The sequence below is a fragment of the Micromonospora sp. NPDC023869 genome, assembly GCF_055559695.1.
Genome location: NZ_JBVHKD010000001.1, coordinates 439,152 through 494,723, shown reverse-complemented (window position 1 = coordinate 494,723; position 55,572 = coordinate 439,152). Strand labels below are relative to the sequence as shown.

Sequence of the window (55,572 nt, the reverse complement as noted above, 5' to 3'; positions counted from 1 at the left end):
GCGTCCGCGTCGTCGTCGAAGGCGGAACCCTGACCGCCGCCGAGCAGGGCAGCTGCGCCGCCACCGACGGCCCGGCGCGGCGTGTCCTGGCCACCGGCGAGCGCGGCCGGCGAGCGGGGTTCGAGACCACGGCCCGAGGTGGAGCCGAGTGGGCGGTCGAGCGAGGCGAGCAGCGCGTCCCGGCCGGCCCGGATCGGGTCCCGACCGGAGCGGCTCTGATCGGTCGGCGCGGGCAACCCGTGCCCACCCCGGCTCGGCTCACCGCGCGACGGGCCGGGCAGGGCGTGACCGCCCCGCTCCGGTGCCGGCTCCTGGCCGAGGAGCGGCGCGGGCCGCTCGGCGCAGAGGTATTGCGCCATGTCGTCGTGTGGGGCCACCGACTGCCGGGTCTTGTCCAGATCCCAGACCGCCTGGGCAGTGGCCTTGCCGGACGGCCAGGTGGCGACGATCCGCCAGGTGCCGTCGTCGCGGCGCCACGCGTCCCAGGAGATCTTCTCGGTGTCGATCCCGTGCTGGGCGAGCCGGCCGTTGACCACCTCGGCGAGGGGTGTGGGCTTCTCGGCGCCCTTGAGCCGGGTACGGCGGGCGTGCTGGGCGAGCATCGCCCGCTCCTGGAGCACCGGCCCGGCGTAGCGGAGCACCCGGTCGACCGGCACACCGGCGATCCGGGCGACGTCCTCGGCAGACTCGCCGGAGCGGATCCGGGCCTGGATGTCCCGAGGGGACAGCGACGGCACCGGGTCGGCGGTGGACGGTGCCACCGCGAGCGTGGGCGCACCGGGCTCGGCGTGCATCGCTCCGGCGATACGCTCGTCGATGGGCAGGGCGAGCAGGCGCCCGACCTCGTCGGCGAGCACCAGGGCCTGGCCGTCCTCGGAGAGGGCGACGAAGCGTACTGGGCGCATCGCGTTGCCTCCGTCCCGCTTCGCTGGCCGTTACGCCACGAGCCGGCCACCCGGGGCGTTGCGCTCCACGGTACGCCCATCCGGAGCCTGGTGGGAGACGCCACGCCCGGGCAAGTCGAGCTGAGCAGCCTAATTCCCCGCTGTTGAGCGCTGTGCGGCGGGTCAGTGCCGCGAGCGCGACAGTGGCGTTTGTCGCAGTACGACACGGGCCCGGCGACCACAGTGGGTCGACCGGGCCCGCAGGGTCACCGCGAGTTTACTCAGAGTCGCTCGACCACGTAGTCGATCGAGGCGGTCAGCGCCTCCACGTCGGCCGGCTCGACGGCCGGGAAGAGTGCCACCCGGAGCTGGTTGCGGCCCAGCTTCCGGTACGGCTCGGTGTCCACGATGCCGTTGGCGCGCAGCGCCTTTGCGATCGCGGTGGCGTCCACCCCGTCGGCGAAGTCGATGGTGGCGACCACGTTGGAACGCAGCGCCGGGTCGGTGACAAACGGGGTGGCGACGGTCGAGCGCTCGGCCCAGCCGTACACCGTCGCGGCGCTCTCGGCCGTGCGCTTGGCCGCCCAGGCCAGCCCACCCTGGGAGTTCATCCAGTCGGTCTGCTCGGCGGCGAGGAAGATCGTCGCCAGCGCCGGGGTGTTGTAGGTCTGCTCCAGCCGCGAGTTGTCGATCGCGGTGACCAGGTCGAGGAAGGCCGGGATGTACCGGCCGGAAGCCTTGATCTCGGCCGCCCGCTCCAGCGCGGCCGGCGACATCAGGGCCAGCCAGAGCCCGCCGTCGGAGCCGAAGCACTTCTGCGGGGCGAAGTAGTAGACGTCGGTCTCGCCGACGTTGACCTCCAGGCCACCGGCGCCGGAGGTGGCGTCGACCAGCAGCAGCGAGCCCGGGTCGGCACCGGCGACCCGGCTGATCGGCACCGCCACGCCGGTCGAGGTCTCGTTGTGCGGGGTGGCGTAGACGTCCACGCCGGCCTCGGCGGTCAGGGTCGGCGCGCTGCCCGCATCCGACTTGCGGATCGTCGGCTCGCCCAGGAACGGCGCGTCCTTGACGGACTTGGCGAACTTGGCGCCGAACTCGCCGAAGCTGGCGAACTGGGCCCGGTCGCGGACCAGGCCGAACGTGGCGACCTCCCAGAACGCGGTGGTGCCGCCGTTGCCGATCACCACCTCGTACCCCTCGGGCAGCGAGAAGAACTCGGCGATGCCGGAGCGCAGCCGGGCCACCTGGTCGCGGACGGTCTTCTGCCGGTGCGAGGTGCCCAGGTAGCTGGTCGCCACCTCGGCGAGCGCGGAGATCGCAGCCGGACGGACCTTGGACGGCCCGCAGCCGAAGCGGCCGTCGGCGGGCTTGATCTCGTCGGGAATCCGGATGGTCGGTGCGTCAGCCACGGTCGTAAAGATCCTTCCGCATGGGTCGGGGCCCGGGTGAGCAGGTGGGGCGGACCGACGGCGGGCGCGTGCGGGTGCACGGTCGAAGCCGGGGTCCAGCCCATCGGGCGGCGCTGCCGGAATTCATCCTTGCACCCGTCGACGCCCCGCCGGGTGCTGGTCCCAGCCCCAACCGTGAGGCGTCCGCCACAGCCCGTGGCGTCGCCCACATCCCCGCCGCTGCCCGCCCGCCGCTGCCCGCCCGCCGTGCAGCGCTCGCTGCGCTGGGCGCCGGGCCTGGATGTTAGGAAGGGACCCCTGTACTACCGGAGACGGTAGAAAGGGTCCCTTCCTTACACCTCAGACGCCGGGCGACGCCGACGCCTCAGACGTCGTGCGGGACGGCGTCCCAGCCCTCCACCTCGTTGGGCTTGCGCGGGCCGTGGCCCACGTACCGGGCGGAGGGGCGGACCAGCCGCTGGAGCCGCTTCTGCTCCAGGATGTGCGCGCTCCACCCGCCCATCCGGGCGCAGGTGAACATCGAGGTGAACATGTGCGCCGGCACCTCGGCGAAGTCGAGCACCACGGCGGACCAGAACTCGACGTTGGTGGCGAGCACCCGGTCCGGGCGGCGGGCCTGCAACTCGGCCAGCGCGGCCCGCTCCAGCGCCTCGGCGACCTCGAAGCGCGGCGCGCCCAACTCCTTGGCGGTGCGACGCAGCACCCGGGCGCGTGGGTCCTCGGCCCGATAGACGCGGTGGCCGAAGCCCATCAGCCGCTCACCCCGGTCGAGCACGCCCTTGACGTAGCTCTCCGCGTCGCCGCTGCGCTCGACCGCCTCCAGCATGCTGAGCACCCGCGACGGGGCACCGCCGTGCAGCGGGCCGGAGAGTGCGCCGATGCCCGAGGAGATGCAGGCGGCGGCGTCGGCGCCGGTGGAGGCGACGATCCGGGCGGTGAAGGTGGAGGCGTTCAGGCCGTGCTCGGCGGCCGAGATGAAGTACGCGTCGACGGCCTTGACGTGTCGGGGGTCGGGCTCGCCGCGCCACCGCTTCATGAAGCGCTCGACGATCGTCTCCGCCTTGTCGATCTCCTTCTGTGGCACCGCCGGCAGCCCGAGGCCGCGGGCGGACTGGGCGACGAAGGAGAGCGCGGTCACCGACACCCGGGCGAGGTCCTCGCGTGCCTGCTCGTCCGAGATGTCCAGCATCTGCTGCAGGCCCCAGTACGGGGCGAGCATCGCCACCGCAGACTGCACGTCGACCCGGATGTCGCCGGAGTGCACCGGCACCGGGAACGGCTCGGCCGGCGGCAGGCCCGGGCCGAACCGGCCGTCGACCAGCAGCGCCCAGACGTTGCCGAAGGAGACCTGGCCGATCAGATCCTCGATGTCGACGCCGCGGTAGCGCAGCGCGCCACCCTCGCGGTCCGGTTCGGCGATCTTGGTCTCGAACGCTACGACGCCCTCAAGTCCGGGTTTGAAGTCGGCCATCTCACTACTCCTGGTGTGTGGTCGGTGCGCCCGCCCGGCTCGGTGCCCCGGCCCCGGCCGGGTGAGCGCCTTCAGGCGACCCTGCTCCGGATGTGTGTTCGTGACATCTTGCCTGCTGGTGATCGGGTATGCGACCCGCTGCGGATGTGCTGCTGACGACATCCCCGGCCGCAGGCGCCGTGGGGCACTCGGTAAGACTGGCCCCGACGGGCTGGTCGCGGGGGCGAGCGGCCCGATCCAGAGGGAGGAAACGTGACGGGCAACACACCGCCACCCGCGGGGATGCGTCACGAGTACGCCGCAGACGCCGGCCTGATCGAGGCCGACCTGGCGGCGCAGTGGCACACGCAGTTCGACAGGTGGTTCGCCGACGCGGTCGCCGCCGGGCTGCCCGAGCCCAACGCCATGGTGGTCGGCACCGCCGACGCCGAGGGCCGACCGAGCGCGCGGACCGTGCTGCTCAAGGGCTACGACCCGACGGGCTTCGTCTTCTTCACCAACTACCTCTCGCGCAAGGGTGTCGAGGCGGAGGTGAACCCGTACGCCAGCCTGGTGTTCCCGTGGTTCCCGATGCAGCGGCAGGTGATCGTCGCCGGCCGGGTGGAACGGATCGACCGGGCGGAGACCGAGGCGTACTTCGCCAGCCGGCCGCGCGGCTCCCGACTGGGCGCCTGGGCCAGTGCCCAGTCGTCGGTCCTGCCGGACCGGGCGGCGCTGGACGAGGCGTACCGGGTGGTGGCGGACCGGTTCGCCGACGTGGATCCGATCCCCGCCCCGCCGTACTGGGGCGGGCTGCGGGTCCGGCCCGATTCGGTGGAGTTCTGGCAGGGTCGGGCCAGCCGGTTGCACGACCGGCTGCGGTTCCGCCGCGACGCCGACGACTGGGTCGTGGAGCGGCTGGCGCCGTGACCTCGACAGACACGGACCGGCCCCGCGAACGGCGGCGCTGGGCCATCGACCTGCGCCCGCTGCGGGTGGTCGCGTACCGGCGGCTCTGGCTCGGCAACGGCATCGCCATGTTCGGCTTCCAGTTCACCGCGGTCGCCGTGCCGGTGGAGATGTACGCCCTCACCCAGGACTCGCTCTGGGTCGGGCTGCTGGGCATCGCCGCCTTCGTACCGCTGCTGGTGTTCGGGCTCTGGGGCGGGGCGGTGGCCGACGCCATCGACCGTCGGCTGGTGCTGACCGCCGGTTCGGTGCTGCTCTGGGTCTCGGTGGCCGGGCTGCTGGCGCAGGCGTTGCTGGGGGTGGGCAGCCCGGTGCTGCTGCTCGGGCTGGTGGCGCTCAGTTCGGTCGCGTACGCGATCAGCGGGCCGGCGCGCAGCGCGCTGGTGGCCCGGCTGGTCCCGGCCGAGCTGGTGCCCGCCGCGACCACGCTGAACTTCACCACCGCGATGGCCACCTCGGTCCTCGGGCCGCTGGCTGCCGGTCTGATCCTGGCCACCTGGCACCTCGACGTGGCGCTGCCGATCGCGTACGCGGTGGACGCGGTGTTGCTCGTCGCCCTGGTCTGGGCGGCGCTGCGGCTGCCCGCGATGCCGCCCGAGCCGGACCCGGACGGTACGCCCCGACAGGTCGGGCTGCGCAGCGTCGTCGACGGGTTCCGCTACCTGCTCGCCAGCCGGGTGCTGATGCTCTCCTTCGGCATCGACCTGATCGCGATGGTGTTCGCCTTCCCCCGGGCGCTGTTCCCCGAGGTCGCCGCCGAGCGCTTCGGCGGGGGCGCGGCGGTGGGGTGGCTGTACAGCTCGATCGCGATCGGCTCGCTGCTCGCCGGGCTGGTCTCCGGCTGGATCGGCCGGGTACGCCGGCAGGGGCTGGTGCTGGTGCTCGCCGTGGTGGGCTGGGGCCTGGCGGTGGCGCTGGCCGGGTTGGCCCGGCAACTCTGGCTGGTCATCGCCCTGCTGGTGCTGGCCGGAGCGGCCGACCTGATCAGCTCGGTGGTGCGGCAGTCGATCCTGCTGATCTATGCGCCGGACCGGATGCGCGGTCGGCTCCAGGGCGTCAACACCGTGGTGGTGGCCGGTGGGCCGCGCCTGGGCGACCTGCGGGCGGGTGCCATGGCGACCGGCTTCGGCAGCGGCGTGGCCTGGGTCGGTGGCGGTCTCGTGGCGGCGGGCCTGGCGGTCGTCCTCGCGGTGGCGTTCCCGGCGTTGAGGCGTTACCGGCCGCCGGTGACGTCGAACACCGAGGGCGCTTCCGAGGACCACCCGGCACGGCGAGCGCAGAGCGGTTCCGGGGGCTAGGGTCTGGCGACATGAGCAGCAGCGAGCCGCGTCCCCTGTCCGGGGCACAGTGGACCATTTCCGCCGCAGGTCACGAGGCGGTCATCGTCGAGGTGGGCGGCGGGGTCCGCACCTACCGGCAGGACGGGGTGGAGCACCTCGACGGGTACGCCGCCGACGAGTTGTGCCCCGGCTCGGCCGGACAGGTGTTGGCTCCCTGGCCGAACCGGATCCGTGACGGCGTGTACCCCTTCGACGGGCAGTCGTACCAGCTCCACCTGACCGAGCCGGAGCGGCACAACGCCATCCACGGCCTGGTCAACTGGGCCCGCTGGGAGCTGATCGAGCAGCAGCCGGACGAGGTCGTCGTCGGGCTCGACATGCCGGCGCAGCCGGGCTACCCCTGGCCGCTGCGGCTGCGTACCCGGTGGAGCGTGGGGGCGGACGGGCTGCGGGCCGCGCACGAGGTGACCAACATCGGCGTGGAGTCGGTGCCGTTCGGCTTCTCCGTGCACCCGTACCTGCGACTACCCGGGGTGGCGGTGGACGACGTGGTGATGCGGGTACCGGGGGAGACCCGGCTGCTGCTGGACGGGCGGCTGCTGCCGGTGGGCGTGGCCAAGGTCGCCGGCACCGAGTACGACTACACCGAGCCGCGCCGGATCGGCGACGCGGTGCTGGACCTGGCCTTCGGACAGGTGATCCGGGACGCCGACGGCGGCTCCGCGGTGACGCTGAGCGCACCGGACCGGTCGCACGGCCTCCAGATCTGGGCCGACGCCCAGTTCGGTTGGTGGCAGGTGTACACCGGTGACACGCTGACCGGGGAGCGTTTCCGCCGGTCGGTGGCGGTGGAGCCGATGACCTGCCCGCCGGACGCCTTCCGTTCCGGTCGGGATCTGATCACGCTGGCGCCGGGCGACACCTGGCGCGGCGACTGGGGTATCCGGCCGGGCAACTGAGCCGGCGAGGAGGAACGACGTGGAGTTCGCAGAGGTCGTCCGGGGACGCCGCATGGTGCGCAACTACGACCCGGATCGTCCGGTTCCGCCGGAGGTCGTGGAGCGGCTGCTGGACCACGCGGTCCGCGCGCCGTCGGCCGGCTTCTCCCAGGGCTGGGGCTTCCTGGTGCTGGAGGAGCCGGCGGACCGGGAGCGGTTCTGGGCGGCCAGCACCCCGGAGGACGCCGGTACGGGACGCTGGCTGACCGGGATGCGGCGGGCTCCGCTGATCGTCGTGCCGCACGCGAACCGCTCCGTCTACCTCGAACGGTACGCCGAGCCGGACAAGGGCTGGGCGGACCGGTCGACGGACCGCTGGCCGGTGCCGTACTGGTACGTCGACACCGGGTTCGCCGCGTTGTTGATGATGCTGACCGCCGTGGACGAGGGGCTCGGTTCGTGCTTCTTCGGCATTCCGCCGCAGCGGTTGTCGTCCTACCGGGAGGCGTTCGGCGTGCCTGAGGCGTACCACCCGATCGGCGCGCTCACGATCGGTTACCGTGCCCCCGACCACCGGTCACCGTCACTGCGTCGGGGGCGCCGTCCGGTCGGCGAGGTCGTCCGCCGAGGCCGGTGGAGCTGACCGAAACCGGAGGTTCGTCCGGTGCAGAACCGGACGACCGGTAGCGAAACTGGCAACAAGGAGCAGAACGTGGGGTGCGTGCTGCGGCTACGCTGGCACGGTCACGGGCGCCGCGTTACGCGGCGCCCCGCCGCGACCCGGCCCGGCTCGGCGTCGTGGTTCGGCCCGACCAGGGGGAGGAGCGTGCCGTCGTGATCTTCAGAGCGGTCCGGGACGGGTGTCCATACCCGCAACACAATCTGACCCTCAAGCAGTGGGCGGAGATCCCGCCCCGGCCGCTGCGGCTGGATCAGCTCATCACCACCAAGCGGGAGCTGGCGCTGGACAAGCTGCTCGCCGAGGACTCCACCTTCTACGGTGACCTGTTCCCGCACGTGGTGCAGTGGAACGGCGGCCTCTACCTGGAGGACGGCCTGCACCGCGCGTTGCGCGCCGCCCTGCAACAGCGAAACCAGATCCACGCCCGGGTGTTCGTGCTCGCCGAAGCGATCGAGTGACCCGACACCTCGTGCTGAACCGTCGTTAGGGTGGTGGGCGTGGACCTGCTCGACCTGGACTCGTCGCTGACCGAGGAGGAGCGGCAGATCCGCGCCGTCGTGCGCCGCGTGGTGGACGAGCGGGTACGTCCACACGTCGCCGGCTGGTACGAGGCCGGTGAGGTGCCGGCCCGCGAACTGGCCCGCGAGTTCGGCGCGCTCGGTCTGCTCGGCATGCACCTGACCGGGTACGGCTGTGCCGGCTCGACGGCCGTCGCGTACGGGCTGGCCTGCCTGGAGTTGGAGGCCGGCGACTCCGGCGTCCGCTCCCTGGTCTCGGTGCAGGGTTCGCTGGCCATGTACGCCATCTGGCGCTACGGCAGCGAGGAGCAGAAGCAGCGCTGGCTGCCGGCGATGGCGACCGGCGAGGCGATCGGCTGTTTCGGGCTGACCGAGCCGGACCACGGCTCCGACCCGGGATCGATGACCACCCGGGCCCGCCGCGACGGTGACGACTGGATCCTGCACGGTACCAAGATGTGGATCACCAACGCCCCGATCGCCGACGTCGCGGTGATCTGGGCGCGCACCGACGAGGGGGTGCGCGGTTTCGCCGTACCCATGGACACGCCGGGGGTGACGGCGCGCGAGATCGGCCGGAAGATGTCCCTGCGCGCCTCGGTGACCGGGGAGATCGCGCTCGACGACGTCCGGCTGCCGGCGGACGCCCGGCTGCCCGAGGCGATCGGGTTGAAGGCCCCGCTGGGCTGCCTGACCGAGGCCCGGCACGGCATCGTCTGGGGCGCGCTCGGCGCGGCCCGGGACTGCCTGGAGACCGCCCTGACGTACGCGACCACCCGCACCCAGTTCGGTCGCCCGCTGGCCGGCTTCCAGCTCACCCAGGCCAAGCTCGCCGACATGGCGGTCGAGTGGCACAAGGGCTACCTGCTGGCGCTGCACCTCGGGCGGCTCGCCGACGCCGGCCGGTTGCGCCCCGAGCAGGTCAGCGTGGGCAAACTCAACAACGTCCGCGAGGCGCTGGCCATCGCCCGTGAGTGTCGGACCATCCTCGGTGCCAACGGCGTCTCCGGCGACTACCCGGTGATGCGGCACGCCAACAACCTGGAGAGCGTCCTGACGTACGAGGGCACCTCCGAGATCCATCAGCTGGTGATCGGGCAGCGGCTCACCGGCGTCTCCGCGTTCACCTGATCTTTCACGCCTCTGACCTGCGGAAACACACGTTCGGGCGACTCGACGAGCGGCTGTCGTACCGGGGGCTTACCGTCATCAACAGACAACGCGTCTGACAAGGACGGTGAGGGCGATGGCACGCGACAGCGACATCAACGAGCCCACCAGCACGTTTGCCGACCACCAGCCCGGTGACGACAGCACGGACCGGCCGGATGCCCCGCCCGTGCCACCGGGCGGCGGTGGCGGTGCCGCGAGGGCCCTGCTCTGGGTGCTCGGCGCCGCGGCGATGGCGGTGGTGGTGCTGCTCGGCGTCCAGACCACCGGCATCCTGCCGGAGTTCCGCAACCCGTTCAGCAAGGAGCAGACCGACCGCACCCAGCCCGCGCTGCTGGAGTCGATGCAGGACCTCAGCCGCTACGTGGCCGCCGAGGGCAACTTCCAGGTCGTGGTCGACCTGGAGAACGACCGGCGCAACGTGCCGGACTGGCTGCTCAACCAGCGCACCCTGTTCGTCGGGTCGGGCAGCGTCGAGGCGTACGTGGACTTCGGCGCCCTCAGCGAAGGCGCGATCGTGCAGTCCGCCGACGGCAAGTCCGTCGAGGTCAAACTGCCCGCACCGCAGCTCGCCGAGACCAATCTCGACCTCGACAAGAGCTACGTCTTCGCGGAGGAGCGCGGGCTGCTCAACCGCGTCGGCGACCTGATCGGCGGCGACCCGAACCGGCAGCAGCAGGTCTACCAGCTCGCCGAGGACCGGATCACCGCCGCCGCCCGGGACAGCGGCCTGAACGCCCGTGCCGAGGAGAACACCCGCAAGATGCTGACCGGATTGCTCGGTTCGCTCGGCTTCGAGCAGGTCACCATCACCTACACCGCTCCCTGACCCGCCGCACTGCCCCTGCACTCCCGCCCCCGCACTGCCCCGCCCCGCCGGCTGTCGCTCGACCTGCCGGCGGGGCGGTCGGTCGTCGGGGGTCGAGGCAGCAACTTCATGTTTGTTGCTGTCTCCAGAGGGGCCTGAGGCAGCAGTATCACTGAAGTTGCGTGGCCTGGGCCTGAGTTCGGTGGTGCGGAAAGCCGAGGACCGCCGACGTGAGCCGGCGGCCCGGGTGGCCTTGGTGGGGTGTCGTTGGCCGGGTTGGCAGCCTGCGCGACGGCACCTCCGGTGACCGGGGTGGCCTCGCGTGCGGAGGACGGACCGGTCAGTGGCCTGCGACGAGGTAGCGGTCCTCGTTGGGCATGATGATCCAGAGTGCCAGGTAGATGACGACCTGAGTGCCGGGCAGCAGCAGCGACAGCAGGAACAACAGCCGGATGAGCCCGGCGGAGGTGCCGAAGCGCTGGGCCAGACCGGCGCAGACTCCGGCGAACATGCGCCCCTGCCGGGGCCGGACCAGTTTGCGACTCATGGTGGTACTTCCCCTCTGCGGCGATCCGCCGCTCCATGCCTCAACGCTAGGAGCGGGTGGCCCCCGCGCCCTCGCCCGCGAGAACGAACCTCAGCGCGCGCACCCGTAGGTACTTACCCGCGTCCCCACCGAGCCACCCATCCCCGAGCAACCCCGACCCGCGCGTCGATCGAGGAGCCGGGGTGGGAGCCGCCGCCGTGGCGAGGACCCGGCGATCATGGAGTCGTGGCAGGCGCAAGAGGTGCATATTAGGCCGAAACCTCGACCACAAGTCCAAGATCGCGCGGGCAGGGCAGGGGCGGGGGCGGGTGGGGTGTGGGTGGGGTGTGGGTGGGGCGGGGGCGGGGTAGGGTCGGCGGGTTGGGCGCTCTCACCAGGGCGTATGACGGGCCGCGTCCGGATGGGGGGCGGCCACCTCTTTCGGCGGGCTGCTGACCGGTGATCCCGGGGCAGGGCGAGGAAGTGCAGTCATGATCAGTGTGTTCGACCTTTTCAGCGTGGGCATCGGGCCGTCCAGCTCGCACACGGTGGGACCGATGCGGGCGGCGCGTACGTTCGTCGCGGGGCTCAAGGCCGACGGGCTGCTCGCGGACGTGGTCCGGGTACGGGCGGAACTGTTCGGGTCGCTCGGTGCGACCGGGCACGGGCACGGCAGTGATCGGGCGGTGCTGCTCGGGCTGGGCGGTGCGGCACCGGAGACGGTGGACACCGACAGCGTCGACGCGCGGGTGGCCCGGATCCGGGAGCAGGGCCGGCTGGCGCTGCTCGACACGCACGAGATCGAGTTCGAGCCGGACCGGGATCTGACGTTGCACCGGCGGCGGTCGTTGCCGTACCACCCGAACGGGATGATCTTCGCGGCTTTCGACGCGAGCGGTGCCGAGGTCAGGGCGCGGACCTACTACTCGGTCGGCGGCGGGTTCGTGGTCGACGAGGCGGCGGCCGGTGCGGACCGGATCAAGCCGGACGCCACGACGGTGCGGTATCCCTTCCTGACCGGCGCGCAACTGCTCGACGTGACCACCTCGACCGGCCTGTCGATCAGCGAGGTGATGCTCGCCAACGAGGTGTCCTGGCGGGCCGAGTCGGACGTACGGGCCGGTCTGCTGGACATCTGGCGAGTGATGCGCGAGTGCGTGGAGCGCGGCTGTTCCCGGGACGGCACGTTGCCGGGCGGGTTGAAGGTGCGCCGCCGCGCGGCCGAGCTGCGCCGCAGCCTGGAGACCGACACGGTGGTGCCGGACGGGGATCCGCTGCACGTGATGGACTGGGTGACGCTGTTCGCCCTGGCGGTCAACGAGGAGAACGCGGCCGGCGGCCGGGTGGTGACCGCGCCGACCAACGGTGCGGCGGGAATCATCCCGGCGGTGTTGCACTACTACACGCGCTTCGTGCCGGGGGCCTCCGACGAGGGGGTGCTGCGGTTCCTGCTGGCGGCCGGTGCGATCGGGGTGCTGTTCAAGGAGAACGCGTCGATCTCCGGGGCCGAGGTGGGTTGCCAGGGCGAGGTCGGTTCGGCGTGCTCGATGGCCGCCGCCGGGTTGGCCGAGGCGCTGGGCGGTACGCCCGCCCAGGTGGAGAACGCCGCGGAGATCGGCATGGAGCACAACCTCGGGTTGACCTGCGACCCGGTCGGGGGCCTGGTGCAGATCCCGTGCATCGAACGCAACGCGGTGGCTAGCATCAAGGCGATCACCGCCGCCCGGCTCGCGTTGCGCGGTGACGGGGTACACGCCGTGTCGCTCGACAAGGTCATCAAGACCATGCGTGAGACCGGCGCCGACATGAAGGTCAAGTACAAGGAGACGGCGCGCGGCGGCCTCGCGGTCAACGTGATCGAGTGCTGAGCGGATGACATTCACCGGCTGCTAACCTGTCGTCCGTTCAGCAGGCGGGAGACGGCGGTGACCTCTGGCGTGGGGGCGTTGTGGTCGCACCGCAATTCGCTGCGCATCCTGGTCCGACGTGATCTCGCGGTCAAGTACCAGCAGTCCGTGCTGGGGTATCTCTGGTCGCTGATCGAGCCGCTGGGCATGGGGGCGATCTATTGGTTCGTCTTCGGCGTCCTGTACTCCCGGGACACCAACCGGCATCTCGGCGAGGCCGCCGGGTCGTACCCGCTGTTCCTGATCACCGGGATCTTCGCCTGGATGTGGACCAGCTCGGCGTTGAGCGAGGCGACCAACGCGCTGACCGGTCAGTCCCGGTTGATCACCACGATGAACGTGCCCCGGCAGGTCTTCCCGATCGGTCGGGTCACCGGGCGTTTCGCCGAGTACGCCGCCGGCCTGCCGATCCTGGGCGCCATCGCGATCTGGTACGCCTCCGACGGCAGGATCGACCCGGGTTGGTCGCTGCTCGCCCTGCCGCTGGCGGTGCTGGTGCAGGCCACCCTGCTGGTCGGGCTGGCGCTGCTGCTGTCGGCGGCGAACGTGCTGATGCGTGACGTGGAGCGGTTCATGCGTCTGGTCATCCGGGTGCTGTTCTATGCCACGCCGATCATCTATCCACTGAGCCTGGTCCGCGACTCCGGCCTGCCCGGGTGGCTCAAGTTGGGCTACGAGCTCAACCCGCTGGTCGGGATCTTCCAGCTCCACCACGCGGTCTGGTATCCGGACGAGTTCCCGGACGCCCGGATGCTCGCCACCACCGTCGGCATCAGCCTGGTGGTCCTGGTGGTCGGCTGGTGGACGTTCCGTCGGCTCGAACCCGCCGTGCTCAAGGAACTCTGATGGCCGACGCGATCATCGAGGCGGAGGGCCTCGGCATCCGGTTCGTCCGCAACCGCCGCCGGCAGTTGCGGCTGCGCGAGCTGTTCATCCACCAGGGTACGCGCGGTGCCTCCGACGGCCGCTTCTGGCCGCTTCGGGACGTCTCCTTCTCGCTCGCGCCCGGCGAGACGCTCGGAGTGATCGGCCGCAACGGCACCGGCAAGAGCACCCTGCTGCGCCTGATCGCCGGGGTGCTGATCCCCGACGAGGGGCGGATCCGGGTCCGGGGCGACGTCGCGCCGCTGCTGGAACTCTCCGCCGGCTTCTCCAACGACCTGACCGGGCGGGAGAACCTGTACCTGGTGGGTGGACTGCACGGGCTGTCGTCGAAATACCTGAAGCGGCACTTCGACGAGATCGTCTCCTTCGCGGGCGAGCAGGTGCAGGGGGCCATCGACACCTCGGTACGCCACTACTCGTCCGGGATGAAGGTCCGGCTCGGGTTTGCGATCATCTCTCACCTGCCGCATCCCATCCTGTTGATGGACGAGGTGACGGCGGTGGGCGACGCCGAGTTCCGCGACAAGTGCTACACGACCATCGATCGTCTGCTCGGGGAGGGGCGCACTCTGGTGCTGGTCTCACACAACGAAAAGGACCTGACCCGGTTCTGTCGTCGAGGACTCTTCCTCGACGGCGGCCGGTTGAGCGTCGACGGCACCATCGCCGAGGCGCTGGCCGCGTACCACGACGCGGTTCCCCGGTGACCCTCGCGATCGTGCTCGCCGCCGGTTCGTCGGCCGCGAGCCTGCCGACGGGTGCGGTGCCGGGCGGCGCCCTGACGGAGGGGCTGGCCGAGCAGTGGCGCCGGGCCGGGGTGGCCGACGTGCGGTTCGCCGCGTCCCTGGACGAGGTGGCGGACCTGGCCGCCACGGCGAGTGGCCCGGTGGTGCTCAGCGGCGCGGACCTGGTGGCGCACACCGCCGTACTGCGGCATCTGGTGACCAGCCCGGTCGGACCGACCGTGGCGCTGGTGCTCACCGACCCGCCGGGCGGTGGCCGGACGGTGGTCCGCGAGGAGCGCGGCCAGGTGGTCGACGCCGGTCCGGTCGACCGGCTCGACGGCGGAGCCACCGGCGTCTTCGGGGGCGCGGTGCGGGTCGGTCGTGACGACGTACCGGCACTCGTCGCCGCCGCCCGCGCGGCCGGCACCGACCGGCAGGCCCCGGGCCCGGCGGTGGACCGGGTCTTCGCGGGCCTCGCCGGGCAGGGGACGCTGGTCTTCGCCCACCGGGTACGCCTGCTGGTCGCGCACCGGGTCGACGACGCGCCCGGGCTGGCCGCCGCCGAGGCAGCGGTGGCCGCCGTCGACGAGGACCGAGCCGAGTTGCGGCTCTCGGTGAAGGAGAAGGACGACTTCTTCACCACGTACTTCGTCAGCACCTGGTCGCCGCAGGTGACCAAGCTCTGCGCCCGGTTGGGGCTGAGCCCGACGGCGGTCACCATGATCTCGGTGGCCTTCGCGGTCGCCGCCGCAGCATTGTTCGCCGCCGGTGGCCGACCGGCGCTGGTCGGCGGTGCGGTCCTGCTCTATCTCGGCTTCGTGCTCGACTGTGTGGACGGTCAGCTCGCCCGCTACACGCGCAACTTCAGCGCCTGGGGCGGCTGGCTGGACACCATGGCCGACCGGGCCAAGGAGTACCTGGTCTACGCGGGTCTCGGGTGGGGTGCCACGGCGGCCGGGTTCCGGTACGGCTGGGCGTTGGCCATCGCCGCGATGACCCTCCAGACGGTGCGGCACATGACCGACGCCTGGTACGGCGTGCTGCACGACGAGGCGGCCCGTCGACCGAAGTCGGAGGGCACCGGGGGCGGTGGCATCGGTGACCGGCTGAACGCCGCGTCCAACCGGGTGCAGGCCGACTCGGGGTCGCTGTCGTACTGGCTCAAGCGCACGGTGGTCTTCCCGATCGGGGAACGGTGGGCGCTGATCGCGCTGGCCGCCGCGCTGTTCGACCAGCGGATCGCCCTGTTCGCGGTGCTGACCTGGGGGGTGCTGGCGTTCGCGTACACCGGTGCGCTGCGTACCCTGCGGGCGCGCTGGATGTGGGTGCCGGTGCTGGACACGGTCGACGCGACCCTGCACCGTGACGACGGCCCGCTGGCCACCCGGCTGCCGGTGCTGCGTCGGCCGGGGCCGCTGGTGCTCGCGGTGGTCGCGGCGCTGGCTGCGGCGGGGTTGGTGCTGGTGACGCTGCTGGGGGACGACGGCGATCCGGCGTCCTGGCTGCGCTGGGCGGCGGTGCCGGTGGTGCTGATGGTGCTGCTGGCCGCTGCGGCGGGGACCGGGGCGGCGCACAACGGGCCGCTGGACTGGCTGGTGCCGGCCGCGCTGCGGGCCGCCGAGTTCCTGTTCGCGGTCGCGGTCGGGGTGATCGGCGGCGCACCCGCGTGGCTGATCTTCGGGTACCTCTTCGTGCTCACCCTGCATCACTACGACCTGGTCGCCCGGCTGGAGAAGCGGCAACCCGCGCCGCCGCTGCACTCGGCCACGCTGGGCTGGGAGGGGCGGTCGGTGCTGCTGGCGCTGACGGCGATCGCCGGAATCGTGAGTATTGGTCTGGCTACACTCGGTATCTACCTTCTGGTGCTCTTCGTGGCAAGTGTGGTGCTGGCCTGGTTCGTCCGACCGAGCCGTCCCACCCGGGCCCCGGCGGGTACGCGACAAGGCGCGACGCTCTGACGGGAGGCCGGGACGATGACGCTGATCAGCTTCGTCGTCCCGGCCTTCCGCGTGCAGGGCTACCTGCGGGAGTGCCTGGACTCGATCCTCGGTCAGCCGATCACCGACATCGAGGTGATCGGAGTCGACGACTGCTCTCCCGACGCGGTCGGCGACATCCTCGACGAGTACGCCGCCCGCGACGACCGGGTCCGGGCGGTCCGGTTGGACCACAACGTCGGGCTCGGTCCGGCGCGCAACGTCGGGCTGGACCTGGCCGTCGGCGAGTACGTCTGGTTCGTCGACGGTGACGACTGGCTCGCGCCGGGCTGCCTGGTCGAGGTGGCCGCCCGGCTCCGCGAGACCCGCCCCGACGTGCTGCTGGTCGACCACGTCCGCACGTACTGGGACGACCGGGCCAGCGCCAGCGCGATGGCGGAGGTCTTCCCGGAGCCGCCGGGGCCGGAGACGTTCCGGCTGGCCGAGCGACCGGAGACGCTGGAACTGCTGCACACGGCCTGGAACCGGCTGCTGCGTCGGCGGTTCCTCGTCGACGCCAAGCTGCGCTTCGCGCCCGGCTGGTACGAGGACGTGTCGTTCAGCTACCCGGCGCTGCTGGCCGCCGACCGGATCGGCGTGCTCGACGTGGTCTGCGTCAACTACCGGCAGCGGCGGGCCGGGGCGATCACGAAGACCCAGGGCGAGCGGCACTTCGAGGTGTTCCACCAGTGGCACCGGGTGTTCCGGGACCTGGACCGGTTCGGCGCCGAGGAACTGCGGCCGGCGATGTTCGGGCGGATGATGTGGCACTACCTGACCGTGCTCGGCACCGACGAGCGGATTCCGGCAGAGCTGCGGCCGACCTTCTTCGCCCGGATCACCATCGAACACGCCCGTTTCCGCCCGCCCGGTGGTCATCGGGTTCCGGACGGGATCGACGGGCTCAAGCACCGGCTGGTCGCGGCCGGTCGGTGGCGGACCTTCAGCGCGCTTCGCGCCACCGGCCGTGTCGGCGAGACGGCCCGTCGGGTCGCCCGTCGGGCGCGTCACCGGGTGGGCCCGCCGGCCCGTCGGGGCATACGCCTGGCCTGGAACGTCGCGCTGGGCGAGTACCAGCGGGTCGAGCGCCGTCGGCCGGTCGACGAGAACCTGGCCGTGTACGCGGCGTACTGGTATCGCGGGTACGCCTGCAACCCGGCCGCCGTGTACGAGGCGGCGCGGCGGCTGGCGCCGCATGTGCGGGGCGTGTGGATCGTCCGGCCGGACCGGGTGCACACCCTGCCCGACGGGGTCGAGTACGTGGTGGCCGGTACGCCCGCGTACCACCGGGTGCTGGCCCGGGCCCGGTGGCTGATCAACAACGTCAACTTCCCGGACTCGGTCCGCAAGCGGCCGGGCACGGTGCACGTGCAGACCCACCACGGCACCCCGGTCAAGGTGATGGGGCTGGACCAGCAGCGGTATCCGCTGGGCGCGACCGGCATGGACTTCGCCGGGCTGCTGCGTCGGGTGGACCGGTGGGACTTCTCGGTCAGCGCGAACAGCTTCTCCACCCAGATGTGGGAACGGGCCTATCCGGCCGCGTACACCTCTCTGGAGGTGGGTTATCCGCGCAACGACCGGTTGGTGACCGCGACCGCCGAGGAGGTCCTGCGGCTGCGCGCGGAGTTGGGCGCCGGCCTCGGTGAGCGGGTGGTGCTGTACGCCCCGACGCACCGCGAGCACCTGCCCGGCTACCGGCCACCGTTCGACCCGGAGCGGTTCCTCGACGCGCTCGGCCCGACCGGCCTGCTGCTGATGCGCAGTCACTACTTCCACGACCGGGACCGCCGGACGCCCGGCCCGAGCAGCCGGGCCCGGATCGTCGACGTCAGCGACCATCCCCGGGTCGAGGACCTCTATCTCGCGGCGGACGTGCTGGTCACCGACTACTCGTCGGCGATGTTCGACTACGCCGTCCTGGACCGGCCGATCGTCGTCTACGCGCCGGACTGGGACGCGTACCGGTTGACCCGGGGGGTCTACTTCGACGTCACCACCGAGGCGCCCGGTGCGGTGGCGCGTACCTTCCCGGACCTGCTCGACGTGTTCCGCTCCGGCGCGCTGAAGACGCCGGAGGCCGACCGGGCGCGAGCCGCGTTCCGGGAACGCTTCTGCTCGCTGGAGGACGGGCACGCCGCCGAGCGGGTGGCCCGACGGGTCTTCCTGGGCGAGACGGCCGCCTGAGTTCCCCTTTCCGTGCAATCGCCGTCATTCGATGGACCGTAATAGGTCTGTCACGATTCGAACATGGCACGTTTACCCGATGTGCTCGCCACGTGATCCTGGCGACAGTCATTCCGGGTTCGCCGACGAGCTGGGGGAGGAGACGGTGACAACCGTCGCGCTCAAGGATGTGACAAAGGTCTTCCGGGACGGCACCGTCGCTGTCGACACCATCAATCTCGACGTCAACGACGGCGAGTTCCTGGTGTTGCTGGGGCCGTCCGGCTGTGGCAAGTCCACCGTACTGCGGATGATCGCCGGGCTGGAGGAACCGACCTCGGGCGCGGTGATGCTCGACGGCGAGCTGGCGAACGAGCTGCCGCCCCGGGAACGGCGGATCGCGATGGTCTTCCAGGACTTCGCCCTCTATCCGCACATGAGCGTGAACGACAACATCGCCTTCCCGCTCAAGCTGGCCGGCGTCGAACCGGCCCCACGCGGCGAGCGGGTCACCGACGTGGCCAGCGCCCTCGGCATCGGTGACGTGCTGGCCCGACGCCCCGGCCAGCTCTCCGGCGGGCAGCGGCAGCGGGTCGCGATGGGCCGGGCGATCGTCCGTCGGCCCGGCCTGTTCCTGATGGACGAGCCACTGTCGAACCTGGACAGTGGGCTCCGTGCCGAGCTTCGCGCGGAGATCTCCGGCCTGACCCGCGAGCTGGGCGTCACCACCGTGTACGTGACCCACGACCAGGCCGAGGCGCTGACCATGGCCGACCGGGTCGCCATCATGCGCAAGGGCGTCCTCCAGGATGTCGGCACCCCCACCCAGGTGTACGGCCGCCCGGCCACCCTCTATGTCGCCGCGTTCCTGGGCAGCCCCCGGATGAACCTGCTGGAGGCGTCGGTCTACGTCCACCTCGACCGGTACATCACCCTCACCCTCGGCGAGCAGGCGCTCTATCTGCCGTGGAACGACATCCGTAGTCGGGCCGTAGCGCACTACCACGGTGAGCGGATCGTGGTCGGCATGCGCGCGGAGGCGCTCACCCCGGTCGCGCCGGACACCTCCGGAGACGTGCTCCAGGGCCGGATCCGCTACCTCGAACACCACGGCCACGAGTCCCTGGCCTTCCTCGACATCGGGGCCTCCGCGATCGTGGTCGACGAGGTCGGTGCCCCGGCCGACGGCGACGCCCCCCTCGGTCAGCGCGGACTGCGCCGGTTCGGCCAGATGATGCAGCGGTTCACCGGTCGGGTTGCGGTCGACCAGGGCGAGCAGGGCCCGAACGGCGGCACCAACACCAGCGTCCTGAACGATCCCGGCCGCCATCACCGCCGCCCGGCCGAACTGGCCGTCCGGCTGGCGCCGTATCCGGCGGTCTCCGCCGGGCACCCGCTCAGCGTCAAGGTCCGCATGGACGCCCTGCACTTCTTCGACGCCCGGGGCGACCGCATCGACGTCGGCTGGCGCTGACGGGACCGATGCAAGGAAGGGCACCTTATTAACGTCTGCGGTAGAGCACGGGTCCCCTGCTAACGCGCCTCCCCGAGCGGCTCGCGGATGGTCGGCCGCTAGCACGGCTCGACGAGTGGGCGGCGGTAGGGGGACCAGGCGACGAAGCGGGTGAACAGGTCACGTGGCGTGGGACCGTCGTCGGGGTTGAGGCGGTAGAGGTCCCGGGTGGCCTCGTAGAAGAGACCCGACAGATAGATCGACAGGCCGATCTCGTTGCGGCCGTACTCGGTCTTCAGCAGGATGCGCGCGGTGGCGCACGGCCACGGGTGCCCGCAGGCCCGGCAACACCACATCGGGCGCAGCGGGGTGTGCGGTTTCTCGTGCAACGGGTACGCCCGCGGCCGGTCCGGTGCCGGCCCGTCACCCGGTTGCGGCAACTGGTGAGTGATCATCAAAAACTCCTCTGCGCGGATGCTGTGCTCCGGGCGGAGCGCCTGACCTGGGTCGGGGCCCGTCCAAGCGGGGGACGAGCGGACGGGCCCCGACAGAAATCCCCACGATCTGCCGCAATCGGGGAACTTTCTACGTGACAGTCTGGTGAGGACACCACTACTTTCGGAAGGGATTCACCCCCACCAGCCCGGCCGTACGAGCCGGTCGTCACCGAAGTGCAGAGGTGTGCAGATGGATCGGTTACCCATGTTGGAGCTGTTCGCCGGTGAGTTACGTCGGTTGCGGACCAAGGCCGGACTCTCCCAGGAGGCGCTCGGCCAGCAGATCAGCTACTCGGCTTCGCTCGTCGCGTCGGTCGAGCAGTGTCGCCGGGCTCCCCGGGAGGAGTTCACCGTGCGCTGCGACGACGTGCTGCACGGCGAGGGGCTGCTGGTCCGGGTCCGGGAGGCGATCCTCAAGGAGAGCCTGATGCCGTGGTTCCGCGAGTGGGTCACGATCGAGCAGGAGGCGACCTCGCTGTGTGGCTTCGAGCCGTTGGTGGTGCCGGGCCTGCTCCAGACCGAGGGGTACGCTCGCGCGCTCTACGAGGGCGCGAGTCAGCTCGTCGGCGACCAGGTCGAGCCGCCGCTGGCCGCCCGGCTGGCCCGGCAGAGGGTGCTCGCCCGGCCCAATCCGCCGCTGCTGGTGGCGGTCCTCGACCACACGGTGCTGGAGCGCCCGGTCGGCGGGCCGAAGGTGATGCGGGAGCAGTTGCAACACCTGGTGGAGGTGGGGCGTCGGGTCAAGGTGCACCTGCACATCGTGCCCAAGGGGGTGGGCGCCTATCCGGGGCTCAACGGTGCCTTCGTGATCGCCACCCCGCCGGAGGGCGACGACATCGCCTACCTCGATAACCAGATGCGCGGCACCATCGTGGAGCGCACTGTGGACGTAAACTCCCTTCGGCAGGACTGGGAGGCTGTTCGGGCCGAGGCGTTACCCCAGGGAACCACCCTCAAGATGATCTCGGAGGCGGCGGAAGCATGGACCTGACCGGCGCGATCTGGCGCAAGAGCACCCGCAGCAGTGGCAACCAAGGCAACTGCGTGGAGGTGGCCGACAACCTGGCGCAGGTCGTCGGGGTGCGCGACAGCAAGGACCGGCAGGGGCCGGTGCTGACCTTCACGCCCGAGACCTGGCGAGCCTTCGTGCAGTTCGCCAGGACGCGTTGAGCGGGCGGAGCGTGGGCTGACCGGTCCCGGCTTGTCGGTCAAGTTACTTGCCGGTAGCGTTCGGGCATGACCATCGACTCGCGGCAGGTGGCAGCCGCCATGCTCCAGGCGGTGCCCTTCGCCCGTACGCTCGGCTTCGAATTCGTCGAGGTGGCACCGGAGGCGGAAGGCTCGGTGCGGGCCGTGGTCCGGCTGCCCGACTCGCCGGCCACCCACAACCACGTCGGCGGCCCGCACGCCGGGGCCGTGTTCACGCTCGGCGAGACCGCCTCCGGCGCGGTGGTGATGGCCGCGTTCGGCCACCTGCTCGACCGGGCCACGCCGCTGGCGGTACGCGCCGAGATCGCGTACCGCAAGCTCGCCCTGGGCCCGGTGCTGGCGACGGCGCGGCTCGGACGCCCGCCGGCCGAGGTGATCGCGGAGCTGGAGGCCGGCGAGCGACCGGAGTTCCCGGTACGCGTGGAGATCGCCACCGAGGAGGGCAAGCCGACCTCGGAGATGACCGTCACCTGGACGCTGCGCCCGAACTGACGGAAGGCCCTGCGTCCGGTGCTGGCCGAACGGCCTGCGCCCGAACTGGCGGAGCTGCCTGCGGCCGGACTGGCGCGAAGGGTCAGCGGCGCTGCTGCAACGCCTCGGCGTTGCGTACCTCGTTGTCGCGGTCGCCGCTGCCGGTGGCGATCAGGGTCCGGAGGCTGCTGCCCACGTAGCCGCCCCAGGCGTTCGCGCAGACGTCGTAGCACTCGTGGTGCCGGGTCAGGCCGATGTGGGTGAAGCGCAGCCGGGTGCCGTCGCCCTCCGGGGCGATGTCGAATCGGATCCGGGTGTCCGTCCACTCCTGCGGGTCGGCGGTGAAGTTGAAGTAGCCCTCCACGCAGAGCCACTCGACCGTCTCACCGGGCACGAACTCCACGATCCGGAAGCGGCACCGGTGGATGTCCCGGTAGTGGTAGGAGAACTCGGCTCCGGCGACGTCGGTCGGCCCGTCGATGTCCGTCGACCACCAGCCGCGTACGTCGTTGACGGCGTCGAACACCTGCATCGAGGTCTGGTCGACCACGAACGTCGTGGTGTAACTCTGCTCGGTCATGGGTCCTGTCCTTCGATCGGTGTCATTCGAGGTGCGTGCGGAGGGCGGCGAGCGGGCCGTCCCAGTCGCGGGCCAAGGCGGCCAGGAACTGCTGGGCGACCTGCATCGGTGCGGATCGCAGGGCGTACCGGACCCGACGGCGTTCGCCCGGCTCGGCACTGACCAGACCTGCCTCGGCGAGCAGGGTGAGGTGCTTGGCGATGCCCTGCCGGGTGATCGGCAGCCGGGCGGCGAGGTCGGTGGCGGTGGCCGGGCCACCCTCGGCCAGGGCGGCGAGGATGGCGCGTCGGTTCGGGTCGGCCAGGGCGACGAAGACCGCCTCCGCGACGGCCTCGGACGCGGGGTCAGTCATGGAGATAGGTGATCAGCTCGTCCAGCTCGCTCGCCCAGCCCCTGGTGTTGCCCGCGAACGCCACGTCGTGTTCGTCCGGGCCGAGTTGGGCGAACCCGGTCTCGACCACGGTGAGGCTGGTGCCGTCGCCGTCGGCGGTCAGGGTGAACTCGACGTACGTGCGGCGCGGGTCGTCGGCGGGCAGGCCGTGCACGGGCCAGGTGTAACCGAAGACCGTCTTCGGTTCGAGCCGCTCGATCCGCAACTGCGACCGCTCGCCGGTGTCCCAGGCGACCGTCGCGATGCCGCCGACGCGCAGGTCCACCTCGGCGCGCTGGCCGAACCAGGTGCCGAGCCCTTCCGCGCTGGTGATCGCCGCCCACACGTCGTCCACCGGGCGGGCTATCCGCACGGTGCGTTCGATCCGGTCGGGAAATCCCATCGTCGCGCCCCTTCTGTAGCAACCAGTAGGTTGCTACAGAAGGTATGGCAACTATCCGGTTGCGTCAACCGGGGCGGTCGACCTCGTCCCGGGTCGACGGCCTGGGTGCCGTCGTCACGGCGAGCGCCGCCACCGCGATCGTGACGGGGGCTCCCGCCACCAGGCCCATCCAGAGGGGATGGCCGGTGATCCAACTGAAGAGCCGGGGACCCACAGGATCACCGGACCGGCTGCCCACTTCATCCGGGAAACCACGACGAGCGCCTTCCCATCGACGCTTACGCCTCTCCTGCCGGACGATGGCGACCAGTGCGACGACCAGGATGCCCACGACAGTCCCGCCCGCCACCACGACGAACAGATCCCCGTTCGCTCGCCCCAGAGCCTCAGCCGGCGCGATTCCATCGACAACCCACGCGCCCCGAGGAGGACCGCGACCGGAATGGGCGTGCGTCGACGGCTCACTGCGGCCTCTGGGCGACGCGGCCGGTGACGATCATCAGCGCGCAACTGGCCGCCAGGAACGCCAGTGCGATCCAGGAGATCGGCCGGTCGACGGTGCCGTCATCGACGATCATGGGAAAGCTCCAATTCATCGCCGCTGCCGCGACCAGCAGGACCAGCGCTGCGATGCCGCCGTTGCTCAGGGCGCGGGCGTTCTTCGGCGGTATCGTGCCCCGCCAGCCGCGGTGCCTCACCCGCCAGGCGACCAGCACGATGATCGTCAGTGCGGCACCCATGACGACGCCGATCCAGGGGTTCCCCCGCCAGGTGATCGCCACGAGGGAGCCGGCGAAGCTGCCAAACGATGACACCAGAAGCGCGAATACACGTAATCCGCCGTTCGTGGCGGGTTGTGCATCAGTGCTGGACAACGAGACTCCCCGTGATGACTCGTTTCACGATGCTTGTTGCCAAGAACGTATGAGCGTGCTTTACCTTCGGCAACTCAAAGCGCTGAGTTGCTGGAACGAAGAGGGTCAATCGGGCGTTCCGGACGTCAGTCCATCAGCGGTCGGCAACCGTCGGGACCGCCCGCCCGGTAAGCCGCGCGCTGGGTGTCGTGCTAGGAAAGGGTGATCAAGCGGACGATCATGGGTTTGCTCGTGTCCTTCCAGCGATGGCGGCTCAGGCAATTCCCCTGACCGTCGTAGTGCTCCTCGCGTGCGAGTCGGCCACTGGGATGCCACTCGCGAACCTCGACGCGTCTGTAGAAGTTGATGACGGTCTCCGACGCGAGTCCGCCGTCCAGAAAGAACGAGCGCTCCGGACCATCCGGGGCGCCGAGCTCATGGGCCGACTCCGCAATGACCCTGCCGTTCCTCGTCACTTCGAGGACGAATCCCGTGAATGGACCATGGCGGTCAAGAAATTCCTGGTTGTCGTCCATGTCCAGATCATCGATGTGTGCCCATTGCGCGACCTGTCGGCTGCCGTCCTCGTTCCAGCGCTGTTCGTCGACCAGGTGGCCGGTCTCGTCGTGGCGCGTCTCGTAGGCGAGTCGGCCGTTGGAGTGCCACCGACGAGATGTGAGGACGTTGCCGTGGCGATAGACGGTCTCCGCTTGGATGTGCCCCGCCTCGAACGAGGAGTACTCAGGGCCGTGCTCCACGCCGTCGCGGTAGGTCACCGCCAGCCGGAGCGCACCCTGGGAGGTGAAGAGAAGCGCGGTACCGGTGAAGAGTTCGCCGTGGCGGGTCACACGATGTTCGTCGTCGTACTCAAGCTCGTTGCCCAACAGTTCCTTCATCGGTGTGTTCCCTTCGGGCAGGGTCTCCCCGATGCGCAGCTCGGCCTCGTGACCGTGCCGTGGCCTCCGCCGACGCTCACGGTACGCGGCTCGGCCGAAATGCGTTTGCCCGTACGCCCTGGTGGTTAGATTGGTACGGTGCTCGGCCTGCCTGATCATGTGACCGCTTGTCTCTTCGACCTGGACGGTGTGCTGACGCAGACCGCCCGGCTGCACAACGCCGCCTGGACCGAGACCTTCGACGACTTCCTGCGGCGGCACGCGGCCACCACCGGTGAGCCGTTCCGCCCGTTCGACCCGGGGCCGGACTACCACCGCTACGTCGACGGGCGGCCCCGCCTGGACGGCGTACGCACCTTCCTCGCCTCACGCGACATCACGCTGCCGGAGGGTACGCCGGAGGACCCGCCGGGCGCGCAGACCGTGTACGGCCTGGGGAACCGCAAGAACTCGCTGGTGCTGGAACGGATGCGTACCGCCGGAGTGGACGTCTATCCGGGCTCGGTGACCTACCTCAAGGCGGTACGCGACGCGGGGCTGCGTCGGGCGGTGGTCACCGCCAGCGCCAACGGCCGGGACGTGCTGGCCGTGGCCGGGCTGGAATCGCTGCTGGAGGCCCGGGTGGACGGGCTGACGGCACGGGCCGAGGGGCTGCGCGGCAAGCCCGCGCCGGACACCTTCCTCGCCGGGGCGAAGCTGCTCGGCGTCGATCCCGCGAACGCGGTGGTGTTCGAGGACGCGCTGGCCGGTGTCGCCGCCGGGAAGGCCGGCGGATTCGGGTACGTGGTCGGGGTGGACCGGGCCGGTCAGGCCGACGAACTGCGCGCCCACGGCGCCGACGTGGTGGTCGCCGACCTCGGCGACCTGCTCGCCGGACGGCACGAATGATCCGGGAGCGCGCGTACCCGGTCGAGCCGTGGCACGTGCGGGAGACCCGCCTTGACATGGACGTGCTCGCCCAGTCCGAGTCGGTCTTCGCCCTCTCCAACGGGCACGTCGGGTTGCGCGGCAACCTGGACGAGGGTGAGCCGCACGGGTTGCCCGGCACGTACCTGAACTCGTTCTACGAGTTGCGCCCACTGCCGTACGCGGAGGCGGGTTTCGGTTTTCCGGAGTCCGGTCAGACCATCGTCAACGTCACCAACGGCAAGCTGATCCGGCTGCTTGTCGACGACGAGCCGCTCGACGTGCGGTACGGCGAGGTGCTCGCCCACGAGCGGGTGCTCGACATGCGGGCCGGCACGTTGCACCGCTCCCTGCACTGGCGCTCCCCGGCCGGGCGAGAGGTGCGGGTGAACACCACCCGGCTGGTCTCGTTCCGGCAGCGCTCGGTCGCCGCCATCCGGTACGAGGTGGAGGTGGCCGACGGTAAGCCGCTGCGGCTGATCGTCCAGTCCGAGCTGGTGGCCAACGAGACGCTGCCGCCGCAGAGCCGCGACCCCCGGGTGGCCGCGGTGCTGGAGTCGCCGTTGGAGGCGGAGGAGGAGCTGACCACGGAGGACGGTGGGCTGCTGATCCACCGGACCAAGGTGTCCGGCCTGCGGGTCGCCGCCGCGATGGAACATGAGGTCGAGTCGCCCGCGCGGACCACGGTGGAGTCCGAGGGGTACGAGGACTGGGTGCGGACCACCATCGGTTGCGTGTTGGAGCCGGGGCAGACGCTCTGCGTGGTGAAGTACCTGACCTACGGCTGGTCCAGTCGCCGCTCGCTGCCGGCCCTGCGCGACCAGGTCGGCGCCGCGCTCGCCGCCGCGCGACTCGACGGCTGGGACGGGCTGGTCCGCGAGCAGCGGGAGTACCTGGACGAGTTCTGGGACGCCGCCGACGTGGAGGTCGAGGGCGACCCGGAGGTGCAGCAGGCGGTCCGGTTCGGGCTGTTCCACGTGCTCCAGGCCGGTGCCCGCGCGGAGCGTCGGCCGATCAGCGCCAAGGGGCTCACCGGCCCCGGGTACGACGGCCACGCGTTCTGGGACACCGAGATGTTCGTGCTGCCGGTGCTCACGTACACCCATCCGGCTGCCGTGCGGGACGCGTTGTACTGGCGTTTCTCCACACTCGAGCAGGCACACGAGCGGGCCCGGACGCTCAACCTCAAGGGTGCGGCCTTCCCGTGGCGCACCATCGAGGGGCCGGAGTCGTCCGGTTACTGGCCGGCGGGCACGGCGGCGTTCCACATCGCCGCCGGTGTCGCCGACGCGATGCGCCGGTACGTGCTGATCAGCGGTGACCGCGAACTGGAGCGGGAGATCGGGCTGACCCTGCTGGTGGAGACCGCGCGGCTGTGGCGGTCGCTCGGGCACCACGACCGCAACGGCCAGTTCCACATCGACGGGGTGACCGGCCCGGACGAGTACACCGCCGTGAAGAACGACAACATCTACACGAACCTGATGGCGCAGCGAAACCTCCAGACCGCCGCCGAGGTGGCGATGCGCTATCGCGACGAGGCGTACCACCTCGGGGTCACCGACGAGGAGGCCGCCGCCTGGCGGGACGCCGCCTCGGCCATGCACATCCCGTACGACGACGAGATCGACGTGCACCAGCAGGTGGAGGGCTTCACCCGGCTCCAGGAGTGGGACTTCGTCGACACACCGTCGGACAAGTACCCGTTGCTGCTGCACTACCCGTACTTCGACCTGTACCGCAAGCAGGTGGTCAAGCAGGCCGACCTGGTGCTGGCGATGCACTGGCGCGGGGACGCGTTCACGCCCGAGGAGAAGCTGCGCAACTTCCTCTACTACGAGCGGCGTACCGTCCGGGACTCCTCGCTCTCCGCCTGCACCCAGGCGGTGCTGGCGGCCGAGGTGGGCTACACCGAGTTGGCGCACAGCTATCTGCGCGAGGCCGCGCTGATGGACCTGCACGACCTGAACGAGAACACCCGCGACGGAGTGCACATGGCCTCCCTCGCCGGGGCGTGGATCGCGCTGGTCGCCGGCTTCGGGGGCCTGCGGGACCACGACGGGGTGCCGTCGTTCGCGCCGCACCTGTCGAGCGGGTTGAGCCGGTTGGCCTTCTCGCTCCAGTGGTGCGGGATGCGGCTACGCGTCGACGTGCGTCCGCACGAGACGACGTACTCGCTGCACCACGCCGCGCACGACGCGGTCATGGAGGTCCGCCACTACGGCAAGTCGATCCGCGTCACCTGCGACGAGTCGGTCACCGTACCGATCCCGCCGCCCCCCGACGACCTGCCGACGCCGGAACAGGCCCCAGGCCGGGCGCCGCTGCTCCGGCTCCCGGAGACCACCAGCTGAGGCGTCCCGCGTCGACCGGCGGACCGCCGGTCGACGCGGGAGGCTCAGATCGGCTCGCCCTGAGACGGACGGCCGGTGGCGTCGTGCGGCGTCCGCGCCCGGGGATCGTCGGCGTCACGTGCCTGGGCCGCCTCGTCCGCCCAGTCCCGTCCGCGCCGGGTGTCCTGTTCACGCCGCTCGCGATCGGCGGCCTTCTGCACGGGCTCACGCTGGTGATGCGGCATGACGGTCCTCGCGATCTGCTCGCCGACGCCCCAGGCGCCGGTCCGTCTGCGGTCTCTCGTCGGCTACCCGCCGCCCCCGGCGACAAACGCGCGTGCGATGCAACGGGCGGGGTATGCGTGAGACCGGGAGGCGAGATGGACGTACGCGGTGGCGAGGTGACGATCCCGGCGGGTCAGGTGGACCTGTCGGCCGACCTGTCGGTGCCGACCGACACGTCCGGTGCGGTGTTGTTCGCGCACGGCAGCGGCAGTTCCCGGCACAGCCCCCGCAACGTCTCGGTGGCCCACCGGCTCACCTCCGACGGCCTCGGCACCGTGCTGGTGGACCTGCTCACCCCGGCCGAGGACGAGGTGGACGCGGTCACCGCCGAGCTACGTTTCGACATCGGGCTGCTGGCCGACCGGCTGGTCGCGACCCTGGACTGGTTGGCCGTCGAGCGGCCCTTCGGTGCAGTGCCGATCGGTCTCTTCGGTGCCAGTACGGGTGCCGCCGCCGCCCTGATCGCGGCGGCACGGCGGCCCGACGTGGTGCGCGCCGTGGTGTCCCGGGGCGGCCGGCCCGACCTGGCCGGAGCCGCCCTGGGCGAGGTGCGCGCCACCACCCTGCTGCTCGTCGGTGGCCTCGACGAGCAGGTCATCACGCTCAACGAGCAGGCTCGGGACCGGATGACCGCACCGACCGACCTGCGGGTGGTCCCCGGAGCCACGCACCTCTTCGCCGAACCCGGGACGCTGGAACAGGTGGCCGACGCGGCGGCCGGCTGGTTCGGCGACCACCTGCATCCCCGGGTACGCGCGCGGAGCTGAGGTCAGACCTTGCGGATCGTCCTGCGGGTACGGGCCTTCGCCGTTCGCCCCCGGATGATCCGCGACCACCGCCGCTTCGCTGCGGCGGTCTGGCGCTGTTGCTGCACGCTGTCGATGACCCGCCAGACGACGGCGGCGATCGGAACCGCGACGAAGGCGCCCGCGATGCCGGCGATGAGCGTGCCGGCGGTGACCGCGAGCAGGATCACCACCGGATGCAGCCGGACCTGCCGCTTCATGATCAGTGGTTCGAGCAGGTTGCCCTCGATCTGCTGGACGGCGATCACCGCGCCCAGGGTGAGCAGGGCGGTGGTGGGGCCGTTGGCGGCCAGTGCCACCAGCACCGCTACCGCCCCGGCCACGGTGGCGCCGATGATCGGGACGAAGCCGCCGAAGAACGTGATCAATGCCAGCGGGAAGGCCAACGGCACACCGAGCAGCACCAGCGCCAGACCGATACCGATGGCGTCGATCGCCGCGATCAGCATGGTGCCCCGGCTGTACGAGCCGAGCGTGCGCCAGCCGACCCGACCCGCCTCGGCGGCGATCTCCCGGTTCGGCCCGCCCGCCCGACGCAACGTCCAGTGCCACATCGACCGGCCGTCCTTGAGCAGGAAGAAGAGCAGCACCAGGGCGAGCAGGATGGAGCCGAACACCTCGGCCACCGTCTGCGCACTGGCGACCGGGTCGACCTCCTGCTGGCTGAGCGCCTGGCGGAGCTGGTCGACGAGGCCGTCGAGCTGCTCGTCGGTGACCGGCAGGGTGGAGGTGACGAAGTCGCGGCTGCGTTCCAGTCCCTCCCGCAGCTCGTCGCCCAGCTCGCTGAACTGTCCCGCGGTCATGTTCCAGACCAGTACGCCCACGCCGGACAGGACACCGAGCAGGAGTAGGACGGTGAGCAGGGCGGCCAGTGCGGCGGGCAGTCGTAGCCGGCGCAACGCGAGCTGGACCGGGTCGAGCAGCGCGGCCAGGAAGAAGGTGGCGGCCAGCGCGATGGCCAGCGGGGTGACCAGCATCGTGATCCGGGCCAGGAGATAGAGCCCGGCGGCGATCACCACCAGGCAGGCGCTCCAGACCACCGCCGTACGCACCAGCCAGGGCAGGGCCGCCCAGGTCTGTCTCGGCCCGGCGCCCCGAAGCGTCGACTCCTCGGGCCTGCGCCCGTCACCCCGTGCGACCACGTCGGCCTCCTCTTCCCGGCGAGGTCGTACCCGGCCGGTGTCCGTCCGACACCGGTCCCACGCTAGGTTCCCGCCCGACGGGCCGGAGGAGGTTCGCGCTATCTGCCTGTCGCGGCAGAACCGGTCAGTACGCGGGTGCCGCCCGCCCGCCGACCACTACGGGCATCTCGCGGGTCTGCTCGACGCCACCCAACGCGGTCAACGGCAGCACCGACTCGCGCTCCTCGACCTGCGGCAGCAGTGCCGAGAGCGCCTCGTCGCGCAGGCTCCGTGCCGCCGCGGTGGCCAGCTCGGCGGCCCGCCAGCGCTCCTGCTCCTGCGCGTGGGCCGCCTGCTGGCGCGCGAAGAGGTTGTCGCGTACCGCCCGGCGCAGCGTCAGCTCCTGCTCGACCGGGTGCAGTCGCGGGTCCCAACCCCGGTGGGCGAAGACGTCGCTGAGCTGTTCCACCGACAGCTCCCGCCGCCAGTACGCCTCCATGGCCGACCGGTGCAGCCACCGCTCCCGGTCGGCGTACTCGGCGGGGGTGCGCGAGGTCTGCGGCAGCGGCATCCCGGTGGCCGCGGACAGCCGGCGGACGTCCGCCTCCGCCGTCTCGTACGCCTTCCACGCCCGCTCGGCCTCGTCCTGCGCGGTGAGCCACTCCTCGCGACGGCGGCGGGCCGTGGCGTCGGCCCGGTCGGCGGCCACGGCCACCTCCTCCGCCCAGCGGTCCTGGTCCCGCTGTTCCTCGGTGTGCTCGGTGCGGCTCGGCAGTGCCGCCTCGCGGATCCGGGTGCCCGCGTCGAACCGGAGGAGGTGTCGGGGGCGCAGCAGCAGGGCGGCGATGGCGAGGATCACCACCCCGAGCAGGCTCAGCCAGATCACGGCGGCCATGGGGACGTCGGGCATGACGTAGGAGAAAGCGGTTCGCATCATCAACACCTCTCGCGGTCGGATGAGGGTCGTCGACTGGGGGAAGGTCTGTGGTCGCCGAGGTCAGCGACAGGACGTCGGGCCGGGCCGGACGGGTCCGCGACAGCGGTGTGCCCCCGGGACGCTCGGCGACGGTCGGTCGCCGTGTCCGGGGGGTCGGGCCGGGGCGGCGGACGGTCGCGTGGGCCGGTGGGGCGTCCTGAGGCGGGCCGTCGGTCAGGCGGCCGGTGGACCGCGACGGGTCGGCTCACCGTTGCCGACAGTGGGTCGCGGCGCGGCGAGCTGGTGGACCGTGGTGGTGGCCGCGCCGGACTCGGCGGCCGGCTCGGGGCGAGCGGGCGGCGGGGTCGGGACCGTGGGCTGCGTCGGTGAGGTCGCCAGCGTGCCGGAGGCCCGCACCTGCTCGGCGACCGGTGCGACGGTGCCCGGCCAGGTCGGCAGGTCGGCGGTGACGGACCAGGCGCGATGATCGGCGACGGCGTGGATCGGCTGGTCGCCCGCCGGGCGCAGTGGCAGGTTGGCGGCGGCCGTGCCGAGACCGACCGCCAGCACGAGGGCGGCCAACGCCAGTCGGGTCAGCTCCCGCAGCGTGCGCAGCGTCGCCGGCCACAAGGGACGGGCGAGCGCGACGGACGACACGTGTTCAACCTATCGTCCCCGTGTCGATAACGCATGGGCGCGAGTGGGATGGGATCGGTGAACCACGCCACGTAGTCGACTGTGGACGGTACGGGCTAGTCGGTGAACAGGGCGAGCAGGTCGCCGACCTGGCGGTCGGCTTCGGCCGGGTGGCGGAACCGGCCGGCCGGGTTCAGGGTGTACTCGTTGCGGCGGCCCACCCGGGTGCGGTGCAGATAGCCACCCGCCTCCAGGTCGGCGACGATGGCCTGGGCGGCGCGTTCGGTGACCCCCACCTCGCTGGCGACGTCGCGCAGCCGGGCGGTGGGGTTGCGGGCGATGGCGAGCAGTACGTGTGCGTGGTTTGTCAGGAAAGTCCAGTTTCGGGTGCTTTCTCGCTCGTCTGAGGTCGCCATGCCCGCCATCGTATGGCCTGCCCCTGTCACGCTCCGGAGCTGCGCTCGCGCCCGCCCGTCTCGATTGGCAAGCGTTCTGGAATACATGAAATGCAGATCACGCATAGCTTGACGTGCCTTGCGCTGCGTGTGACGGTTGGTGGCAGCCCGTGGCCAGCGCCGGCCGGGATGACCAGGCATTCCACCGAGAGGCGAGGTGACGCCGGATGAGTCGACCCGGAACGATCGGAGCGCAGCCCGGTCCCGAACGTGAGTACCTGACCGCAGACCTTCCCGGTTCGCGGGAGCGCGCCCTCGCCGAGCTGATCGCCGGCAACCGTCGCTTCGTCACCGACACGCTCCGGCACCCCAACCAGAACGCCAGCCACCGGGCCGCCGTCGCCGCCGAGCAGCATCCCTTCGCGGTGATCGTGGGCTGCTCCGACTCCCGGCTCGCTGCGGAGATCATCTTCGACCGTGGGTTGGGTGATCTCTTCGTGGTCCGGACCGCCGGGCACACCATCGGCCCGGAGGTGCTGGGCAGCGTCGAGTACGCGGTGAGCGTGCTGCGTACGCCGCTGGTGGTGGTGCTCGGGCACGACTCGTGCGGCGCCGTCCAGGCGGCCCGGGCCGCGGCGGCCACCGGCACCGCTCCGTCGGGGCACCTGCGGGCCGTGGTGGACGCGGTGGTGCCCAGCCTGCGCCGGGCCGAGCAGGCGGGGGTCGACGATCTGGACGCGATCGTCGACATCCACATCGCGCAGACCGTCGAGGCGATGCTGGAGTCCTCCGAGGCGCTGGCCGCCGAGGTGGCCGCAGGCGGGTGCGCGGTGGTGGGCATGTCGTACCGGCTGGCCGCCGGTGAGGTGCGGACCGTCGCGGCGGAACCCGCCGAGATGGCGGGTGTGGTCACGCCCGTGGGCTGACCCGCCGGATTGCCCGACACGGACGACGAGGGCCGCTCCGCCGGACGGCGGAGCGGCCCTCGCAGGTCACCCGGACGGCGCTCAGAGCAGCGACACGTGCACGTGGTCCGTGTGGTTGGACGGGCCGCTGTAGGACCGCCACCTGTTCTCGGTCGGGAACCAGATCTGCCGGTTCCAGATCACGTAGTAGATGCCGAGCCGGTCGGCGTTGCGGACCAGGAAGGCCGCCAGGTTGTTGCCGTAGATCCGGGTGTCGTTGTTGTGCCAGGGGCTGAACCCGCTGTTCTGCAACGACCAGTCACACGCCCGGCCCTTGGGGTGCTCGAACTTGTCACCGGGCCGCCAGCAACCGACGAAGCGGTCGAAGCCGGCCCGCTTGACCTCCTTGTACATGTGCAGGGTGCGCGGCGTGATGCAGCCCGACGTGGTCGGGTCCTTCTGGCTGCACGACTCCGGCTTCCAACTGCCGTCGGACGCGCGGTTCGGCGCCACCCGGGCGACCGGCGAGGTGGCGGCCACCAGGCCGCCGGTCAGGCTCTCACCACCGACCAGGCGGAGTGACTTCTCCGCCTCGGTCTTCTTGCGAGCCATGTCGTTGGTTAGCTTCTGCTGCTCACGGACCTCGGCGTCGGACGCGAGCTTGGCCTGGTCGGCGCGCTCCCGGATCGTGTTGACCTCGCCCAACTTCTTGTCGTTGAACAGGTTCAACTCGTCCAGGGCGGACGCACGGTCCATGAACGAGTCCGGCGCGTTGCTCTGCAACAACATCGCTATCGCACCCACCCGGCCGGTGCGGTACGACTGCGTCGCGATCTCGGCGACCTGCGGCCGGAGCGCGTCGAGGTCGGCCTGTGCGCGGCGCAGCTCGACGTCGAGCTTGAGCTGGCGCTTCTTGGACCGCTCCAGCTGGTTCTTGGCCTTGGAGAAGTCGCGGTTCGCCGACTCGATCAGGTCGTTGAGCATCGGTGGGTCGTCGTCGTGCTCAGCTGGCGCGGGTGGGTTCGGCGCGGCCATGGCCGGCAGGGGCCCGGCGAACACGGCGAACGCGGCGAACACGGCCACCACAGGGGTCATCCAGCGGCGTAGGGGTGCCGTCACTTCTTTCCCTTCCATCGACCGCCGACCGGGTTAGCTGACGGGTTCGGAACGGAAGTGGCCCCTACCGCTGACGCGGATTCACCCCACCTACCTGGGTCCCCGGCTCGCCTCGCGGCGATTGGGCGGTGGCACCGCAGGCGCCGCTGCGCGCCTTCGTCGGTGACCGGCTGTGAGGTTACCCGACGGTCCATGTCGGTCTCTACGCCCCGAACCCGGCTAGATGCGTCATTTCGTAATCGCGATGGGTGACCAACGACACGGGCACGAACCGTGTCGGCAGGGGCGGTCACGCTGCGGGGTGTCACCATGTGGTGTCCGTGCTCCTGTCCGGGTCGGGCCACCGCGATCCGGTGGCGGGGGGTGTGTCACGCGCACGCGCGGTGCTGAGCGCGTGCAGGGCCTCGGTCCGGTCCGTGCCGGGCCGGGGAGTCGGGGGAGTGGGGCCGTCGCCGTCCGGCCCGTCGTCGTGGCCGTGGTGGCCGCCGGGCTCCGGGTTGTCCCGCCGTCCGGCGGTGACCACCAGCGCGGCCAGTGCGGTCGTCAGCGGTACGGCGGCGACCAGCCCCAGCGTGGCCACCACGCTGCGGACGATCTCCTGGGTGAGGAACTCGCTGGTCACGATCTGGCCGAGCGCGCGGGTGTCGGCGGTGAGCAGGAGCAGCAGCGGCAGCGACGCGCCCGCGTACGCCAGCACGATGGTGTTCACCACCGAGGCGATGTGGGCCCGGCCGACCCGGGTCGCCGAGCGGTACAGCTCCCGGCGGGTGAAGCTCGGGTTGGCGTGACGCAGTTCGGTCACGGCGGCGGCCTGGGTCACCGTGACGTCGTCGAGCACGCCGAGCGAGCCGATGATGATGCCCGCGAGCAGCAGGCCGTGCAGGTCGACGTCGCCCCGGAACATGGACAGCGTGGTGGCGTCCTCGCTGCCGAAGCCGGTCAGGTGGGTGGCCCGGGTGGCGGCCAGCCCGAGCAGGCCGGTGAGCACCAGGCTGCCGAGCGTGCCGAGGACGGCCACCGAGGTCTGTGCCGAGATGCCGTGCGTCAGGTACAGCACCACGAACATGATCAGTGCCGCGCCGACGATGGCGACCACCAACGGCGGCTGGCCGGCACTGATGCCGGGCAGCACGAAGGTGATCAGGATGGCGAAACTGGCCGCCAGACCGCCGAGCGCGGCCAGGCCGCGAAGCCGCCCGAACGCCACGATGGCGGCGGCGAACAGCACCGCGAGCCAGATCAGCGCCTTGCCCCGCTGGTGCTCGGCGATGTTGTAGTAGCTGAGCGAGGGGTCCTCGGGATCGGTCAGGGAGACCAGGATGATCTCGTCGCCGACGCTGACCCGGGGCGCTCCCGGGCCGTCCGGCAGCGGCGTCTGCACGTCCTGACCTTCGTCCGGGCCGTTGTCGACCCGTACGGTCACCGTGCCGCACTGCTGCCCGGCGGTGGTCGGGGTGCCCTCGGGCACGACCGGGTTCGGTGGGCAGGGCTCGTTCACCACGCGGGTGACCGTGCCGTGGTAACGAGGCGTGTCGTCGGCGGCCTCGGGCCGGGGCGGGTCCGAGGGCCAGAGCACGAGCGCGGCGACCAGGGTGACGAGGAAGAGGGGGACCACCGTCACGATGAGGATCCGCCGCACCCGGGGTGGGGTGGGCGGAGCGGAACGGGTGTGGTCGGCGCCCATTCATTGTCTCCCAACGATTCCAAGGCGAACTACGTACCGGCGGGCGAGAAGGTTCAGCGCCGCCGGTCGGCAGCTGCGGCGGGCATCCGGAATGGCCCGAGCGTGGCAGGATGGCTGCGTACCGTGAGGGCGGGGCCGGCTCTCGGCAACCGCAGCAGGGCTGCGGCCGGGGTGCGCAACCGCGGCAGGGCTGCGGCCGTGTCACACCGCCACACGCGGGCGGCGGCAGTGCGCCGCGACCGTGTCGGGGGTACGGCGACGGGCCGCCGAAGGTCTGCTGCGGCGGTGGTGCGTGCCCGACGGCGGGCGGGGGCCGGGAGGCTTCCGGATCGGCTGGCCATCGTGGCGAATGGTAGCCAGGTCGGCATCGGAACGCAGGTCGCGAGCGTGTGTCGGGGACGGGCGTCGGAGACGACACTCCCGGCCGGGCGTGCGGGTGGGTCGGGTCAGCCGCGGCTCATCAGGCGACGGGCGGGTCAGCCGCGCTTCATCAGGCGGCCGACGGCGGCCATCATCTCGGAGGCCATCTCGTCGGCGCGGCCCTCGGCGGCGCCCTCGTGCATGCAGTGCCGGGCGTGTCCGTCGAGCAGGCCGAGAGCGACCTTGTCCAGCGCGGCCTGGATCGCGGAGATCTGGGTGAGCACGTCGATGCAGTAGCGATCCTCGTCGACCATCTTCTCGACGCCGCGTACCTGCCCCTCGACACGACGTAGCCGGGCGAGCAGTTGGTCCTTGCTGGCGGTGTAGCCGCGGATCGGCGCGGGTGTGCTCATGAACACGAGGATAACGTACCCCTGGGGGGTATGGTACGGTCACGGTTGTGGATACCCCCCGAGGGTATTCGACGAGGTGCCCGGCCGGGTGGGCGGGCCCTGGAGAGGAGAGTTGCCATGGTCACCACGGCGTACCAGGTGCAGGGCATGACCTGCGGCCACTGCGTCAGCGCGGTCAGCGCCGAGGTCGGCGCGATCCCCGGCGTCGAGGACGTCCAGGTCGACCTGGCCAGCGGCCAGGTCACCGTCACCAGCGCGCAGCCGCTGGACCCGGCCGCCGTCCGGGCCGCAGTCGACGAGGCCGGTTACGAGTTGGTCGCCGCCTGAGGCGACCGGAGACCGAGGTGTCCCGATGAACACGGCGACGAAGTTGAGCGGCTTCGCGCTCGGCCTCGCGGCGGTGTTCGCCGCCGCGTACGGAGTCGGCCAGGTGACCGGCCCGACGGCCCCGGTCACCGCGACCGGCCACGACAGCGCGACCGGCCACGGCGACGGCCCGGATCAGGGCGGGCACGACGAGAACGCCGGACATGACGACAAAGCCGGGCACGACGCGGGCGCGACCGGGCATCTGCCCGGCGGGCTCCTCGTCTCCGAGCGCGGCTACACCCTCGTGCCGGTCGAGGCCCCGGCGGGCGAGTTCGCCTTCCGGATCACCGGCCCGGACAGCCGGCCGGTGACCGGCTACGACGTGGTGCACGACAAGCCGATGCACCTGATCGTCGCCCGGCGTGACCTCTCCGGCTTTCGCCACGTGCACCCCGAGCTGACGCCGGACGGCACCTGGCGGGTCGCCACGCCGCTCACCGCGCCCGGAGTGTGGCGGGCGTTCGCCGACTTCACCCCGACCGGTGGCGAGCCGTTGACGCTCGGCGTCGACGTGACCGTCCCCGGCACGCTGACCGAGCGGCCGCTGCCCGCCCCGGCGCCCACCGCCACGGTCGACGACTACACGGTCACCCTGGACGGCACGCCGCAGCCGGGCCGCTCGTCCACGCTGACGCTGACCGTCGAGCGCGACGGCGTACCCGTCACCGACCTGGAGCCGTATCTCGGGGCGTACGGGCACCTGGTCGCGCTGCGGCAGGGTGACCTGGCGTACCTGCACGTCCACCCGGAGGGGGTGCCGGACGACGGGCGCACCGAGCCCGGACCCCGGGTGAGCTTCGCCACCGAGTTCCCGTCCGCCGGTGCCTACCGGCTCTATCTCGACTTCCGCCACGGCGGGGTGGTACGCACCGCCGAGTTCACCGTGCACGTCGGGGACCCGGTGCACGTCCCGGTCGGCCCCACCGCCGCGCCGGACGACGGGCACGGTACGCCCGGACACGGGCACGACTGAGGGACCAGCCATGACCACGAGTCGACCCCTGCCCACGGCAGCGAACCTGATCGAGTTGTCCATCGGCGGCATGACCTGCGCGTCCTGTGCCGCCCGCATCGAGAAGAAGCTGAACCGCCTGGACGGCGTGCAGGCCAGCGTCAACTACGCCACTGAGAAGGCCACCGTCTCCTACGCCGACCCGGTCACCCCGCAGGAGCTGATCGCCACGGTCGAGAAGACCGGCTACACGGCGGCGGTGCCATCACCCCGGCAGGCCACGCCGGAAGCTGCCGAGCCGGTGGACGAGCTGCGTGCGCTGCGTACCCGCCTGTGGGTTTCGGTGGTGCTCAGCGTGCCGGTGATCGCGCTGGCCATGGTGCCGGCTTGGCAGTTCACCTACTGGCAGTGGCTGTCGCTGACGCTGGCCGCCCCGGTGGTGGTCTACGGCGGACTGCCGTTCCACCGGGCCGCCCTGGTCAACCTGCGGCACGGCGCGGCGACCATGGACACCCTGGTCTCGGTGGGCACGCTCGCCGCGTTCGGCTGGTCGATCTGGGCGCTGTTCCTGGGCACCGCCGGCACGCCCGGCATGACCCACCCGTTCAGCTTCGCGATCAGCCGGACCGACGGCACCGGCCACATCTATCTGGAGGCGGCGGCCGGGGTCACCGCGTTCATCCTCGCCGGGCGGTACTTCGAGGCCCGCGCGAAGCGGACCGCGGGTGCGGCGCTGCGGGCGTTGCTGGAGCTGGGCGCCAAGGACGTCGCCGTGCTGCGCGGCGGCGTGGAGACCCGGATCCCGGTCGACGAGCTCGCGGTGGGAGACCGGTTCGTGGTGCGGCCCGGCGAGAAGATCGCCACCGACGGCACGGTGCACGAGGGCTCCTCGGCGGTCGACGTCAGCATGGTCACCGGTGAGTCGGTGCCGGTCGAGGTGGGCGTGGGCGACACCGTGGTCGGTGGCTGCGTCAACGCGGGCGGCCGGCTGGTGGTCACCGCCACCCGGGTCGGTGCCGACACCCAACTGGCCCAGATGGCGCGGCTGGTCGAGCAGGCGCAGACCGGCAAGGCCGCCGCACAGCGGCTCGCCGACCGCATCTCGGGGATCTTCGTCCCCATCGTGATCGCCCTGGCCGCCGGCACGCTGGGCTGGTGGCTGGGCTCCGGCGCCGGGCCGACGGCGGCCTTCACCGCCGCCGTGGCGGTGCTGATCATCGCCTGCCCGTGCGCCCTCGGCCTGGCCACGCCGACCGCACTGCTGGTCGGCACGGGGCGGGGTGCGGAGTTCGGCGTACTGATCAAGGGGCCGGAGGCGCTGGAGTCCACCCGGCGGGTGGAGACCGTGGTGCTGGACAAGACCGGCACCGTCACCACCGGCCGGATGACGCTGCTCGACGTCCAGCCCGGTGCGGGCGAGCAGCGGGCCGAGGTGCTGCGGCTGGCCGCCGCGCTGGAGTCCGGCTCCGAGCACCCGGTCGCCCGGGCGGTCGTGGCCGGTGCCGCCGAGCTGGGCGAGCTGCCGCCGGTCACCGGTTTCGCCAACGTCGAGGGGCTGGGCGTGACCGGTACGGTGGACGGCCGTGAGGTGCTGCTCGGGCGGACCCGGCTGCTGCGCGAGCGGGGGATGGACGTACCCGAGGACCTGATGCGGGCGGCGACCGAGGCGGAGGTGGCCGGACGTACCGCCGTGCTGGTCGGTTGGGCGGGGCGGGCGCGCGGCATGCTCGCGGTGGCCGACCAGGTCAAGCCGACCAGCTGGGAGGCGGTCCGCCGGCTGCGCGCGCTCGGCCTGACCCCGGTGCTGCTCACCGGCGACAACACCACCGTCGCTCGGGCGGTCGCCGCCGAGGTCGGCATCGACGAGGTGATCGCCGAGGTGCTGCCGACCGAGAAGGTCGCGGTGGTCGCGCGGTTGCAGGCCGAAGGTCGGGCGGTGGCGATGGTCGGCGACGGGGTCAACGACGCCGCCGCGCTCGCCCAGGCCGACCTGGGGCTGGCCATGGGCACTGGTACGGACGTGGCGATCGAGGCCTCCGACCTGACCCTGGTCCGCGACGACCTGCTGGCTGCGGTGGACGCCATCCGGCTCGCCCGCAGCACCCTCGGCACGATCAAGGGGAACCTGTTCTGGGCGTTCGCCTACAACGTGGCGGCCCTGCCGCTGGCCGCCGCTGGATTGCTCAACCCGATGATCGCCGGTGCGGCGATGGCCTTCTCCTCGGTCTTCGTGGTCGCCAACAGTCTGCGGCTGCGGCGCTTCCGACCGATTTCTTCGAACCGGGATGGTTCCGGTGCGGTTCGGCTGGGTACCTGATCCGCGTAGCAAGAGCTGAGCCGATACCCCGGGAGGCTGACATGGGCTTCGAGGACAAGTTCAACAACACCACCGAGAACACCACCGGCAAGGTGAAGGAAGGCGTCGGCCGCGCCACCGACAACGAGCAGTTGGAGGCCGAGGGTCGCGGCGACCAGATGCGCGCCAACATCAAGCAGGCGGGCGAGAAGATCAAGGACGCCTTCCGGAGCTGACCGGAGCGCGTCACACGACACCGCCGGGCCGTATGTCGGCCCGGCGGTGTCGTGTGCGTCGATGATTTTTCGGATGTCGCCGGGAACCAACCCGGGTGCCGGAGCGACCAATACGGCGATGACTGCCGTGACCGACGACATCAGCGGGTACGCGTTCGCCGCGGGGCGGGGCGACCAGGCTGCCGCCGCCGCGTTCGTGCGCGCGACGCAGCACGACGTACGGCGGTTCCTGGCCCACCTGCCCGGGGTGCGCGAGGTCGACGACCTGGTCCAGGAGACGTACCTGCGGGCCTGGCGCGCGTTGCCCTCGTTCGCCGGCCGCTCCAGTGCCCGGACCTGGCTGCTCTCCATCGCCCGACGGGTCGCCGTCGACCAGGTGCGGGCAGCCGTGTCGCGGCCCCGCACCGCCAACCTCGTCGACTGGCAGTCCGCCGCCGAGGCGACCTCGGCCGGCGTCGAGGCCGCCGTGGACGAGCAGGTGGTGCTGCGCGGGCTGCTGGACGGGCTCGTGCACGAGCGGCGGGAGGCGTTCGTCGCCACCCAACTGCTGGGGCTCTCCTACGCCGAGGCGGCCCAGGTGTGTGACGTACCGGTCGGCACGATCCGGTCCCGGGTGGCCCGCGCCCGTGAGGACCTCGTCGCGGCGATGGACACCGCGACCCCGCGTCGACGGCGGGGCCGGGACGGCACCGCCGGCTGACGCGGTGCCGTCCCGGCCCCCGTGGGGGCCGCGCGGTCAGGCAGCGCGGCGGTGGTCGCGGCCGTGCCGGGCCTGGGCCGAGTGCGGCGGCAGCAGTCGCAACGGGGCGGGCTCGTCGACCTCGTCGAGACGCAGCCGCCAGCGGGAGCGCTCGGGTCGCTGCCGGTCACTGGGGTCACCGGGTCGGCGCAGGCTGCGGGCCAGCAACACGGTGATCAGGTAGCCGACCACCAGGAACCCGTGGCTGACCAGCCGTTCCACGGCGACCTGCGAGGCGACCAGGTCGTTGACCGAGAGCAGGACCAGGGTGGCCACGAAGGCGCTGAGCATCGGCAGCAGCCCGGACGGTGCGGTCCGGCGCAACGCGACGAAGAGGAACCCGGCGCCGACCGCCACGTTCCAGGCGGCGGACTCGTGCCACAGGTGCTGGCCGGTGGCGTGCACGTGCTCGGCCACCTCGGCCCGGCCGATCTGCGCCAGCCCGAGCACCAGTTGCACCGCGCCCAGCAGACCCAGCGACACCCGCAGCGCGGTGATCGTCCGGGCACGTCCGGCCAGCGACGTGAACAGGTCACCACGCGGCGTGACGGCGGCGAGCCGGACGCGCCAACCCCGGCGCGGCGGCGGTGCGGCGGCGAGGATCGTCGCGGTCAGGTCCGGCAAAGCGGACACCACCTGGGTACGCGCTCGCCGGGTCACCGTCGCCGCCGTGTTCAGCCACCGGCGGCAGCCGGCGCACCTGTTCAGGTGCAGGTCCACCCCGCGTTGCTCATCCGCTGTCGCCTCGCCGTCCAACTGCGCCGAGAGAATCTCCCGCCACTGCTCACACCCCATGTATTCGTAGTCGCTCCCGGACCCGGCATGGTTCCCGCCGGAACGGAAAGCGCCGAGGTCAGGGCTCCGACACGGCCGCGGCTCCGGCTCCGGCGGCGGTTAGGAGGGGTCCCCTGCTATGCACGAGGCGTTAGCAGGGGACCCCTCCTTACATGCCGGGCCGCCTACGGGTCAGGAGCCGCCCCGGGCGGCCCAGGCGTGCAGGGCGTCCCGGTCACCGGCCTCGTCGAGGTTGATCGCCGCCTCGATCAGGGCCAGGTGGGTGAACGCCTGCGGGTAGTTGCCCAGCGCCGTCCCGTCGGGGTCGAGCTGTTCGGCGTACAGGCCGAGCGGGCCCGCGTAATTGAGGAGCTGGTCGAACGCCTTGCGTGCCTCGTCCCGCCGGCCGGCCAGCACCAGCGCCGAGACCAGCTCGAACGAGCAGAGCAGGAACGCGCCCTCCTCGCCGGGCAGCCCGTCGTCGGCACGGTAGCGGCGCACCAGGGCGGGGCCGACCTCCAGCTCCTGCCGGATCCGGTCGATGGTGGACTGCATCCGGGGGTCGTCGCCGGGCAGGAAACCGACCAGCGGGATGCGCAGCAGGGAGGCGTCCAGCTCGGTGGAGCCGTACGCCATCACGAAGCTGCCGACCTCCGGGTCGTAGCCGCGTTCGAGCACCTCGGCGTGGACCGCGTCGCGAGCCGTGCGCCAGTGTTCGACGTCCGCCGTCCGGTCGTCGAGCAGCTCGGCCAGCCGGATGCCCCGGTCCAGGCAGACCCAGGTCATCACCTTCGCGTTGACGTAGTGCTGGCGCGGTCCACGGATCTCCCAGATGCCGTGGTCCGGCTCGGTCCACCGGTCGGCCATCACCTCGACGTGCTTGCGCAGCAACTCCCACTGCTCCCGGGTCAGCTCGCCGGTCAGCTCGTGGTACACCAGCGCGGCGTCCAGGATGTGCCCGTACGTGTCGAACTGCACCTGCTCGACGGCCTCGTTGCCGACCCGGACCGGCCGGGAGCCGGCGTACCCCTCCAGGTGTTCCAGCTCGCGTTCCTCGTCGATGTGCCCGTGGATGCCGATCAGCGGGGTGAGCAGGTCGCCGGTGCAGACGGAGATCAGGAAGTGCAGGTAGCGCCGACCCTCCTCGGCGTGCCCGAGGCGGAACAACGCGAGCAGCAGCAGCGCCGAGTCCCGGTGCCAGGCGTACCGGTAGTCCCAGTTGCGTACCCCGCCGATGTGCTCCGGCAGGCTGGTGGTCGGCGCGGCGATCAACGCGCCGGTCTCGTCGAACGCGAGCCCGCGCAGCACCAGCGCGCTGTGCCGCACCTCGTCCGCGCCGAAGCCGGCGTAGTCGCTGCGGGTGGACCAGTCCTGCCAGGTCCGGCAGGTACGCGCCAGCATCTCGTCGGCGTCGACGTCCCGGGTGGCGTCCTCGTCGTAGCCGACCAGCACGGCCGCCTGTTGACCGGCGGAGAGCTCCGCCTCGATCCGCAGCACCCCGTCGCCGTGCTCGGCCGGCAGGTCGGTGTCGACCCAGAGCGGGGTGCCGGCGGCCCGCCAGCGCCCGTCGACGTGCTCCCAGGTGGTGTCCCGGGCGCCGTGGTCGGGTCGGGGCCGGATCCGCAGAGCCAACCGGACCGTACCCTCCTCCACCCTCACCCGGCGTACCAGCACCTTGTCCGCGCGCAGCGGTTGGGCGGCGTCCCCCGGCGCCACCGCGAGGAAGTCCTTGACGACCGCCACCCCGTCGGGCGTCGACCACCGGCTCTCCAGCACCAGCGTGTCGGGCAGGTACCGCCGGGTCGGGGTGTCACAGCCGGCCACGGAGAGGTCGAGCGCACCGCCGACCTCGCGATCCAACAGGCGGGCGAAGACGGCGTCACCGGCGAAGTGCGGCACGCAGAACCACTCGACCGCGCCGTCGGCGGCGACCAGCGCGGCGGTGTGGGTGTCGGAGAGAAAGGCGTACGAGTCGATCGGGGGATAGGTCATCGCAGCTCCGGAAGGACGTGATTGCCGAAATGCTCGTTGCAGTACGGGTTTGAAGCATGAATACCCAGCTCGCGGCCGGGTAAGCGTCTTGTTCGTCACCGAGAAGAGGTCGTGATGCCCCGTCCGTTCGTGAACTGGTCCGGCAGCCTCTCCTTCACCCCTGGTGGCAACGCCGAGCCGGCCGACGAGGACGAGGTCCGCGAGCTGGTGTTGCGGGCCCGCGAGTCCGGCACCCACCTGCGTCCGGTCGGCTCGGGGCACTCGTCGAGTCCGCTGGTCCGCACCAACGGGACGCTGGTCAGCCTGGATCGGCTCACCGGGGTCGTCCACCAGGACGGTGACCAGTTCACGGTCTGGGGCGGCACCCGGTTGAAGGCGCTCGGTGAGAGCCTCTATGACGCCGGTCTGGCGATGGAGAACCTCGGCGACGTCGACTACCAGTCGATCGCGGGTGCCACCGCCACCGGTACGCACGGCACCGGCGTCCGGTTCGGCAACCTCTCCACTCAGGTCGCCGGGGTGCGGCTGGTGACCGGCACCGGCGAGACGCTGGACATCTCGCCGAACAGCAACGCCGACCTGCTGCCCGCCGCGCGGCTCTCGCTCGGTGCCCTGGGCGTGGTCACCAAGATCACCATTGACGCGCAGCCCCGCTACGAGCTGCGCCGGCGGGCCTGGTGCGCGCCGGTCGACTGGACCCTGGACCACCTGGCCGAGTTGCAGCACACCAACCGCAACATGGACTTCTACTGGTACCCGCGCAGCGACCTGACCCAGATCCGCACCATGAACCGCGCCGACGACCTGCCCGAGGGGCAGATGTGGGTGGCCCGCCAGGCGTTGGAGTCGACGCCGTGGACCGAGCCCCGCGAGTTGGAGATCGGCCCGACCCACCGGACCATCCCGCAGGACCGGGACCTGCGCTTCGAGGAGATCGAGTACATGCTGCCGGCCGAGGCGTTCACGGCCTGCTTCACCGAGGTCCGCAAGCGCATCCTGAACCGGCACCGGCGCATCGTGGGGTGGCGGGTGCTGGTGCGGACCATCGCCGCCGACGACATCTGGCTCAGCAACGCGTACGACCGTCCGACCACCACCATCGCCTGCCTGCAGAACACCTCGCTGCCGTACGAGGAGTACTTCCGCGACATGGAGGCGATCTTCCGGCAGTACGGTGGCCGACCGCACTGGGGTAAGAAACACTGGCTGACCGCACAGGAACTGCGCCCGCTCTTCCCGCACTGGGACGACTTCCGCCAGGCGCGGCGCCGCCTCGACCCGGACGGGGTGTTCCTCACCCCCGATCTGGCCCGACTGCTCGAGGAGGCGTGATGGGACAGCTCGGCGGACTCGTCTGGGTGGTGCCGGGCGGGCACATCCCGCTCGGCAGCAACGGATCGGAACCGGAGTTCACCAGCTTCGACAAGATCTGCGTACTCAACACCTCCGACGCCGATGCCCGGCTCACGCTCACCTTCTACTACGAGGACGCCGAGCCGGTCGGGCCGTACCGCTTCGTCGTCGGCGCCCGACGGATCCGGCACGTACGCGTCAACGACCTGATCGATCCGGAGGCCGTCCGCCTGGACCGCCCGTACGGCTGCGTGGTGCACTCCGCGGTGCCGGTGGTGGTGCAGTTCCTGCGGCAGGACTCCCGGCTGCCGGGCACCGTCACGCTCACCGGCACCATGGCCCATCCGGCCGGGTAGGCCGGGATGTAAGGAAGGGACCCGTACTAACGCCTGGTGCATAGCAGGGGTCCCCTGCTTACATCCGGGTAGGGTGCGGGCCGTGACCGTGCTGCGTTCCGTGCTGCTGTTCGTGCTCGCCGCCGTCGCCGAGATCGGCGGGGCGTGGTTGGTGTGGCAGGGCTGGCGGGAGCACCGTGGACTGTGGTTCGTCGCCGCCGGGGTGCTCGCCCTCGGTGCGTACGGGTTCGTGGCCACCTTCCAGCCGGACCCGAACTTCGGGCGCATCCTGGCCGCGTACGGCGGGGTGTTCGTCGCCGGTTCGCTGGCCTGGGGAATGATCTTCGACGGGTTCCGGCCGGACCGCTGGGACGTCACCGGCGCGGCGATCTGCCTGCTCGGCGTGGCCGTGATCATGTACGCCCCACGCGGTGCCTGACGGGTAGGAGACCTCGATGCGTCTGATCTTCGCCAGCCTGGCCTCGGTCGGTCACGCCTATCCGATGATCCCGCTGGCCGTCGCCGCCCGACAGGCCGGGCACGAGGTGCACTTCGCCGCCGGGGAGGCGGTGCATGCCCCGCTGGCCGCGAACGGGCTGCGGCCGTTCCGTCCCGCCGACACGTTCTACGAGATGTACGCCGAGGACCTGGCACCGGATCTGGAGCGGTTGGCCCCGGACCTGGTGGTGCACGGTTGGGGCGTACCCGGAGCGGCTGTCGCCGCCGCGCAGGCCGGCGTCCCCGGACTCTGGCACGGCTTCGGCCGGATGTTCCCGCCACACATCGGCCTGGAGTCGCCGACCGCGATCGCTGCCGCACCCGGACGGCCGCACCTGGACATCTGCCCACCGTCGTTGCAGGACGCGACGTTCGCCGCGACGGCCGAGCGGATCGCGCTGCGGCCGGTCCCGTTCTCGGCACCTGGGCCGATGCCGACCGGGGACGACGACAGGTCTGGGCCGCTGGTCTATCTGACCTTCGGGACCGCCTTCGGCTCCGCTGACCTGGTGACCACCACCGTCGCGGGGCTGGCCCGGCTGGGGACCCGGGTGGTGGTGGCCGCCGGGCGGGTGCCGGTGGAGGAGATCGGCGTCGTACCGGCCGACGTGGTCGTGCGGGAGTGGGTGCCGCAGGCGGAGGTGCTGCCCCGGGCGGACCTGGTGGTGCACCACGGCGGCAGCGGCACCACGCTCGGTGCGCTCGCCGCCGGTCTGCCGCAACTGATCCTTCCGCAGGGCGCCGACCAGTTCGCCAACGCCGACGCCGTGGTGGCCGCCGGTGCGGGGCTGCGGTTGCGGCCGGACGAGGTCACCGCCGAGGCGGTCGCCGAGCACGCCGCGCGCCTGCTGCCGCGTCGGTCGGAACACCGCGACGCGGCGTCCGCGCTGGCTCGGGAGATCGCCGCGATGCCCGGGCCGGACGAGGTGGCCCGTCGGCTCCCGGAGTACGCCGGGTCCTGACGCGATCGCGCGTCGCGTTGCCGATCCCGGACGCCGCATCGGTCGACATCGTGGGTCGGCACGCCGACAGGGGCTGGACCGACGACACCTCCGCAGTGACTATAGGTAGCGGTCCGAACGCCTTCAGCGATGAAGTCGGTGGCCATCGTCCGGTGTGCCTGACACCGGCGTCGCGCCGTCCACCCGTCCCAGGAGGTACGCCCATGGCCGTCACCCCGACCCGACGTCGTGTCCACGCCCCGCGCTCAGAGCCGGTGACCGTCGAGTCGGTGCTGCCCGAGCTGCGGTCGACGTGGTGGGAGAGCGGGATGCGAGCCCGGACGGAGGCCGGTCTGTTCGCCGTCTTCGCCGAACTTCCCACGCTGGTCTGGGCGGCGCTGCGGATCAGTTGGCGGGCCGACCGGGTGCGTACCTCGGTGGTGGCCGTGGCGACGGTCGGCGCGGGGGTGATGTCGGCGTTCGGGCTGCTGGCGACGCAGCGGGTGCTGGTGGAGCTGTTCGCCGGTGGGCCGACTGGGGACAAGGTGGTGGCGGCGCTTCCCGCGCTGGTGGTGCTGGCGGCGGCGACCGCAGTGCGGTCCGGCATGGCGATCGCCACCGGGTACGCGTTGAACGGACTGACGCCCCGGGTCAGCCGGGAGGTGGAGCGGGGCCTGTTCGAGGTGACCACGGCGGTGCGGTTGGAGGCGTTCGACGCGGACGCGTTCGCCGACGACATGGAGCGGGCGTCGAGGGGCACCGATTCGGCGGTGAGTCTGGTGCCGGCCTCGATGAACCTGCTCGCCGGGTTGGTCGGCGTGGTGGCGGTGGCGGTGGCCGTGGTGGTGGTCCACCCGCTGTTGCTGCTGGCGTTGCTGGTCGCCACCGTGCCGAACGCCTGGGCGTCGCTGCGCGCCGGACACCTGCACTATCGGACCTACATCGCCGGCTCGGTGCGGCGACGGCGGATGGGATTGCTGCACCGGTTGATGGCCGAGCGGGACTCGGCACCGGAGCTGCGCTCGTACGGGTTGCGCCGGTTCCTGCTCGACCAGCACGACCGGGTGATGGCGGTGGAGACCGACATCCAGCTCGCGTTGGCCCGCCGGGTCACCACGACCACCACGGTGGGGTCGCTCATCGGCGGTGTCGCCACCGGCCTGGTCTATGTCCTGCTCGGCCTGTTGCTCATCGACGGGCAGATCCCGCTCGCCGCTGCGGCGACCTGTGTGATCGCGGTGCAGGCGGCGCAGCGTTCGCTCTCGGTGGTCACCTTCCAGATGGACCGGGTCTACACCGAGGGCCAGCACTTCCGCGACTACACCGGCTTCATGACCCGAGCCGCCGGGTACCTGCCGGAGGCGGTGGACGCCGTGCCGCCGGAGCGGTTGCGGGAGTTGACCGTCGACGGGGTGAGCCTGCGGTACCCCGACCGGGACGACCTGGCCGTCGACCGGGTGACGCTGACCGTCCAGGCGGGGCAGACCGTGGCGTTCGTCGGGGAGAACGGTTCCGGCAAGAGCACCCTCGCCGCGATGATCGCCTCCCTGCGTACCCCTACCGAGGGGGCGATCCGGTGGAACGGGCGGGCCCTGACCGAGCTGGACCGCAACGGGCTGCGGGACCGCATCGCGGTGGTCACGCAGGAGTACCACAAGTGGCCGTTCACCGCCGCCACGAACATCGCGATCGGTGACATCGAGGGCGAGGTGCGGCAGGACCGGATCGAGGCGGCGGCGGCCCGCGCGGTCGCGGACGAGATGATCCGCGAGTTGCCGTACGGGTATGAGACGCTGCTCGACCGGACCTTCGCCAACGGGCAGGACCTCTCCGGTGGCCAGTGGCAGCGGATCACCGCCGCCCGTGGTTTTCTCCGCGACGCGGAGTTGCTGGTGATGGACGAGCCCTCCTCGGCGCTCGACCCGAGGGCGGAGGACGCGTTGTTCCAGGCGATCCGTGACCGGCAGGGGCGGGCGACCACGATCCTCATCACGCACCGCCTGGCCAACGTCCGGCACGCCGACCGGATCTTCGTGCTGCATCACGGTCGCCTGGTCGAGGCCGGTACCCACGACGAACTGATGGCCGCCGCCGGCCGCTACGCCGACCTGTTCACCCTCCAGGCGGCCGGGTACGCCCCGGTCGACCGCGTGCCGGCCTCGCGACCGCGTGCCGCGTCGGCCCCGGACAGTGCCGACGCCTGACACCCGAATGTCTGGTTTAGCCACCTTTGTCCTTTAAGGCACCGTAGGGTCCTTGTGAGGTTGGCGAGGTGGATGAGTCCGGAGGGGTGCATGTCGTTCGCGCGCTGGGGACATCCGACGGTCGCCACGGCGATGACGGTCGCGCTGACCATGGGACTGCTGGTCGCCGTACCCGGCCCGGCGGCGGCGGACGGCACCGTGCTGTTCGACCAGCCCTTCCGCAACAACACCGCGAACGGCATCGGCGCGGTGGCGGTGCCGGGTGTGCCCTCGGGCACCAGCAGCAACAGCGCCTGCCTCAGCGCGTCCGGCAACACCACCACCGGTCCGCTGCTGAGCTGCCCGACCAGCACCGACCCGCAGGGCAGCGGCAAGCTCCGGCTGACACCGGCGTCGTTGACCCGGCAGGGCGGCGTGTTCGGCGCGGTGAGCGTGCCGACATCGCAGGGACTGCACGTCACCTTCAACTCCTACCAGTACGGCGGTACGAGCACCGGGGCCGACGGCCTGGCCCTCGTACTCGCCGCCGTCGACCCGGCGGACCCGCGCTCGCCGTCGATCATCGGTCAGCCGGGCGGGTCGCTCGGCTACTCGGCCGCCTTCAACGGCGGATCGGTCGGCCTCTCCAACGGCTACATGGGCATCGGATTCGACGTCTTCGGCAACTACAGCAACAGCGTCTACCAGGGCACCGGCTGCACCAACCCGGCGTACATCTCCACCACCGGTGGGCGGGTGCCGGGCCAGGTGGTGATCCGTGGACCAGGGCGCAACGGCGTGGGCTACTGCGCGGTCAACAGCACCGCCACCAGCACCTCGTCGTCGGCTCTCGCGTTGCGGGCGAGCACCCGCGCGGCCTCCGTGGTGCCGGTCGAGGTGATCGTCAACACCACCGGGTCGACGTACACCACCAGCACCGGGATCACCGTTCCCGCCGGTCAGTACGCGGTCCGGTTCACTCCGGTCGGCGGTGCGGCCCGGACCCTGTCCGGCGCGTTGCCGGTGGTGCCGTCGAGCCTGTACCCGTCGCCGAACTGGCTGAACGCCAACGGCTTCCCCCGGCAACTCGCCTTCGGCTGGGTCGGTTCCACCGGTGCGGTCACCGACTTCCACGAGATCGACAACGCCCGCGCGGTCAGCTTCAACCAGGTGCCCGACCTGACCGTGACGCAGACCAGTTCGGTCGGCTCCAGCCCGCAGCCCGGTGACCCGGTCACGTACACGATCACTCCCCGGGTGGAGAGTGGCACCAGCGAACCGGCGCCGATCCTGGTCACCCAGACCGCGCCGACCGGCGTGGTGCCGCGCGGCGCGTACGGCACGGGATGGTCCTGTGGCACGCCCTCCGGGCAGAGCATCACCTGCACGAACTCCAACGTGCCGTTCCCCGGCGGCAGCAACCTGTCGCCGATCACCGTGGTCGCCACCGTGACCGGGACCTCGGTGACACCGACGTTGATCCAGACCGGAACGGTGGCCACCGCGTCGTCGATCGACGCGAGCCCCGGCTACACCTCGACCACCACCGCGGTCACCCCGCTGGCCGCGCCGACCGGCCTCACCGTCACCCCGGCGATCAGCCCCATCGCGGGCGGCGTCGCGGTCACCGTACGCGGCAGCAACCTCGCCGGCGCCACCGCGATCACCATCGGCACCGCCGACGAGCAGCGCACCGGCGCCTCGGTGGTGCTGCTGCCCTGCACCTCCGGCCCGGCCGTCGGCTGCTTCACCACCAACAGCGACGGCAGTCTGGCGATCTCCTCGCTGCCGGCCCGCAGCAGCGCCGCACCGGTGACCATCTCCGTGGTCACCCGAGGGGCCGCCGGTGCGGTCACCTTCGTCTACGCCTCCGCGCCGGCCACCCCGGCCACGCCCACAGCGGTCGCCGGCATCACCAGCGCCACCGTGTCGTGGGTCGCCCCGGCTGACAACGGCAGCCCGATCACCGGGTACGTGCTCACCCCGACCCGGGACGGCGTGACGCAGCCGACGATCACCTTCGACGCCTCCACCACCACCCGTACGCTGACCGGGCTGACCGCCTCGGCCCAGTACACCTTCCGGGTCGCGGCGATCAACGCCTACGGCACCGGTACGCCCAGCGCACCGTCGGCGCCGGTGGTGCCGTACACGCTGCCCGGCGCGCCCACCATCACCTCGGTCGCCGCCGGCACCAACGCCGCCGCGATCACCTGGAACGCGCCCTCCAACGGCGGTGCGGAGATCACCGGCTACCGCCTGACCCCGTACGTCGGTGGGGTGGCCCAGACACCGGTCACCCTGCCGGCGTCGCCGACCTCGCGGACCGTGACCGGGCTGACCGCCGGCACCACGTACACCTTCCGGATCGCCGCGATCAACGCCGCCGGCACCGGCCCCGACTCGGCGCAGTCCGCAGCGGTGACGGTCAACGCCTCGCCGACCCTCACCTTCCCGGCCCCGCCGAGCGGCAGGGTGTCCGAGCCGTACTCGCAGCAGTTGACCGTGAACGGCGGTACCGCGCCGTTCACCTGGTCGGTGAGCAGCGGCTCGCTGCCGCCCGGGCTGACGCTCGCCCCCGCCACCGGGCTGCTCTCCGGTACGCCGACCCAGGCGGGCACGTTCTCCTTCACGGTCCGGGTCACCGACTCGTACGACCAGTCCGCCACCCGCCCGGTGAGCCTGGTCATTGTCGCGCTGGCCGGGTTGCGGATCAGCGTCCCGTCCGCCGCGTCGATCGGCCGGGGCGTCCCCGGTGCCTCGCTGGCGAACCGGCTCGGCCTGGTCACGGTCGTCGACGACCGGGGACCGAGCGCCGGCTCCTGGACGGCGACGGTGTCGGTGACCGCCTTCACCACGGGATCCGGTACACCAGGGGAGACGATCCCGCGCTCCGCCGTCCGGTACGCGTCGGGCACTGCGGTGAGCACCACCGGCCTCGGCGTCTTCCTGCCGCAGCCCGGTGCGGTGCTGGACGTGCCGCGTACCGCCGCGGCCTGGTCCGGCGTGACCGGCGCCAACTCGGCGAGCTGGAATCCCACCCTGTCGGTGACGCTCCCGACGAGCGCGGTGACCGGCGGCTACCGCGCCACCGTGACCCACTCGGTCATCTGACCCGCCGCCGCCCGAGGACGCCGAGCACCCCTCCGGCGACGATCAACACGGCGGCCAGGGCCAGCAGCGGTCCCGGGCCGGAGTCCGACCCGGTGACCGGCAACGGCTGCCGCGTCGGGTGCGGCGTCGGCTGCCAGGTCGGATGCGGTGGCTCGGTCGGGTGCGGCGTGGGCTGTCCGGTCGGGTGCGGTGTCGGCTGTGGGTCCGGCGTCGGGCTTCCGGTCGGCGACGGCAGCACCTCGAAGTAGACGCCGGTCGAGCCGGGCGGCGGGGTGGCGGCCGAAGCCCCTGCCGCAGCGGCCGGCGTGGCTCGTCCCGCCACGGCCGACGACGCCGGCGCGAGAGTGAGCACGCCGATCGCGACCAGGCCCGCGACGACCGTTCGGCCGGGCCGTGTCGAGCGTGCAGTGCGGCCCCGGACCATCATCACGACCTCCCTGCGGCGTACGCCCCAGGCGACGGCCCGAGCACGTACATCGTCGGCAAATGTGAGTCTGATCCTATATGACCGTTTGTGGAGTATTCTCGGTTTCCTGACGGTGGCACGACGAGGCCCGGCCGTCCGATCGGACGGCCGGGCCTCGTCGCCGCGCCGCTGCCGCTGCCGCGCCGCGCCGATCATGGAATTGTGGCCCTCATATAAGTAGCGAAAGCTGACAAACCAAGAGCCGCAACTCCATGATCGACGGCCACAACTCCATGATCGCGGAGGGCCCGGCGGGCTCGTGCCGGGTCGGGTGGCGGGGCGGCTGGGGTGGCGGGTGGTCAGCCGAACGGGCCTACCTGGCGGGTCGGGACCGCGAGGGCTCGGCGGCGGCGGGATACGTGCCAGGCGCCGAGTGCGCCGACGGCGGCCACCGCGACCAGCGTGCCGAGCGTGTAGGGCAGCCAGGCGGACGAACTGTCCATCGTGGCGCGGGTGCCGACCGGCAGGGTGATCCGCCCGTCGGCGGTACGTTCCACCACGCCGCTGACCAGCGCCAGCCGTGCGTTCCAGACCCCGGCCGGCAGGGACTCGTTCACCTCGATACGGACCTGTCCGCTCTGTCCGGGCAGGATGGTCACCCCGTTGGTCACCTTGAACGGCCCCGCCCGGATCGACTCCTTGGTCAGGCGAAGTGTGCCGGTCATGTCCAACGCCCGACCGCCGGTGTTGGTCACCCGCGCGGTCACCACCGGGAACTCGCCGGTGCCGGACTCGGCGGCCACCTCGCCGATGCGGAAGTCGGTCGGCGGTTCGCCGCCCGGGCCGACGTCGAGATAGAGCCGGATGCCCACCCGGTGCACCTGGATGACGTTGTCGCCCTGTCGCGGTTCGCTGGAGACCTGCGCCCAGATGGCCGCGTACCGCTCGCCCTTGGACGCGGTCCGGGGCACCTCGACGTCGACCTCGACCGGCGCGCGTTCGCCCGGAGCGAGGTCGAGAACGGTTGCGCCGAGGCTGATCCAGTCGCTGAGCTCGTTGCTCTCGCGTCCCTCCGGGACGGCGAAGGCGTTGTTCTCGATGGCTGCGGCCCCGGCGTACAGCTCGATCTGCTGTCGCTCGGGCGAGTCGTTGCTGACCTCGACCCGGCGGCTGATCGTGGCGCCGGGCTTCAGGTGGTCGATGATGTAGACCCTGGCCCGGGGGTCCTCGGCCCGCTTGGCGGGGATGTCCATCAGGCGGATGCCGATGCCGTCCCGCGACGCGGCCTGTACGTGCTGCGGCACGGCGATGGCCTGTACGTGCTCCTGCGCGGCAACGGCCGGAGCCGCCGGCACTCCGAGCGCCACGAGGGTGACGGAGACCAGCGGCACCAGCCGGCCGAGGAGCCTAGGCCACCGAATGTGTCACCGTCCCGCGGTAGGTGCCCTGCACCGTGCCGGCCGGGATGTTCACCACCAGGGTGGGGTTCCAGGTGGCGAAGTTGTTGCCGGTGCCGCCGGTCTTGCTGAACGCGGTACGCGGCACGTTGATGATCTGCGCGGCGCCCGCGTTCGGCTGGCCGGGTGTGAAGGTGCCGCTGCCGGCCGTGGCCGTGGCCGGGCCCGACCAGTAGCTGACGTTGATGTTCGGGATCGTCTCGCCGGAGCTGCCCCCACCGGTGACGAAGTCGGTCGAGATGACGGTCGCGGTCCAGTTCGGGGTGAGCGAGCCGCGCTGGTCGAGCACCGTGACCGGCCCGAGCAGGCCGGAGACCGAGCTGCCCTCGACGCCGTGGCCGATGTTCGCCGTCGCGGGCACGGTGATCGACAGGCCGCCGGCGGCGTCGACGGTCAGCGTGACGATGGTGTCCTCCGCGAGAGCGGGGGCGGCGAACGCGGTGGACGCGGCCACACCCGCCAGGGCGGCGGCGAGGAATCTCTTTCGCATCAAGGCTCCTTCGGTACTGCGGTGACTGGTGGAGGCGGCATGTGAAGGCTATGATACGAATGATCCCTTTAATGGCAGTTTGAGGAGTCAAAACCCTAATGGGTTATAAGTCCGGTTAGCTGACGCGTTTGCCCCCGTCGGCCCCGGGAACGGGAAACGGCACCGACAGTCAGGAGCAGGGCATGAGTCAACCGGTGACGGACGAGCCCGTCGGCGAGCTGGAACTGGTCCACGCGTTCAACGGGCCGATGCCGACCGGGGTGAGCGTGTCGCACACCGGCCGGATCTTCGTCAACTTTCCCCGCTGGGGCGACGAGGTCCCCGCCACGGTGGTCGAGCTACGCGACGGTGCCGAGGTGCCGTACCCGGACCCGGAGTGGAACCGGCCGGCTGGCGACGACGACGCGGGGGCGTTCGTCTCGGTGCAGAGCATCGTGGTCGATCCGGCCGACCGGCTCTGGGTGCTCGACACCGGCAGCCCGATGTTCCAGCCGACCCGGCCCGGCGGCCCCAAACTCGTCCGCGTCGACCTGGC

Annotated in this window: 56 protein-coding genes and 1 riboswitch (2 of these 57 running past the window's edge); of the genes, 32 read left to right on the top strand and 24 right to left on the bottom strand. The window is 71.6% G+C overall.

The features are described 5' to 3' along the window. From sepH to ACZ31C_RS01900, 3 genes are all read right to left on the bottom strand, one after another. Nucleotides 1–905, bottom strand: partial view of a septation protein SepH gene (sepH, locus tag ACZ31C_RS01910; RefSeq protein WP_465793801.1) — the 5' portion only. The gene continues 175 nt to the left of window position 1, outside the view; 905 of the gene's 1,080 nt are visible here — the first part of the coding sequence; the start codon lies at nt 903–905; the stop codon falls past the left edge of the window. Nucleotides 906–1,165: 260 nt separating this feature from the next. Next, nucleotides 1,166–2,293, bottom strand: a complete 1,128-nt coding sequence (gene serC / locus ACZ31C_RS01905; RefSeq protein ID WP_465793800.1) for a phosphoserine transaminase — start codon at nt 2,291–2,293, stop codon at nt 1,166–1,168. A 364-nt stretch (nt 2,294–2,657) separates the two neighbouring features. Further along, nucleotides 2,658–3,764, bottom strand: a complete 1,107-nt coding sequence (locus tag ACZ31C_RS01900) for a citrate synthase 2 (RefSeq protein WP_396692183.1) — start codon at nt 3,762–3,764, stop codon at nt 2,658–2,660. A 282-nt stretch (nt 3,765–4,046) separates the two neighbouring features. Here ACZ31C_RS01900 and pdxH point away from each other — a divergent pair, with 282 nt between their 5' ends. The 7 genes from pdxH (at nt 4,047) to ACZ31C_RS01865 (ending at nt 10,129) form a co-directional block, all read left to right on the top strand. Beyond that, nucleotides 4,047–4,673: a pyridoxamine 5'-phosphate oxidase gene (gene pdxH / locus ACZ31C_RS01895; RefSeq protein ID WP_465794339.1), complete on the top strand. Its 627-nt coding sequence runs from the start codon at nt 4,047–4,049 to the stop codon at nt 4,671–4,673. Next, nucleotides 4,670–6,010 (top strand): MFS transporter, encoded by a 1,341-nt coding sequence (locus ACZ31C_RS01890; protein WP_465793799.1) that lies wholly within the window; start codon nt 4,670–4,672, stop codon nt 6,008–6,010. The genes pdxH and ACZ31C_RS01890 overlap by 4 nt, the downstream gene beginning before the upstream one ends. Nucleotides 6,011–6,021: 11 nt before the next feature. Then, complete coding sequence (locus ACZ31C_RS01885) at nt 6,022–6,951, top strand: aldose 1-epimerase family protein (protein WP_465793798.1); 930 nt, start codon at nt 6,022–6,024, stop codon at nt 6,949–6,951. 19 nt (nt 6,952–6,970) lie between these two features. Continuing rightward, on the top strand, nt 6,971–7,573 hold the full coding sequence (locus ACZ31C_RS01880; protein WP_465793797.1) for a nitroreductase family protein: 603 nt from the start codon (nt 6,971–6,973) through the stop codon (nt 7,571–7,573). A 191-nt stretch (nt 7,574–7,764) separates the two neighbouring features. After that, complete coding sequence (locus ACZ31C_RS01875) at nt 7,765–8,070, top strand: type II toxin-antitoxin system VapB family antitoxin (RefSeq protein ID WP_131055140.1); 306 nt, start codon at nt 7,765–7,767, stop codon at nt 8,068–8,070. Nucleotides 8,071–8,100: 30 nt separating this feature from the next. Further along, nucleotides 8,101–9,261: an acyl-CoA dehydrogenase family protein gene (locus tag ACZ31C_RS01870; protein WP_465793796.1), complete on the top strand. Its 1,161-nt coding sequence runs from the start codon at nt 8,101–8,103 to the stop codon at nt 9,259–9,261. A 115-nt stretch (nt 9,262–9,376) separates the two neighbouring features. Next, nucleotides 9,377–10,129 (top strand): DUF4230 domain-containing protein, encoded by a 753-nt coding sequence (locus tag ACZ31C_RS01865; protein ID WP_465793795.1) that lies wholly within the window; start codon nt 9,377–9,379, stop codon nt 10,127–10,129. A 319-nt stretch (nt 10,130–10,448) separates the two neighbouring features. On the opposite strand, the gene ACZ31C_RS01860 is transcribed toward ACZ31C_RS01865, so the two are convergent. Beyond that, entirely contained in the window at nt 10,449–10,655 is a 207-nt protein-coding gene (locus tag ACZ31C_RS01860) for a PspC domain-containing protein (RefSeq protein ID WP_117230305.1), read from the bottom strand. 470 nt (nt 10,656–11,125) lie between these two features. Here ACZ31C_RS01860 and ACZ31C_RS01855 point away from each other — a divergent pair, with 470 nt between their 5' ends. The 6 genes from ACZ31C_RS01855 to ACZ31C_RS01830 all read left to right on the top strand — a co-directional run bounded on the left by ACZ31C_RS01855 (nt 11,126) and on the right by ACZ31C_RS01830 (nt 19,767). Then, nucleotides 11,126–12,502: an L-serine ammonia-lyase gene (locus tag ACZ31C_RS01855; protein ID WP_465793794.1), complete on the top strand. Its 1,377-nt coding sequence runs from the start codon at nt 11,126–11,128 to the stop codon at nt 12,500–12,502. Nucleotides 12,503–12,559: 57 nt separating this feature from the next. After that, nucleotides 12,560–13,387: an ABC transporter permease gene (locus ACZ31C_RS01850; RefSeq protein ID WP_465793793.1), complete on the top strand. Its 828-nt coding sequence runs from the start codon at nt 12,560–12,562 to the stop codon at nt 13,385–13,387. Beyond that, nucleotides 13,387–14,133 (top strand): ABC transporter ATP-binding protein, encoded by a 747-nt coding sequence (locus ACZ31C_RS01845; RefSeq protein ID WP_465793792.1) that lies wholly within the window; start codon nt 13,387–13,389, stop codon nt 14,131–14,133. Before ACZ31C_RS01850 ends, ACZ31C_RS01845 begins: the two co-directional genes overlap by 1 nt. After that, a complete protein-coding gene (locus ACZ31C_RS01840) occupies nt 14,130–16,109 on the top strand; it encodes a DUF5941 domain-containing protein (RefSeq protein WP_465793791.1) in 1,980 nt (659 codons plus the stop codon). Before ACZ31C_RS01845 ends, ACZ31C_RS01840 begins: the two co-directional genes overlap by 4 nt. Before the next feature lie 15 nt (nt 16,110–16,124). Beyond that, nucleotides 16,125–18,314 carry a bifunctional glycosyltransferase/CDP-glycerol:glycerophosphate glycerophosphotransferase gene (locus ACZ31C_RS01835; RefSeq protein ID WP_465793790.1) on the top strand — a complete coding sequence of 730 codons (2,190 nt, stop codon included), beginning with the start codon at nt 16,125–16,127 and terminating at the stop codon, nt 18,312–18,314. Between the two features lie 145 nt (nt 18,315–18,459). Then, entirely contained in the window at nt 18,460–19,767 is a 1,308-nt protein-coding gene (locus ACZ31C_RS01830; RefSeq protein ID WP_465793789.1) for an ABC transporter ATP-binding protein, read from the top strand. A 98-nt stretch (nt 19,768–19,865) separates the two neighbouring features. Here the strand turns inward: ACZ31C_RS01830 and ACZ31C_RS01825 are convergent, their stop codons facing one another. Then, complete coding sequence (locus ACZ31C_RS01825) at nt 19,866–20,201, bottom strand: hypothetical protein (protein ID WP_465793788.1); 336 nt, start codon at nt 20,199–20,201, stop codon at nt 19,866–19,868. Nucleotides 20,202–20,433: 232 nt separating this feature from the next. Between ACZ31C_RS01825 and ACZ31C_RS01820 the strand changes: the two genes are divergently transcribed. The 3 genes from ACZ31C_RS01820 (at nt 20,434) to ACZ31C_RS01810 (ending at nt 21,944) form a co-directional block, all read left to right on the top strand. Next, nucleotides 20,434–21,234 carry a helix-turn-helix domain-containing protein gene (locus tag ACZ31C_RS01820; protein ID WP_465793787.1) on the top strand — a complete coding sequence of 267 codons (801 nt, stop codon included), beginning with the start codon at nt 20,434–20,436 and terminating at the stop codon, nt 21,232–21,234. Next, the gene (locus tag ACZ31C_RS01815; RefSeq protein WP_465793786.1) at nt 21,225–21,413 is read left to right on the top strand and encodes a DUF397 domain-containing protein; all 189 of its coding nucleotides are present in this window, start codon (nt 21,225–21,227) and stop codon (nt 21,411–21,413) included. The genes ACZ31C_RS01820 and ACZ31C_RS01815 overlap by 10 nt, the downstream gene beginning before the upstream one ends. A 66-nt stretch (nt 21,414–21,479) precedes the next feature. Further along, entirely contained in the window at nt 21,480–21,944 is a 465-nt protein-coding gene (locus ACZ31C_RS01810) for a DUF4442 domain-containing protein (protein WP_465793785.1), read from the top strand. Nucleotides 21,945–22,026: 82 nt separating this feature from the next. On the opposite strand, the gene ACZ31C_RS01805 is transcribed toward ACZ31C_RS01810, so the two are convergent. The 6 genes from ACZ31C_RS01805 to ACZ31C_RS01780 form a co-directional block, all read right to left on the bottom strand. Then, the gene (locus ACZ31C_RS01805) at nt 22,027–22,503 is read right to left on the bottom strand and encodes an SRPBCC family protein (protein ID WP_465793784.1); all 477 of its coding nucleotides are present in this window, start codon (nt 22,501–22,503) and stop codon (nt 22,027–22,029) included. Between the two features lie 22 nt (nt 22,504–22,525). Further along, a complete protein-coding gene (locus ACZ31C_RS01800; protein WP_465793783.1) occupies nt 22,526–22,855 on the bottom strand; it encodes an ArsR/SmtB family transcription factor in 330 nt (109 codons plus the stop codon). Next, the gene (locus ACZ31C_RS01795; RefSeq protein ID WP_465793782.1) at nt 22,848–23,276 is read right to left on the bottom strand and encodes an SRPBCC domain-containing protein; all 429 of its coding nucleotides are present in this window, start codon (nt 23,274–23,276) and stop codon (nt 22,848–22,850) included. Before ACZ31C_RS01795 ends, ACZ31C_RS01800 begins: the two co-directional genes overlap by 8 nt. Before the next feature lie 64 nt (nt 23,277–23,340). Further along, a complete protein-coding gene (locus ACZ31C_RS01790) occupies nt 23,341–23,607 on the bottom strand; it encodes a hypothetical protein (RefSeq protein ID WP_465793781.1) in 267 nt (88 codons plus the stop codon). Nucleotides 23,608–23,737: 130 nt separating this feature from the next. After that, nucleotides 23,738–24,151 (bottom strand): hypothetical protein, encoded by a 414-nt coding sequence (locus ACZ31C_RS01785; RefSeq protein ID WP_465793780.1) that lies wholly within the window; start codon nt 24,149–24,151, stop codon nt 23,738–23,740. Between the two features lie 191 nt (nt 24,152–24,342). Next, nucleotides 24,343–25,026 (bottom strand): toxin-antitoxin system YwqK family antitoxin, encoded by a 684-nt coding sequence (locus tag ACZ31C_RS01780; RefSeq protein ID WP_465793779.1) that lies wholly within the window; start codon nt 25,024–25,026, stop codon nt 24,343–24,345. A 138-nt stretch (nt 25,027–25,164) separates the two neighbouring features. On the opposite strand from ACZ31C_RS01780, the gene ACZ31C_RS01775 reads away from it, so the two are divergent. After that, nucleotides 25,165–25,914, top strand: a complete 750-nt coding sequence (locus tag ACZ31C_RS01775) for a beta-phosphoglucomutase family hydrolase (RefSeq protein ID WP_465793778.1) — start codon at nt 25,165–25,167, stop codon at nt 25,912–25,914. Further along, entirely contained in the window at nt 25,911–28,286 is a 2,376-nt protein-coding gene (locus ACZ31C_RS01770; protein WP_465793777.1) for a glycoside hydrolase family 65 protein, read from the top strand. The genes ACZ31C_RS01775 and ACZ31C_RS01770 overlap by 4 nt, the downstream gene beginning before the upstream one ends. A gap of 44 nt (nt 28,287–28,330) precedes the next feature. Here the strand turns inward: ACZ31C_RS01770 and ACZ31C_RS01765 are convergent, their stop codons facing one another. After that, nucleotides 28,331–28,510, bottom strand: a complete 180-nt coding sequence (locus tag ACZ31C_RS01765) for a hypothetical protein (protein WP_396741011.1) — start codon at nt 28,508–28,510, stop codon at nt 28,331–28,333. A 135-nt stretch (nt 28,511–28,645) separates the two neighbouring features. Here ACZ31C_RS01765 and ACZ31C_RS01760 point away from each other — a divergent pair, with 135 nt between their 5' ends. Continuing rightward, complete coding sequence (locus tag ACZ31C_RS01760) at nt 28,646–29,317, top strand: dienelactone hydrolase family protein (RefSeq protein ID WP_465793776.1); 672 nt, start codon at nt 28,646–28,648, stop codon at nt 29,315–29,317. Nucleotides 29,318–29,319: 2 nt separating this feature from the next. Here the strand turns inward: ACZ31C_RS01760 and ACZ31C_RS01755 are convergent, their stop codons facing one another. The 4 genes from ACZ31C_RS01755 to ACZ31C_RS01740 form a co-directional block, all read right to left on the bottom strand. Next, on the bottom strand, nt 29,320–30,498 hold the full coding sequence (locus ACZ31C_RS01755; RefSeq protein ID WP_465793775.1) for an AI-2E family transporter: 1,179 nt from the start codon (nt 30,496–30,498) through the stop codon (nt 29,320–29,322). A gap of 124 nt (nt 30,499–30,622) precedes the next feature. Then, nucleotides 30,623–31,411, bottom strand: a complete 789-nt coding sequence (locus ACZ31C_RS01750) for a hypothetical protein (protein WP_465793774.1) — start codon at nt 31,409–31,411, stop codon at nt 30,623–30,625. Between the two features lie 216 nt (nt 31,412–31,627). Beyond that, the gene (locus ACZ31C_RS01745; RefSeq protein ID WP_465793773.1) at nt 31,628–32,050 is read right to left on the bottom strand and encodes a hypothetical protein; all 423 of its coding nucleotides are present in this window, start codon (nt 32,048–32,050) and stop codon (nt 31,628–31,630) included. Nucleotides 32,051–32,145: 95 nt separating this feature from the next. Next, entirely contained in the window at nt 32,146–32,454 is a 309-nt protein-coding gene (locus ACZ31C_RS01740) for a helix-turn-helix transcriptional regulator (protein WP_350696112.1), read from the bottom strand. 197 nt (nt 32,455–32,651) lie between these two features. Between ACZ31C_RS01740 and ACZ31C_RS01735 the strand changes: the two genes are divergently transcribed. Then, the gene (locus tag ACZ31C_RS01735) at nt 32,652–33,350 is read left to right on the top strand and encodes a carbonic anhydrase (RefSeq protein ID WP_350696111.1); all 699 of its coding nucleotides are present in this window, start codon (nt 32,652–32,654) and stop codon (nt 33,348–33,350) included. Between the two features lie 81 nt (nt 33,351–33,431). On the opposite strand, the gene ACZ31C_RS01730 is transcribed toward ACZ31C_RS01735, so the two are convergent. The 3 genes from ACZ31C_RS01730 to ACZ31C_RS01720 form a co-directional block, all read right to left on the bottom strand. After that, nucleotides 33,432–34,448, bottom strand: coding sequence for a coiled-coil domain-containing protein (locus tag ACZ31C_RS01730; protein ID WP_396741005.1), 1,017 nt, complete (start codon nt 34,446–34,448; stop codon nt 33,432–33,434). Nucleotides 34,449–34,451: 3 nt separating this feature from the next. Beyond that, nucleotides 34,452–34,583: riboswitch (cyclic di-AMP (ydaO/yuaA leader) on the bottom strand. A 166-nt stretch (nt 34,584–34,749) separates the two neighbouring features. Further along, nucleotides 34,750–36,129 (bottom strand): YibE/F family protein, encoded by a 1,380-nt coding sequence (locus ACZ31C_RS01725; RefSeq protein WP_465793772.1) that lies wholly within the window; start codon nt 36,127–36,129, stop codon nt 34,750–34,752. Between the two features lie 476 nt (nt 36,130–36,605). Continuing rightward, the gene (locus ACZ31C_RS01720) at nt 36,606–36,902 is read right to left on the bottom strand and encodes a metal-sensitive transcriptional regulator (RefSeq protein ID WP_117230386.1); all 297 of its coding nucleotides are present in this window, start codon (nt 36,900–36,902) and stop codon (nt 36,606–36,608) included. A gap of 117 nt (nt 36,903–37,019) precedes the next feature. On the opposite strand from ACZ31C_RS01720, the gene ACZ31C_RS01715 reads away from it, so the two are divergent. From ACZ31C_RS01715 to ACZ31C_RS01695, 5 genes are all read left to right on the top strand, one after another. Continuing rightward, nucleotides 37,020–37,229: a heavy-metal-associated domain-containing protein gene (locus ACZ31C_RS01715; RefSeq protein ID WP_396741003.1), complete on the top strand. Its 210-nt coding sequence runs from the start codon at nt 37,020–37,022 to the stop codon at nt 37,227–37,229. A gap of 25 nt (nt 37,230–37,254) precedes the next feature. After that, complete coding sequence (locus ACZ31C_RS01710; RefSeq protein WP_465793771.1) at nt 37,255–38,244, top strand: hypothetical protein; 990 nt, start codon at nt 37,255–37,257, stop codon at nt 38,242–38,244. Between the two features lie 10 nt (nt 38,245–38,254). Next, nucleotides 38,255–40,540 (top strand): heavy metal translocating P-type ATPase, encoded by a 2,286-nt coding sequence (locus tag ACZ31C_RS01705; RefSeq protein ID WP_465793770.1) that lies wholly within the window; start codon nt 38,255–38,257, stop codon nt 40,538–40,540. Nucleotides 40,541–40,581: 41 nt separating this feature from the next. After that, the gene (locus ACZ31C_RS01700) at nt 40,582–40,755 is read left to right on the top strand and encodes a CsbD family protein (RefSeq protein WP_396692211.1); all 174 of its coding nucleotides are present in this window, start codon (nt 40,582–40,584) and stop codon (nt 40,753–40,755) included. Nucleotides 40,756–40,873: 118 nt separating this feature from the next. Further along, nucleotides 40,874–41,455, top strand: a complete 582-nt coding sequence (locus ACZ31C_RS01695; RefSeq protein ID WP_465793769.1) for a sigma-70 family RNA polymerase sigma factor — start codon at nt 40,874–40,876, stop codon at nt 41,453–41,455. Nucleotides 41,456–41,491: 36 nt separating this feature from the next. On the opposite strand, the gene ACZ31C_RS01690 is transcribed toward ACZ31C_RS01695, so the two are convergent. Beyond that, on the bottom strand, nt 41,492–42,289 hold the full coding sequence (locus ACZ31C_RS01690) for a zf-HC2 domain-containing protein (protein WP_465793768.1): 798 nt from the start codon (nt 42,287–42,289) through the stop codon (nt 41,492–41,494). Nucleotides 42,290–42,460: 171 nt separating this feature from the next. Beyond that, complete coding sequence (locus ACZ31C_RS01685; protein ID WP_465793767.1) at nt 42,461–44,260, bottom strand: glycoside hydrolase family 15 protein; 1,800 nt, start codon at nt 44,258–44,260, stop codon at nt 42,461–42,463. A gap of 114 nt (nt 44,261–44,374) precedes the next feature. Here ACZ31C_RS01685 and ACZ31C_RS01680 point away from each other — a divergent pair, with 114 nt between their 5' ends. From ACZ31C_RS01680 to ACZ31C_RS01655, 6 genes are all read left to right on the top strand, one after another. Then, nucleotides 44,375–45,592, top strand: a complete 1,218-nt coding sequence (locus ACZ31C_RS01680; RefSeq protein WP_465793766.1) for a D-arabinono-1,4-lactone oxidase — start codon at nt 44,375–44,377, stop codon at nt 45,590–45,592. After that, nucleotides 45,592–45,969: a sensory rhodopsin transducer gene (locus ACZ31C_RS01675; RefSeq protein WP_465793765.1), complete on the top strand. Its 378-nt coding sequence runs from the start codon at nt 45,592–45,594 to the stop codon at nt 45,967–45,969. Before ACZ31C_RS01680 ends, ACZ31C_RS01675 begins: the two co-directional genes overlap by 1 nt. An 82-nt stretch (nt 45,970–46,051) precedes the next feature. Beyond that, nucleotides 46,052–46,387 (top strand): YnfA family protein, encoded by a 336-nt coding sequence (locus ACZ31C_RS01670; protein ID WP_350696092.1) that lies wholly within the window; start codon nt 46,052–46,054, stop codon nt 46,385–46,387. A gap of 16 nt (nt 46,388–46,403) precedes the next feature. After that, nucleotides 46,404–47,408, top strand: coding sequence for a glycosyltransferase (locus tag ACZ31C_RS01665; RefSeq protein ID WP_465793764.1), 1,005 nt, complete (start codon nt 46,404–46,406; stop codon nt 47,406–47,408). Nucleotides 47,409–47,611: 203 nt separating this feature from the next. Beyond that, nucleotides 47,612–49,591, top strand: coding sequence for an ABC transporter ATP-binding protein (locus ACZ31C_RS01660; RefSeq protein WP_465793763.1), 1,980 nt, complete (start codon nt 47,612–47,614; stop codon nt 49,589–49,591). A gap of 90 nt (nt 49,592–49,681) precedes the next feature. Further along, on the top strand, nt 49,682–52,684 hold the full coding sequence (locus ACZ31C_RS01655) for a fibronectin type III domain-containing protein (RefSeq protein ID WP_465793762.1): 3,003 nt from the start codon (nt 49,682–49,684) through the stop codon (nt 52,682–52,684). Here ACZ31C_RS01655 and ACZ31C_RS01650 read toward each other — a convergent pair. From ACZ31C_RS01650 to ACZ31C_RS01640, 3 genes are all read right to left on the bottom strand, one after another. Then, nucleotides 52,677–53,111 carry an LPXTG cell wall anchor domain-containing protein gene (locus tag ACZ31C_RS01650; protein WP_465793761.1) on the bottom strand — a complete coding sequence of 145 codons (435 nt, stop codon included), beginning with the start codon at nt 53,109–53,111 and terminating at the stop codon, nt 52,677–52,679. The two genes, ACZ31C_RS01655 and ACZ31C_RS01650, sit on opposite strands and share 8 nt — an antisense overlap. A gap of 338 nt (nt 53,112–53,449) precedes the next feature. Then, nucleotides 53,450–54,481, bottom strand: a complete 1,032-nt coding sequence (locus ACZ31C_RS01645; protein ID WP_465793760.1) for a COG1470 family protein — start codon at nt 54,479–54,481, stop codon at nt 53,450–53,452. A 16-nt stretch (nt 54,482–54,497) separates the two neighbouring features. Continuing rightward, on the bottom strand, nt 54,498–55,037 hold the full coding sequence (locus tag ACZ31C_RS01640; protein WP_465793759.1) for a hypothetical protein: 540 nt from the start codon (nt 55,035–55,037) through the stop codon (nt 54,498–54,500). Between the two features lie 182 nt (nt 55,038–55,219). Here ACZ31C_RS01640 and ACZ31C_RS01635 point away from each other — a divergent pair, with 182 nt between their 5' ends. Beyond that, nucleotides 55,220–55,572, top strand: partial view of an L-dopachrome tautomerase-related protein gene (locus ACZ31C_RS01635; RefSeq protein ID WP_465793758.1) — the start only. The gene runs 748 nt beyond the window's last position; only the first 353 of its 1,101 coding nucleotides appear in the window; the start codon lies at nt 55,220–55,222; its stop codon lies beyond the right edge, outside the window.

Coding starts and splice junctions, on each gene's coding strand:
- ACZ31C_RS01900 (WP_396692183.1), bottom strand. CDS start 3,764: ATGGCCGACTTCAAACCCGGACTTGAGGGCGTCGTAGCGTTCGAGACC.
- pdxH (WP_465794339.1), top strand. CDS start 4,047: ATGCGTCACGAGTACGCCGCAGACGCCGGCCTGATCGAGGCCGACCTG.
- ACZ31C_RS01885 (WP_465793798.1), top strand. CDS start 6,022: ATGAGCAGCAGCGAGCCGCGTCCCCTGTCCGGGGCACAGTGGACCATT.
- ACZ31C_RS01865 (WP_465793795.1), top strand. CDS start 9,377: ATGGCACGCGACAGCGACATCAACGAGCCCACCAGCACGTTTGCCGAC.
- ACZ31C_RS01860 (WP_117230305.1), bottom strand. CDS start 10,655: ATGAGTCGCAAACTGGTCCGGCCCCGGCAGGGGCGCATGTTCGCCGGA.
- ACZ31C_RS01855 (WP_465793794.1), top strand. CDS start 11,126: ATGATCAGTGTGTTCGACCTTTTCAGCGTGGGCATCGGGCCGTCCAGC.
- ACZ31C_RS01845 (WP_465793792.1), top strand. CDS start 13,387: ATGGCCGACGCGATCATCGAGGCGGAGGGCCTCGGCATCCGGTTCGTC.
- ACZ31C_RS01835 (WP_465793790.1), top strand. CDS start 16,125: ATGACGCTGATCAGCTTCGTCGTCCCGGCCTTCCGCGTGCAGGGCTAC.
- ACZ31C_RS01825 (WP_465793788.1), bottom strand. CDS start 20,201: ATGATCACTCACCAGTTGCCGCAACCGGGTGACGGGCCGGCACCGGAC.
- ACZ31C_RS01820 (WP_465793787.1), top strand. CDS start 20,434: ATGGATCGGTTACCCATGTTGGAGCTGTTCGCCGGTGAGTTACGTCGG.
- ACZ31C_RS01815 (WP_465793786.1), top strand. CDS start 21,225: ATGGACCTGACCGGCGCGATCTGGCGCAAGAGCACCCGCAGCAGTGGC.
- ACZ31C_RS01810 (WP_465793785.1), top strand. CDS start 21,480: ATGACCATCGACTCGCGGCAGGTGGCAGCCGCCATGCTCCAGGCGGTG.
- ACZ31C_RS01805 (WP_465793784.1), bottom strand. CDS start 22,503: ATGACCGAGCAGAGTTACACCACGACGTTCGTGGTCGACCAGACCTCG.
- ACZ31C_RS01800 (WP_465793783.1), bottom strand. CDS start 22,855: ATGACTGACCCCGCGTCCGAGGCCGTCGCGGAGGCGGTCTTCGTCGCC.
- ACZ31C_RS01795 (WP_465793782.1), bottom strand. CDS start 23,276: ATGGGATTTCCCGACCGGATCGAACGCACCGTGCGGATAGCCCGCCCG.
- ACZ31C_RS01780 (WP_465793779.1), bottom strand. CDS start 25,026: ATGAAGGAACTGTTGGGCAACGAGCTTGAGTACGACGACGAACATCGT.
- ACZ31C_RS01770 (WP_465793777.1), top strand. CDS start 25,911: ATGATCCGGGAGCGCGCGTACCCGGTCGAGCCGTGGCACGTGCGGGAG.
- ACZ31C_RS01765 (WP_396741011.1), bottom strand. CDS start 28,510: ATGCCGCATCACCAGCGTGAGCCCGTGCAGAAGGCCGCCGATCGCGAG.
- ACZ31C_RS01760 (WP_465793776.1), top strand. CDS start 28,646: ATGGACGTACGCGGTGGCGAGGTGACGATCCCGGCGGGTCAGGTGGAC.
- ACZ31C_RS01750 (WP_465793774.1), bottom strand. CDS start 31,411: ATGCGAACCGCTTTCTCCTACGTCATGCCCGACGTCCCCATGGCCGCC.
- ACZ31C_RS01740 (WP_350696112.1), bottom strand. CDS start 32,454: ATGGCGGGCATGGCGACCTCAGACGAGCGAGAAAGCACCCGAAACTGG.
- ACZ31C_RS01735 (WP_350696111.1), top strand. CDS start 32,652: ATGAGTCGACCCGGAACGATCGGAGCGCAGCCCGGTCCCGAACGTGAG.
- ACZ31C_RS01725 (WP_465793772.1), bottom strand. CDS start 36,129: ATGGGCGCCGACCACACCCGTTCCGCTCCGCCCACCCCACCCCGGGTG.
- ACZ31C_RS01720 (WP_117230386.1), bottom strand. CDS start 36,902: ATGAGCACACCCGCGCCGATCCGCGGCTACACCGCCAGCAAGGACCAA.
- ACZ31C_RS01715 (WP_396741003.1), top strand. CDS start 37,020: ATGGTCACCACGGCGTACCAGGTGCAGGGCATGACCTGCGGCCACTGC.
- ACZ31C_RS01710 (WP_465793771.1), top strand. CDS start 37,255: ATGAACACGGCGACGAAGTTGAGCGGCTTCGCGCTCGGCCTCGCGGCG.
- ACZ31C_RS01705 (WP_465793770.1), top strand. CDS start 38,255: ATGACCACGAGTCGACCCCTGCCCACGGCAGCGAACCTGATCGAGTTG.
- ACZ31C_RS01700 (WP_396692211.1), top strand. CDS start 40,582: ATGGGCTTCGAGGACAAGTTCAACAACACCACCGAGAACACCACCGGC.
- ACZ31C_RS01695 (WP_465793769.1), top strand. CDS start 40,874: ATGACTGCCGTGACCGACGACATCAGCGGGTACGCGTTCGCCGCGGGG.
- ACZ31C_RS01690 (WP_465793768.1), bottom strand. CDS start 42,289: ATGGGGTGTGAGCAGTGGCGGGAGATTCTCTCGGCGCAGTTGGACGGC.
- ACZ31C_RS01685 (WP_465793767.1), bottom strand. CDS start 44,260: ATGACCTATCCCCCGATCGACTCGTACGCCTTTCTCTCCGACACCCAC.
- ACZ31C_RS01680 (WP_465793766.1), top strand. CDS start 44,375: ATGCCCCGTCCGTTCGTGAACTGGTCCGGCAGCCTCTCCTTCACCCCT.
- ACZ31C_RS01675 (WP_465793765.1), top strand. CDS start 45,592: ATGGGACAGCTCGGCGGACTCGTCTGGGTGGTGCCGGGCGGGCACATC.
- ACZ31C_RS01665 (WP_465793764.1), top strand. CDS start 46,404: ATGCGTCTGATCTTCGCCAGCCTGGCCTCGGTCGGTCACGCCTATCCG.
- ACZ31C_RS01660 (WP_465793763.1), top strand. CDS start 47,612: ATGGCCGTCACCCCGACCCGACGTCGTGTCCACGCCCCGCGCTCAGAG.
- ACZ31C_RS01655 (WP_465793762.1), top strand. CDS start 49,682: ATGTCGTTCGCGCGCTGGGGACATCCGACGGTCGCCACGGCGATGACG.
- ACZ31C_RS01650 (WP_465793761.1), bottom strand. CDS start 53,111: ATGATGGTCCGGGGCCGCACTGCACGCTCGACACGGCCCGGCCGAACG.
- ACZ31C_RS01640 (WP_465793759.1), bottom strand. CDS start 55,037: ATGCGAAAGAGATTCCTCGCCGCCGCCCTGGCGGGTGTGGCCGCGTCC.